This is a genomic window from Fictibacillus sp. NRS-1165, assembly GCF_050468105.1.
GTDB classification, from domain to species: Bacteria; Bacillota; Bacilli; order Bacillales; family Fictibacillaceae; genus Fictibacillus_C; species Fictibacillus_C terrinigri.
Window position 1 is genome coordinate 1 of sequence record NZ_JBDPNU010000017.1, and the last position, 53875, is coordinate 53875.

57 protein-coding genes and 2 tRNA genes are annotated in these 53875 nt (G+C 45.1%); 1 reads left to right on the forward strand and 58 read right to left on the reverse strand.

The features are described from left to right. Positions 1–285: 285 nt before the first annotated feature. The 48 genes from lysS to metG all read right to left on the reverse strand — a co-directional run bounded on the left by lysS (position 286) and on the right by metG (position 45417). Positions 286–1779, reverse strand: coding sequence for a lysine--tRNA ligase (gene lysS / locus ABHN01_RS06475; protein WP_429874871.1), 1494 nt, complete (start codon positions 1777–1779; stop codon positions 286–288). 10 nt (positions 1780–1789) lie between these two features. Continuing rightward, entirely contained in the window at positions 1790–2212 is a 423-nt protein-coding gene (locus tag ABHN01_RS06480; protein WP_429874872.1) for a GreA/GreB family elongation factor, read from the reverse strand. Between the two features lie 136 nt (positions 2213–2348). Further along, entirely contained in the window at positions 2349–3344 is a 996-nt protein-coding gene (dusB, locus tag ABHN01_RS06485) for a tRNA dihydrouridine synthase DusB (RefSeq protein WP_429874873.1), read from the reverse strand. 6 nt (positions 3345–3350) lie between these two features. After that, positions 3351–3575: a helix-turn-helix domain-containing protein gene (locus ABHN01_RS06490; RefSeq protein ID WP_290402354.1), complete on the reverse strand. Its 225-nt coding sequence runs from the start codon at positions 3573–3575 to the stop codon at positions 3351–3353. Next, positions 3527–4054, reverse strand: a complete 528-nt coding sequence (folK, locus tag ABHN01_RS06495) for a 2-amino-4-hydroxy-6-hydroxymethyldihydropteridine diphosphokinase (protein ID WP_429874902.1) — start codon at positions 4052–4054, stop codon at positions 3527–3529. Before folK ends, ABHN01_RS06490 begins: the two co-directional genes overlap by 49 nt. Then, entirely contained in the window at positions 4051–4413 is a 363-nt protein-coding gene (folB, locus tag ABHN01_RS06500; protein ID WP_429874874.1) for a dihydroneopterin aldolase, read from the reverse strand. The genes folK and folB overlap by 4 nt, the downstream gene beginning before the upstream one ends. A 6-nt stretch (positions 4414–4419) precedes the next feature. Then, positions 4420–5265, reverse strand: coding sequence for a dihydropteroate synthase (gene folP / locus ABHN01_RS06505; protein WP_429874875.1), 846 nt, complete (start codon positions 5263–5265; stop codon positions 4420–4422). Positions 5266–5279: 14 nt separating this feature from the next. After that, positions 5280–6140, reverse strand: coding sequence for an aminodeoxychorismate lyase (pabC, locus tag ABHN01_RS06510; protein WP_429874876.1), 861 nt, complete (start codon positions 6138–6140; stop codon positions 5280–5282). Beyond that, the gene (pabA, locus tag ABHN01_RS06515; RefSeq protein ID WP_290402350.1) at positions 6125–6724 is read right to left on the reverse strand and encodes an aminodeoxychorismate/anthranilate synthase component II; all 600 of its coding nucleotides are present in this window, start codon (positions 6722–6724) and stop codon (positions 6125–6127) included. Before pabA ends, pabC begins: the two co-directional genes overlap by 16 nt. 25 nt (positions 6725–6749) lie before the next feature. Beyond that, entirely contained in the window at positions 6750–8153 is a 1404-nt protein-coding gene (gene pabB, locus ABHN01_RS06520; protein WP_429874877.1) for an aminodeoxychorismate synthase, component I, read from the reverse strand. Between the two features lie 183 nt (positions 8154–8336). Next, positions 8337–9269, reverse strand: coding sequence for a cysteine synthase A (gene cysK, locus ABHN01_RS06525; RefSeq protein WP_429874878.1), 933 nt, complete (start codon positions 9267–9269; stop codon positions 8337–8339). A 123-nt stretch (positions 9270–9392) separates the two neighbouring features. Beyond that, positions 9393–10274, reverse strand: a complete 882-nt coding sequence (hslO, locus tag ABHN01_RS06530) for an Hsp33 family molecular chaperone HslO (RefSeq protein ID WP_429874879.1) — start codon at positions 10272–10274, stop codon at positions 9393–9395. A gap of 43 nt (positions 10275–10317) precedes the next feature. After that, on the reverse strand, positions 10318–11088 hold the full coding sequence (locus ABHN01_RS06535; RefSeq protein WP_429874880.1) for a type III pantothenate kinase: 771 nt from the start codon (positions 11086–11088) through the stop codon (positions 10318–10320). A gap of 111 nt (positions 11089–11199) precedes the next feature. After that, positions 11200–13107, reverse strand: a complete 1908-nt coding sequence (ftsH, locus tag ABHN01_RS06540) for an ATP-dependent zinc metalloprotease FtsH (protein WP_290402345.1) — start codon at positions 13105–13107, stop codon at positions 11200–11202. A 69-nt stretch (positions 13108–13176) separates the two neighbouring features. After that, complete coding sequence (gene hpt, locus ABHN01_RS06545) at positions 13177–13716, reverse strand: hypoxanthine phosphoribosyltransferase (protein WP_290402344.1); 540 nt, start codon at positions 13714–13716, stop codon at positions 13177–13179. A 14-nt stretch (positions 13717–13730) separates the two neighbouring features. Then, the gene (gene tilS, locus ABHN01_RS06550; RefSeq protein WP_429874881.1) at positions 13731–15131 is read right to left on the reverse strand and encodes a tRNA lysidine(34) synthetase TilS; all 1401 of its coding nucleotides are present in this window, start codon (positions 15129–15131) and stop codon (positions 13731–13733) included. A 123-nt stretch (positions 15132–15254) separates the two neighbouring features. After that, positions 15255–16232 (reverse strand): serine/threonine protein kinase, encoded by a 978-nt coding sequence (locus ABHN01_RS06555; RefSeq protein WP_429874903.1) that lies wholly within the window; start codon positions 16230–16232, stop codon positions 15255–15257. After that, a complete protein-coding gene (locus tag ABHN01_RS06560) occupies positions 16198–16944 on the reverse strand; it encodes a VWA domain-containing protein (RefSeq protein WP_429874904.1) in 747 nt (248 codons plus the stop codon). The genes ABHN01_RS06555 and ABHN01_RS06560 overlap by 35 nt, the downstream gene beginning before the upstream one ends. Before the next feature lie 94 nt (positions 16945–17038). Beyond that, a complete protein-coding gene (gene spoIIE, locus ABHN01_RS06565; protein WP_429874882.1) occupies positions 17039–19534 on the reverse strand; it encodes a stage II sporulation protein E in 2496 nt (831 codons plus the stop codon). A 190-nt stretch (positions 19535–19724) separates the two neighbouring features. Beyond that, positions 19725–19799: transfer RNA gene (locus ABHN01_RS06570), tRNA-Glu, on the reverse strand. A 24-nt stretch (positions 19800–19823) separates the two neighbouring features. After that, positions 19824–19900: transfer RNA gene (locus ABHN01_RS06575), tRNA-Met, on the reverse strand. A 339-nt stretch (positions 19901–20239) separates the two neighbouring features. Beyond that, positions 20240–20731, reverse strand: a complete 492-nt coding sequence (locus tag ABHN01_RS06580) for a S1 domain-containing RNA-binding protein (RefSeq protein WP_290402341.1) — start codon at positions 20729–20731, stop codon at positions 20240–20242. Positions 20732–20797: 66 nt separating this feature from the next. After that, on the reverse strand, positions 20798–21178 hold the full coding sequence (locus ABHN01_RS06585; RefSeq protein ID WP_429874883.1) for an FtsB family cell division protein: 381 nt from the start codon (positions 21176–21178) through the stop codon (positions 20798–20800). A gap of 10 nt (positions 21179–21188) precedes the next feature. Beyond that, on the reverse strand, positions 21189–21791 hold the full coding sequence (yabQ, locus tag ABHN01_RS06590; RefSeq protein WP_429874884.1) for a spore cortex biosynthesis protein YabQ: 603 nt from the start codon (positions 21789–21791) through the stop codon (positions 21189–21191). Continuing rightward, the gene (yabP, locus tag ABHN01_RS06595) at positions 21788–22096 is read right to left on the reverse strand and encodes a sporulation protein YabP (RefSeq protein ID WP_290402338.1); all 309 of its coding nucleotides are present in this window, start codon (positions 22094–22096) and stop codon (positions 21788–21790) included. The genes yabQ and yabP overlap by 4 nt, the downstream gene beginning before the upstream one ends. A gap of 129 nt (positions 22097–22225) precedes the next feature. Next, a complete protein-coding gene (locus ABHN01_RS06600; protein ID WP_290402337.1) occupies positions 22226–22507 on the reverse strand; it encodes an RNA-binding S4 domain-containing protein in 282 nt (93 codons plus the stop codon). Continuing rightward, complete coding sequence (locus ABHN01_RS06605) at positions 22508–22780, reverse strand: HU family DNA-binding protein (RefSeq protein WP_429874885.1); 273 nt, start codon at positions 22778–22780, stop codon at positions 22508–22510. It abuts the gene before it with no gap. A gap of 117 nt (positions 22781–22897) precedes the next feature. Continuing rightward, positions 22898–24349, reverse strand: a complete 1452-nt coding sequence (gene mazG / locus ABHN01_RS06610; RefSeq protein WP_429874886.1) for a nucleoside triphosphate pyrophosphohydrolase — start codon at positions 24347–24349, stop codon at positions 22898–22900. Position 24350: 1 nt separating this feature from the next. Beyond that, positions 24351–25946 (reverse strand): putative polysaccharide biosynthesis protein, encoded by a 1596-nt coding sequence (locus ABHN01_RS06615; RefSeq protein ID WP_429874887.1) that lies wholly within the window; start codon positions 25944–25946, stop codon positions 24351–24353. A gap of 199 nt (positions 25947–26145) precedes the next feature. Further along, positions 26146–26682 carry a stage V sporulation protein T gene (spoVT, locus tag ABHN01_RS06620; protein ID WP_290402333.1) on the reverse strand — a complete coding sequence of 179 codons (537 nt, stop codon included), beginning with the start codon at positions 26680–26682 and terminating at the stop codon, positions 26146–26148. A gap of 158 nt (positions 26683–26840) precedes the next feature. Beyond that, the gene (mfd, locus tag ABHN01_RS06625; RefSeq protein WP_429874888.1) at positions 26841–30374 is read right to left on the reverse strand and encodes a transcription-repair coupling factor; all 3534 of its coding nucleotides are present in this window, start codon (positions 30372–30374) and stop codon (positions 26841–26843) included. A gap of 178 nt (positions 30375–30552) precedes the next feature. After that, positions 30553–30783 (reverse strand): anti-sigma-F factor Fin family protein, encoded by a 231-nt coding sequence (locus tag ABHN01_RS06630; RefSeq protein ID WP_290402331.1) that lies wholly within the window; start codon positions 30781–30783, stop codon positions 30553–30555. A gap of 71 nt (positions 30784–30854) precedes the next feature. Next, on the reverse strand, positions 30855–31415 hold the full coding sequence (gene pth, locus ABHN01_RS06635) for an aminoacyl-tRNA hydrolase (RefSeq protein ID WP_429874889.1): 561 nt from the start codon (positions 31413–31415) through the stop codon (positions 30855–30857). A 210-nt stretch (positions 31416–31625) separates the two neighbouring features. Further along, the gene (locus ABHN01_RS06640) at positions 31626–32294 is read right to left on the reverse strand and encodes a 50S ribosomal protein L25/general stress protein Ctc (RefSeq protein WP_429874890.1); all 669 of its coding nucleotides are present in this window, start codon (positions 32292–32294) and stop codon (positions 31626–31628) included. 100 nt (positions 32295–32394) lie between these two features. Next, complete coding sequence (locus tag ABHN01_RS06645) at positions 32395–33348, reverse strand: ribose-phosphate diphosphokinase (RefSeq protein ID WP_290402328.1); 954 nt, start codon at positions 33346–33348, stop codon at positions 32395–32397. A gap of 49 nt (positions 33349–33397) precedes the next feature. After that, on the reverse strand, positions 33398–34771 hold the full coding sequence (gene glmU, locus ABHN01_RS06650) for a bifunctional UDP-N-acetylglucosamine diphosphorylase/glucosamine-1-phosphate N-acetyltransferase GlmU (RefSeq protein WP_429874891.1): 1374 nt from the start codon (positions 34769–34771) through the stop codon (positions 33398–33400). 233 nt (positions 34772–35004) lie between these two features. After that, entirely contained in the window at positions 35005–35295 is a 291-nt protein-coding gene (gene spoVG / locus ABHN01_RS06655) for a septation regulator SpoVG (protein WP_053356264.1), read from the reverse strand. 162 nt (positions 35296–35457) lie between these two features. Beyond that, complete coding sequence (locus ABHN01_RS06660) at positions 35458–35835, reverse strand: RidA family protein (protein ID WP_290402326.1); 378 nt, start codon at positions 35833–35835, stop codon at positions 35458–35460. Next, positions 35836–36666, reverse strand: coding sequence for a pur operon repressor (gene purR, locus ABHN01_RS06665; protein WP_290402325.1), 831 nt, complete (start codon positions 36664–36666; stop codon positions 35836–35838). 89 nt (positions 36667–36755) lie between these two features. Beyond that, positions 36756–37640: a 4-(cytidine 5'-diphospho)-2-C-methyl-D-erythritol kinase gene (gene ispE, locus ABHN01_RS06670; protein WP_290402324.1), complete on the reverse strand. Its 885-nt coding sequence runs from the start codon at positions 37638–37640 to the stop codon at positions 36756–36758. Between the two features lie 137 nt (positions 37641–37777). After that, positions 37778–37954, reverse strand: a complete 177-nt coding sequence (locus tag ABHN01_RS06675; protein ID WP_290402323.1) for a small, acid-soluble spore protein, alpha/beta type — start codon at positions 37952–37954, stop codon at positions 37778–37780. Between the two features lie 130 nt (positions 37955–38084). Further along, positions 38085–38345: a biofilm formation stimulator Veg gene (veg, locus tag ABHN01_RS06680; RefSeq protein WP_290402322.1), complete on the reverse strand. Its 261-nt coding sequence runs from the start codon at positions 38343–38345 to the stop codon at positions 38085–38087. A 213-nt stretch (positions 38346–38558) separates the two neighbouring features. Beyond that, positions 38559–39434 carry a sporulation peptidase YabG gene (gene yabG / locus ABHN01_RS06685; RefSeq protein WP_429874892.1) on the reverse strand — a complete coding sequence of 292 codons (876 nt, stop codon included), beginning with the start codon at positions 39432–39434 and terminating at the stop codon, positions 38559–38561. Positions 39435–39520: 86 nt separating this feature from the next. Next, positions 39521–40396, reverse strand: a complete 876-nt coding sequence (gene rsmA / locus ABHN01_RS06690) for a 16S rRNA (adenine(1518)-N(6)/adenine(1519)-N(6))-dimethyltransferase RsmA (RefSeq protein ID WP_290402320.1) — start codon at positions 40394–40396, stop codon at positions 39521–39523. Beyond that, a complete protein-coding gene (rnmV, locus tag ABHN01_RS06695; RefSeq protein WP_290402319.1) occupies positions 40393–40950 on the reverse strand; it encodes a ribonuclease M5 in 558 nt (185 codons plus the stop codon). Before rnmV ends, rsmA begins: the two co-directional genes overlap by 4 nt. A 147-nt stretch (positions 40951–41097) precedes the next feature. Beyond that, a complete protein-coding gene (locus ABHN01_RS06700; protein ID WP_429874893.1) occupies positions 41098–42294 on the reverse strand; it encodes a ubiquitin-like domain-containing protein in 1197 nt (398 codons plus the stop codon). A gap of 218 nt (positions 42295–42512) precedes the next feature. Next, positions 42513–43280: a TatD family hydrolase gene (locus ABHN01_RS06705; protein ID WP_429874894.1), complete on the reverse strand. Its 768-nt coding sequence runs from the start codon at positions 43278–43280 to the stop codon at positions 42513–42515. A gap of 175 nt (positions 43281–43455) precedes the next feature. Beyond that, a complete protein-coding gene (metG, locus tag ABHN01_RS06710) occupies positions 43456–45417 on the reverse strand; it encodes a methionine--tRNA ligase (RefSeq protein WP_429874895.1) in 1962 nt (653 codons plus the stop codon). Positions 45418–46009: 592 nt separating this feature from the next. On the opposite strand from metG, the gene ABHN01_RS06715 reads away from it, so the two are divergent. After that, positions 46010–46294 carry an AbrB/MazE/SpoVT family DNA-binding domain-containing protein gene (locus ABHN01_RS06715; RefSeq protein WP_290402315.1) on the forward strand — a complete coding sequence of 95 codons (285 nt, stop codon included), beginning with the start codon at positions 46010–46012 and terminating at the stop codon, positions 46292–46294. A gap of 52 nt (positions 46295–46346) precedes the next feature. Here the strand turns inward: ABHN01_RS06715 and rsmI are convergent, their stop codons facing one another. The 10 genes from rsmI to ABHN01_RS06765 all read right to left on the reverse strand — a co-directional run bounded on the left by rsmI (position 46347) and on the right by ABHN01_RS06765 (position 53485). Continuing rightward, positions 46347–47231 carry a 16S rRNA (cytidine(1402)-2'-O)-methyltransferase gene (gene rsmI, locus ABHN01_RS06720; RefSeq protein WP_429874905.1) on the reverse strand — a complete coding sequence of 295 codons (885 nt, stop codon included), beginning with the start codon at positions 47229–47231 and terminating at the stop codon, positions 46347–46349. 29 nt (positions 47232–47260) lie between these two features. Then, positions 47261–48004 (reverse strand): tRNA1(Val) (adenine(37)-N6)-methyltransferase, encoded by a 744-nt coding sequence (locus ABHN01_RS06725; RefSeq protein ID WP_429874896.1) that lies wholly within the window; start codon positions 48002–48004, stop codon positions 47261–47263. A gap of 72 nt (positions 48005–48076) precedes the next feature. Beyond that, positions 48077–48430 (reverse strand): DNA replication initiation control protein YabA, encoded by a 354-nt coding sequence (gene yabA / locus ABHN01_RS06730; protein WP_248251024.1) that lies wholly within the window; start codon positions 48428–48430, stop codon positions 48077–48079. 15 nt (positions 48431–48445) lie between these two features. After that, a complete protein-coding gene (locus ABHN01_RS06735) occupies positions 48446–49273 on the reverse strand; it encodes a PSP1 domain-containing protein (RefSeq protein ID WP_429874897.1) in 828 nt (275 codons plus the stop codon). A 6-nt stretch (positions 49274–49279) separates the two neighbouring features. Continuing rightward, a complete protein-coding gene (gene holB, locus ABHN01_RS06740) occupies positions 49280–50266 on the reverse strand; it encodes a DNA polymerase III subunit delta' (RefSeq protein WP_429874898.1) in 987 nt (328 codons plus the stop codon). 9 nt (positions 50267–50275) lie between these two features. Then, entirely contained in the window at positions 50276–50716 is a 441-nt protein-coding gene (locus ABHN01_RS06745; protein WP_429874899.1) for a YaaR family protein, read from the reverse strand. 18 nt (positions 50717–50734) lie between these two features. After that, positions 50735–51064: a cyclic-di-AMP receptor gene (locus ABHN01_RS06750; protein ID WP_290402310.1), complete on the reverse strand. Its 330-nt coding sequence runs from the start codon at positions 51062–51064 to the stop codon at positions 50735–50737. A 22-nt stretch (positions 51065–51086) separates the two neighbouring features. After that, the gene (tmk, locus tag ABHN01_RS06755) at positions 51087–51728 is read right to left on the reverse strand and encodes a dTMP kinase (RefSeq protein WP_429874900.1); all 642 of its coding nucleotides are present in this window, start codon (positions 51726–51728) and stop codon (positions 51087–51089) included. A 2-nt stretch (positions 51729–51730) separates the two neighbouring features. After that, complete coding sequence (locus tag ABHN01_RS06760) at positions 51731–53170, reverse strand: aminotransferase class I/II-fold pyridoxal phosphate-dependent enzyme (RefSeq protein ID WP_429874906.1); 1440 nt, start codon at positions 53168–53170, stop codon at positions 51731–51733. A 111-nt stretch (positions 53171–53281) separates the two neighbouring features. Beyond that, positions 53282–53485, reverse strand: a complete 204-nt coding sequence (locus ABHN01_RS06765) for a sigma factor G inhibitor Gin (RefSeq protein ID WP_429874901.1) — start codon at positions 53483–53485, stop codon at positions 53282–53284. Positions 53486–53875: the final 390 nt, after the last annotated feature.

Here is a 53875-nt window from a genome sequence, read left to right on the forward strand (position 1 = left end):
GTTTTCAAAGAACATTTTGTGTCAAACTTCAGCGTTTGTGCTGTCGTTTGCCGTCGCTTATTGGCGACTTTATTATCTTACCACGCTGCCTTTAACCTGTCAACATTCTTTTTTAAAAAATTTTTATAAAGTTTGTTGAGCAGATATGCTTTGCAGCGACAGGTAATAATATATCACCTTTTCGAATGTCTTGCAACCCTATTTAAGAAAAAAGTTGAGATTTCTTTTGAAAGCATAAAAAAACCGTCTGCAAACGTTGTGCAGACGGTCTGAACCTGAGCGCCATTACTTATCGCTATGGCGCATTTGAGGGAATAACAGTACATCCCGGATAGAAGGAGAGTCGGTCAGAAGCATGATGAGGCGATCGATTCCGATCCCTAGTCCGCCAGTAGGAGGCATACCGTACTCCAGTGCTTCGACAAAGTCCTCATCCATCATATGGGCCTCGTCGTTCCCCTGGTCACGCTCTTTGAGTTGGGCTTCGAAACGCTCTCTTTGATCGATTGGATCATTAAGCTCAGAGAATGCGTTCGCGTGCTCACGGCCGACGATAAACAATTCAAATCGGTCAGTGAACCTTTCATCTTCAGGATTTTTCTTGGCAAGCGGAGAAATCTCAACTGGGTGGCCGTATACAAAGGTAGGCTGGATGAGTGTCTCTTCCACGAATTGTTCAAAGAACTCGTTCACGATATGTCCGTAAGACATATTGTCTTTTACAGGAACATTATGTTCTTTAGCCAGTGTCACAGCTTCCTCACGGCTCATTTGCGGCCAGAAGTCTACACCTGTTGCTTCTTTTACTGCATCAACCATGTGAACTCGTTTCCAGCGGGGCTCGAGATTTACTTCATAATCGCCGTATTTTACGGTCGTGCTGCCGTGTACCTCTTTCGCAACATGAGCAATAAGGTTTTCGGTAAGTTCCATGATGTCGTGATAGTCCGCATAAGCTTCATATAGTTCGATCATCGTAAATTCAGGATTATGGCGGGTAGAAACACCTTCGTTCCTGAATACGCGGCCGATCTCATACACCTTTTCCAAACCGCCGACAATGAGGCGTTTCAGATGAAGCTCAATAGCGATTCGCATGTAAAGCTCCATATCTAGGGCGTTATGGTGCGTAATGAACGGCCGCGCAGATGCCCCTCCAGGAATGGAATGCATGGTTGGAGTTTCAACTTCCAAATATCCGTGATCGTCCAGGTAGCGTCTCATGGAGCGGATGATCTTACTGCGGGCGATAAAGGTATCTTTTACTTCAGGGTTCATGATCAGATCGACATACCGCTGACGGTAGCGCTGTTCTACGTCTTTAAGCCCGTGGAATTTATCAGGCAGCGGACGGAGTGATTTCGTCAGCAGCTGAAAATCTTTTGCTTTTACGGAAAGTTCCCCTACTTTTGTTTTGAATACAGTGCCTGTGATTCCGACGATGTCACCGATATCAATCGTGTTGAACAGATCATACTGCTCCTCGCCTACTGCATCTGTTCTCACGTAGATCTGAATTTGTCCTGTAAGGTCCTGAACGTGGGCAAACCCGGCTTTTCCTTTTCCGCGCTTGGTCATGATGCGTCCTGCAATCGTCACTTCAATTGCTTGCTCTTCCAGTTCTTCTTTGGATACATCTTGATATTGGGCTGTTATGTCAGCAGCGGTATGTGTGCGGACGTATTTCGTGCCGAACGGATCTTTTCCGCTTTCACGGATGCTGTTCATTTTTTCTCTGCGGACCCGCAGCAAGTCATTTAATTCTAAGTCCTGGCTCATGAAAACTCTCCTACCTTTTGCAATTTTGTATGTTAATGATTTTATAAGAAATATGGCCCCCTGGAAGGGAGATATGAATCTTGGCATTCAGTGGCTTGCCGATAACCGCTTGAGCCACCGGGGAATCCGCCGCGATTTTAAACTCTCTCGGGTCGGCTTCATAGGGATGGACGATCGTATAGGTCATCTCATCCTGAAATTCAAGTTCGAGAAGTGTAATGGTCGATCCTACTTCCGCAGTTTGCCCCGGCTCCTTTTCGCTGGAGAGAAGCTGGGCATGGATCAGCACCTGTTCAAGCTGTTTGATCCTCTTGTCCAGAAAAAGGCCTTCTTCCTCAGCGGTGCATTGTTCTTTTTCCGCGATTAAGCTTTTAAGCTCATGCTTAAGCCTCCTGGTGCCTTCGTTCGTAAGCAAAACCGTTTCATGGTCCATTTGCTTTACCCCCATATCATTATTAAAAATAATACTTTTTGAACACACCAGGAAGCGTCATTATGAAGAAAACATAAGTGCAACAAAAGCCAGAAATAGGTTCTGGCTGTCGGTTAAAATCAATAGGGTCATTGGCTTAGCTCACTTTTTCTTGTTGTATGGCTTCTACTTCTTCAATATACCCGTAGAGGAGCTTGCTCATTTCATCCCTTGTTGTTTTTGTATTTACTTCGTTTCGGACCGAACCTGTTTTTGGAAGGCCTTTTAAATACCATGCAGCGTGCTTGCGCATCTCACGAACGGCCACCACTTCCCCTTTAAGGTCAATGAGACGGTCCATATGAAGCATACAGATATCGATCTTTTCTCTTGGTGTCGGTTCCGCAGGGATTTCTCCCGTTTCAAGGAACTGAACGGTACGGTAGAGCATCCAAGGGTTCCCAAGCGCCGCGCGGCCGATCATAACGCCATCCACACCGTAAGTCTCAAGCGCATGCTTGGCATCGTGAGGAGTAGAGATATCTCCGTTTCCAATCACCGGAATGGAAACATTCTCTTTTACTTGCTTGATGATATCCCAGTTCGCTTTCCCTTCATACATTTGCACACGCGTCCGGCCGTGGACAGCTACTGCAGCCCCGCCGGCCCGTTCTACTGCTTGTGCGTTTTGTACAGCGAAGATATGGTCTTCATCCCAGCCGACACGCATTTTGACCGTCACAGGCTTTTGAACAGTATCTACTGTAGCAGCAATCATCTCGTAAATTTTATTTGGGTCCAGAAGCCATCTCGCTCCTGCGTCACATTTTGTGATCTTCGGCACCGGACAACCCATGTTGATATCTATAATATCGGCATTTGTATGCTTATCTACATACTTAGCTGCCGCAACGAGAGATTCGCGTTCCCCTCCAAAGATCTGCAGGCTAAGCGGTTTTTCTCTCTCATCTACGTAGAGCATTCTTAAAGATTTTTCATTTTCGTAAAGAATCCCTTTATCGCTTACCATTTCGGCACAAACAAGCCCCGCTCCGAAATCCTTGGCGATCAGGCGGAATGCCGGGTTGCAGACACCAGCCATAGGTGCGAGGACTACAGGATTCTTCATCGTAATACCACCGATTTTCAACATTCTTTTTCACCTCGCTTTATTTTTGACATGGTCTTGCGTTAATTCATCTATAGAAACCTGAAAGATCGTTGCAATCTTAATCATGAGTTCGTCCTTCGGTTTGCGGTTGCCGCGTTCTACTTCTCCAAGTATAGAAACAGAGATCCCCAAGTCCTTCGCAAGGCCTTCTTGTGTATAGCCCTTCAGCTTTCGAAAGGCCCGTATTCTCCTGCCCCACTTTTCCTCTTCCATATGTGCACACCTTCTTTATTCTGCAGCTGTCTGAAGACGTCATTCAATGATACGCCTGCATCTGGGAATGTAAGATCTGGAGCAATCTCAAGCAACGGAATCATCACAAAAGCACGTTCCAGCATGCGCGGATGCGGAATGTGCAGCCGTTCTGACTGTATACGTTCATTATTATACAACAAAATGTCAAGGTCGATTGTCCTTGGGCCCCATCTGATTTTCCGTATTCTTTCCAGCTGATTCTCAATTTCCTGGGTTATGCTCAGCAAAGCTTCTGCAGACAGGCTTGTCTGCACCTTTACCGCCAAATTCAGAAAAGGGGGCTGATCAGTAAAACCGACCGGTTCTGTTTCATACAGCGAAGATATCCTTTCGACTTCAATGGCGGGATGATCACTTAATGCCTCGATGGCCTTCCTTATATATTCTTCCCGGTTCCCCAGGTTGGAACCGAGTGAAAGGTAAACACTATTCATCAGGCTCGGCTCCGGTTCATCTCTATGGCAACAGAGTCGTAATGCCCGGGAATCGGCGGGTCGGGCTTGATGACTTTAACCGTGCATTTCTGAATAAGCGGGTAACTGGAAAGAAGAGACGAGGCGATGCTTTCCGTTACCGTTTCGACCAATTTTTTCGGCTCACCTTCAACGATCTCTTTTACGGTGGCATAGATGTCACCGTAGTTTGCTGTTTTTTCAAGATCATCCGTTGTACCCGCGGGCTGAAGATCCATTTCAAGGATTAGATCAACAAAAAACCGCTGGCCGAGTTTATTCTCTTCAGGGAAAACACCATGATAACCATAAAAGGAAAGGCCGTTCATATATATTTTATCCATGCGTTTTCATCCTTTTCCGAGCATGGCATCCATCATTCTTGCCATGCGGCCCATTTCTTTAACATCATGCACGCGAACAATTGTACAACCCCGCTCAATGCCGAGGCAAACGGTGGCGCCCGTACCCTCCATTCGTTCATTCACAGGAAGATCGAGGGCATGCCCAATCATGGATTTTCTGGAAGTTCCCAAGAGTACGGGATATCCCATCGCCACAATCTGGTCCAGGTTTCTCATCGTTTCGAGATTCTGCTCTTGGGTTTTGGCAAACCCGATTCCGGGATCTAATATGATGTTTTCGGGTCTCACGCCTTCTTTCGATACAATGGCGATGCTCCTGTTTAAATCCGCAATGATATCAGGCATCAATTCCGCATAATTACGATCCGTCCGGTTATGCATGAGAATGATCGGCACGTTGAGCTTTGCCGCTGTGGAGGCCATCCGTTCATCCGCCTTTGCTCCCCAAACATCATTAATGATATGCGCTCCGGCTAGAATGGCTTTTTCAGCGACTTCTGATTTGTACGTATCGATGGAGATCGGAACATTCACTTCGCGGGAGACGGCCTCGATGACCGGGATCACACGCCTTAATTCTTCCTCTGCCCCTACCTTTTCGCCGCCCGGACGGGTCGACTCTCCTCCGATATCAATAATATCGGCACCGTCTTCCACCATTTGCTTCGCATGTTCAACTGCGCGCTGGATCGTGTTGTACCTGCCTCCATCAGAAAAGGAATCCGGAGTGGCATTCAATATTCCCATAACATACGTTTTCTTCGATAAATCCAGCGTGTATGGGCCACAGGTTATGAAATTAAGATTCTTGGCTGTTGCTGTCTGTCCCATCAGAGGTTCTCCCTTCAAACAAGTTCATCAATGTTCCATAAACTTTTGCTGCATGAATGATATAGAAATAATAGCGAATGAGCAGTGTTCCCGCCGGCACCCGGGAAGTCCTTTCCATGAAAGCTGCGTACGGGGACGATTTCCTGAATCGAATTCGTTAAAAAGATCTCGTCCGCATTCTCCAGATCACGAGTGGTGTATAAACCCTCCTCGGTATACATTCCCATCTTGGCCGCACAGGCGATCACGAACTGTCTTGTGATTCCGTTTAAGATGCCTGTTGCTATGGAAGGTGTACAGAGGACACTGTCCTTCACCCAGAACACATTTGAAACGGTTCCTTCACTGATAAAGCCATCTTCTGTCAAAAACAGGCCCTCCTGCTCATGAGGCCTGTTCAGCTCCCTTTTTCCAAGGATACTGTTTAAATAATGATGGGACTTTAAGCGAATTCTTCCTTCAGGGGTATTCCGCTTGGTTTGGAGCACAACAAGCTCCTTTTCGTTATATGGTCCGTACTCGGGCAACGGTTTGCCGTAAATGATGACCGTCGGGTTCAAGTATGGATCTGTCTGCAGGCCGACTTCTCCGGTTCCTGCTGATATGTTGAATCGGATATATGCGTTTTTCCATTTGTTTCGCCGCATTAAACGCCTTGTATCAATCCATGCGGCTGCACTGTCCAGTTCATGCTTAATATTCAGCTCAACGAGAGCTTCTTTTAGACGCTTCATATGTTCTTCCCATAAAAACGGATGGCCGTCATAGACCCTGATCGTTTCAAAAGCACCGAGGCCATACATAAATCCGTGGTCAAACGGGGAAATCGAAGCTTCATTTTTACTTACAAGTTTTCCATCTATAGAGAGGTACATACCATGTTCCCTTTATTTTTGTATTGATCGATAAAATTGCGCAGCAATTGCTTGCCGGATGATGTCATGATCGACTCCGGGTGAAACTGCACCCCTTCTACAGGGAGTGTCTTATGGCGAATGGCCATGATTTCTCCTTCCGGGGTCCAAGCCGATACGGTAAAACACTCTGGCAGCGTTTCTTTTTTTACAATAAGAGAGTGGTATCTCGTCGCCTTAAATTCTTTTTCAAGGCCGCTGAATATGGTCTTGCCATCATGGGAGATCGCTGACGTCTTTCCGTGCATCAAGCGTTCGGAGCGGATCACGTCCCCGCCAAATACTTGAGCGATCGACTGATGGCCGAGACACACCCCGAAGATCGGAACCTCTCCTGCAAAACGCTTGATAGCTTCCATACTGATTCCTGCTTCATTCGGCGAACACGGGCCTGGTGAGATCATAAGAAAATCGGGCTGAAGCGCTTCAATCTCTTCAATCGTTATTTCATCATTTCTTTTAACAATGAGTTCTTCTCCCAGCTCTCCTAAGTATTGCACAAGGTTGTACGTAAATGAATCGTAATTGTCAATCATTAAAATCATTCTCATCTTCCTCCTCTAAGCTCAGCTAAACTAATTCGTACTTGCTTTCTTCACTTAATTCTTTTGCCCGCCATAGGGCTGCGGCCTTTTTCAGCGACTCTTTGTACTCCGCTTTAGGATCTGAGTCGATCACAATGCCGGCACCAGCCTGTACGTGGGCTATTCCGTCCTTGCAGACCATCGTCCGGATCGCGATGTTCAATTCCATGTCGCCGTCGTAGCCAATCCACCCGATAGAGCCAGTATATACTCCTCTGCGTACAGGCTCAAGTTCTTCAATAATTTCCATCGTCCGTATTTTCGGTGCACCTGTAATCGTCCCCCCTGGGAACGTCGCAGAGATCAAGTCAAAGGCGTCACAGTCTTCACGAAGTATTCCCCTCACATTCGAAACGATGTGCATGACGTGTGAGTATTTTTCGATCGTCATAAACTCATCTACTTCCACGCTGCCGTACTTGCTTACCTTACCCAGGTCGTTTCTTTCCAAATCAACCAGCATGACATGTTCCGCGCGTTCTTTTTCGTTTTCGATCAGCGTTAATGCAAGCCTTCTGTCTTCCTCTTCCGTCTTTCCCCTCGAGCGTGTCCCTGCGATAGGGCGTGTACTGATTTGGTCTTTCTTTTTTTTCACCAATAATTCAGGGGAACCGCTGACGAGCTGAACTTCAGGCGAATGATAATAAGCCATATACGGCGATGGGTTGAACCGGCGGAGTTCATCATAAATTTCGTGTGGCATGGACATGAGCGGTTTTGACTGCCTTACAGAAAGATTGACCTGAAACACATCCCCTGCAGCAATATATTCTTTCACTTGTTTGACAGCCTGCACGAAATCTTCTTCTGCCATGGATACCGTTTCCTGGAGAAAAGAAAAAGGAGGCTTCTCGCTTTTTGCCGGCATGCCGCTTTGGATATCAGCGGTCCATTCTGATTTATAACGTGCGAGTTTGCTCTCAGCCTTTTGTTGATCCTGCTTTTCGTAATGAAGAATGAGCCAAAGCACTTCTTGCTCATGATCGTAGACGAACACATCATCAAATACCATAAGAGAGACATCCGGAAGCTGTAGATCATCCTCTGCCTTGTCGGGAAGCTTTTCAATCTCCCGTGCCACATCATAGCTGAAGTACCCGATGGCCCCTCCATTAAAATCAGGAAGCCCCGCTGGAACATTACACGAAAACACGCTCAGCCAGTTCTTGATGATTGGAAGGAGTTTGCCTCTCTTCGTCGTAATATGGTCCTTATATCGAATGGATGCTTTATCGTTTTTGCCAGTAATAAAAGCAACAGGGGTGAGTCCCATGATGCTGTATTTTCCGCTCCGCCCGCTTTCAAGCAAGACATGGTTTTCTTCATTGGCCGACAGCATTCTGTAACGGCGAAACCATTCGTTTTTGGATAAGAAAATTTTATCAAACATAATCTTTCGCTCTTCACACTTTGGATAAGGCACACTCGTCACGCTCCTGATCGTTCTTATGGATACTATTGTAACTGAAGCAGTGATTAAATTGGGGATAAAAAAGTGATTTCTATTCTAAGTTTTTTATCCATTAAAAACCTTCATAAAAAAAGCTGACAAATTGTCAGCTTCATCCATTGATTATTCTGTTTCATCAAATTGATACAGCGGCGTGCTTAAATACCGTTCACCGTTACTCGGAATGATGGCAAGTACTTTTTTCCCTTTGCCCAGCTTCTCTGCCACTTTTAGAGCAGCAGCAATGGCTGCCCCTGAGGAGATTCCGCCGAGGATTCCTTCTTCTTTTGCCACACGGCGTGCAAATTCAAAGGCTTCGTCATTTGTGATCTGTACAACTTCATCATATACCTTCGTATTTAAGACCGACGGTACAAATCCAGCACCGATTCCCTGTATTTTATGCGGGCCTGGTTTCCCTCCTGAGAGTACAGGTGAATCAGCAGGCTCAACGGCGTACAACCGGATATCAGGATAGGCTTCCTTCAGTACTTCCCCCGCACCGGTGATTGTGCCGCCTGTTCCGATTCCTGAAATAAATCCGTCCAGTCCATCCGGAAATTGCTCTAGAATTTCTTTTCCGGTCGTTTGACGATGGATTTCTGGGTTCGCCTCATTACTGAACTGCTGGGCCAAGAAGTAGCCATGTTCTTTAGATAAAGCTTCCGCCTTGCGGATCGCCCCGCCCATTCCTTCAGCACCAGGGGTCAGGACAAGTTCAGCGCCATATGCGCGCAGCAGGTTTCTTCGCTCTAAGCTCATCGTGTCCGGCATGACAAGAATGGCCTTATAGCCTTTGGCCGCAGCCACCATTGCAAGACCAATTCCGGTATTTCCGCTTGTCGGTTCAATGAGGGTGTCGCCCGCCTTCAGTTTGCCTTCCTCTTCAGCTTTTTCAATCATTGATAAAGCAATACGGTCTTTAACGCTGCTTCCTGGATTCATGAATTCCAGTTTCAAGTATACGTCTGCATGTGAATCATTTGTAATGCGGTTAAGTTTAACAACAGGTGTTCGTCCAATAAGCTCTGTAATTGAATTCGCAATTCTCGCCACTCTTACCACTCTCCCAATTCCGAGTAAATACATTGGTTTAAGTTTAAAACAGTACGAATCGTCTGTCAATTCTTATGCACTGCTTTATACCTATAGACCGAATACGGCTTGGATTCTTTGAACTTATCGGCTCTCGTTGTATAGGTCTTCCAATTCAGCCTCTGAAAATAAATAAGTTTCATTGCAGAAGTGGCAATGGGCTTCAGCCTGTCCTTCCTCTTCAATGATCGAACGGATTTCCTCTCTGCCCAATGATACGAGAGCATTGGCGATGCGGTCTCTTGAACAGGTACACTGAAAGGAAACCGGCATCTTCTCGAGTATTTTAACGTTTTCTTTTCCAAGCAACTCAAAAAGGATCTCTTCAGGTGTAAGCCCTTTTTCCACTAATTTAGAGATCGGAGGAATAGAAGAGATTCGCTCCTCCAAAAGATCAATAATGGTGTCTGATGCATTCGGCAGCACCTGAATCACAAATCCTCCTGCAGCCAGAATGCTGTTATCCGGATTAACGAGTACACCAACCCCAACAGAAGAAGGCACTTGCTCCGACGACGCGAAGTAGTACGTAAAATCATCACCGATCTCCCCGGATACAAGCGGGACTTGGCCGGTGAAATTGTCACGCAGACCGAGGTCCTTTACTACTGACAAAAATCCATCTTTCCCGACCGCACGTGCAACATCAAGCTTGCCCTGCGGGTTTAGATCAAAGTGAACCTGCGGGTTTGTGACATAACCTCTTGTATGTCCATTGGGTGCAGCATCTACCAGAATCGCACCGATCGGCCCACCGCCCTCAATCTTAACAGTTATCTTATGTTTATCACTTTTCAGCATGGAGGCCATCATGGTGCTCGCCATCATCGTACGCCCTAGAGCGGCTGATGCCGTCGGCCACGTTTGATGTCTGCGCTGAGCCTCTCCCACCATTTCACTGCCGCTCATGGCGTAAGCACGAATCTGCCCGTCAAAAGCCAGAGCTTTTATTAAATAATCCGACATATATTATCACCTATCCTCAAGTAATAGCTCAGGAGCACGCTGTTTATTTTCGGGTGTTTTTTAAATAGATCAATTGCAGGCCATTTAACGTTAGGTAAGGATCGACAACGTCGATCAGCTCACATTCCTCTGCAATCAAGCCCGCCATTCCACCAGTAGCCACTACCTTTGGATTTGTTTTCTCCTGAGCTTTTATCCTTTTAACAATACCCTCAACTTGTCCAACATATCCAAACAAAAGTCCTGATTGCATGGCACTAACTGTATTTTTACCTATTATATTCTCCGGTTTGGCAAACTCAATCCTCGGAAGCTTCGCTGCATTTTTATAAAGTCCTTCTGTTGCCACGTTAATTCCCGGAGCGATCGCACCACCCATATAATGTCCGGCCTCGTTGATGTAGCAGTACGTTGTGGCCGTTCCAAAATCAACGATAATCAGCGGATTTCCGTATTTGTGTATGGCGGCAACCGCGTTTACAATTCGGTCAGCTCCTACCTCTCTTGGATTTTCATATTTGATATTAAGGCCTGTTTTAATGCCAGGCCCGATTACAAGAGGTTTTCTATGGAAAAATTTAATGCACATCCGTTCCAACGTCGCCATGATATGAGGCACGACGGATGAGATGATAATTCCTTCCACTTCTTCCTTTCCGATTGCTGCATGATCAAACAGGCTGAGGAGGAGCATTCCGTATTCATCTTCTGTTTTTTCTCTGGAAGTACTGATCCTCCAATGATGTTTCAGTTCATCTCCGTCATACATCCCCAATACGATATTCGTATTTCCTACGTCAAAAACAAAGATCATGGCAATGCCTCACTAACGTTTGGATTTTAAGAATTATGGCCCGCTTTAGATCGATACAAACTTCGATGCCTTTTAAAAAGGATGCCCCTATTGTTAGAGGCATCCTTCGTATTAATCTTCCTTGCGATCTTCTTCGTCCTTTTTATGAATTGTAACCTTTACATCATTATCTGGAGAAGAAATGACTTTTCGCTCAGGCAGCTGTCCTGTTTTTACAAGCTCCTTAATTTGCTCTTCATCCAATGTTTCCACATTGAGGAGAGTTTGAGCGATAATTTCAAGCTTATCATTATGCTCAGTAAGGATTTGTTTACAACGTTGGTAAGATGTTTTAATGATATCTTGGATTTCCATATCGATTTCATGGGCAATGGCATCACTGTAGTTCTGCTCATTGTTGAAATCGCGTCCAAGGAATACCTGTCCGCCTGAGCTTGAACCAAACTGCATCGGACCAAGCCTGTCGCTCATTCCGAACTCCGTCACCATGCGGCGGGCAATGCCTGTCGCACGCTGGAAGTCGTTGTGCGCACCTGTGCTGACTTCATTAAACGTGATCTCTTCCGCCACACGGCCGCCAAGGAGACCAACAATTTTATCGAGCAGCTCTGGTTTTGTCATGAAGTAGCGGTCTTCCTTAGGAAGCATAACCGTGTATCCGCCAGCCTGGCCGCGGGGAACGACGGTCACTTTATGAACCGTATCTGCCCCTTCAAGCACTAGGCCGATGACGGTATGACCAGCTTCATGGTAAGCGACAATATTCTTTTCTTTTTCCGAGATAACCCGGCTTTTCTTAGCAGGACCTGCGATTACCCGGTCAATGGCCTCATCGACATCGTCCATGTTAATTTTCTTCTTGTTTTGCCGCGCTGCCACGAGTGCTGCTTCATTAAGCAAGTTCTCGAGATCGGCTCCGGAGAATCCAGGAGTCCGCATGGCAATGGTTTTCAAGTTTACTTCTTCGCTTAACGGCTTATTGCGTGCGTGGACGCCGAGTACTTCTTCTCTTCCTTTTACGTCTGGGCGGTTAACCGTAATCTGACGGTCAAAACGTCCAGGACGAAGAAGAGCAGGGTCAAGAATATCCGGACGGTTGGTCGCAGCAATGATAATAATTCCTTCATTGGCTCCGAATCCATCCATTTCAACGAGCAATTGGTTAAGCGTCTGTTCACGCTCATCGTGTCCGCCGCCAAGACCGGCGCCGCGCTGGCGGCCAACTGCATCAATTTCATCAATAAAGATGATACATGGTGCATTCTTTTTAGCGTTTTCGAACAGGTCACGCACACGTGATGCACCGACCCCGACAAACATCTCTACAAAATCAGAACCCGAAATTGAGAAGAAAGGAACTCCCGCTTCCCCGGCAACTGCTCGGGCAAGCAACGTTTTACCAGTACCCGGAGGCCCCACTAAAAGAACCCCTTTTGGAATACGGGCACCTAAAGCAGCAAATTTACGCGGGTCTTTTAAGAACTCGACCACTTCAACAAGCTCCTGCTTTTCTTCGTCCGCCCCGGCAACGTCTTTGAACGTTACTTTTTTCTTTTCTTCGTTATACAGCTTCGCTTTGCTCTTGCCAAAGTTCATGACTCGGCTTCCGCCGCCCTGAGCCTGGTTGAGCAAGAAGAAGAACAGGATGAAAATGATGACAAACGGGATGATGGATGTGAAGAATGTTACCCAGCCGCTCGTCTGCTCTTCTGGCTTAATGTCAACATCTGATGTTTGGGCAAGCCTGTTAAGCGTTTTGATGGATTCTTCAGAGTCCGGTGTGTACGTTTCAAACACTTCGCCCTGCTTCGCATTCTCCAGCTTGCCTCTAACTACATAAACGCCGCCTTCAGGCTGGTACTCAATGCTTTTTACGCGCCCTTCCTGAATGTAATTCGTTAGTTGGTCATAACGAATTTTCTTCACTTCATTGTTGGTTCCGTTAAAAAAGCTGACGACACCAACTACAACTAAAAAGATTAACAAGTAAAATATGGTGTTCCGGAAGATCCGATTCATTCCTTACCTCCTCAACGACAATGAGACGATGAAATACATTTATTATTGCATGTTAACAAATAAACAGGATTACTTTTCGTATACTTCAGGCTTCAGAACCCCGATGTAAGGAAGGTTGCGGTACCGCTCGATATAGTCAAGCCCATAACCGACAACAAACGCATCCGGTACGATAAAACCAGTAAGATCCGGTTTGATATCGACTTTTCTGCCAGTCGGTTTATCCAGCAGTGTAACAATTTTAACCGAATTGGCATTACGGTGCTTGAAGAGCTGAACAAGATAACTTAACGTCAGACCGCTGTCTATAATATCTTCGACAATGATGACATCTCGTCCTTCAAGAGATGTATCGAGGTCCTTAATTATTTTAACTTCCCCTGAAGAAACAGTGGACGCCCCATAGCTTGAAACGGCCATCAGGTCTATTTCAAGGTGGATATCCATCCGTTTGATAAGATCAGCCATAAAAGGAAGGGCTCCTTTTAAAACTCCGACAACAAGCGGAAATCGATCTTGATAATCCTCTGATAATTGCTTTCCGAGATCCTTGATCTTTTCCTGGAGAACTTCCTCGGAAATTAATACTTCTTTAATTTCATCATGCATGCTGCTTTGGCCTCCTAGACGTCCTGGCAGAAATTTTGAAACTGTAAGACTAACCATTGCTTAGGTTCGCTTGAACGGGGGACGGCTGCATGCTTTATGCCCGGGATCCAGATAATGTTTCCCTTCCCGTCTTCCAGCACGGGCCATATCTCACGTTTATCCCTCTCAAGCTTCTGGTCGATAAATATATCTTTCACCTTCCGGGTTCCTTTTACCCCTTGGATGGCCATACGGTCACCAGGTTTACGAGTCCTCGCAATGATTGGCAAACTTACACTTTTAACATCACATACAAAAACATCTTTTCCCTTTTTTTCATCCGGATACTCTTCTTTATACTCAGCGGTGATCACTCCTGCAGGAAGATTGAGCGTTCCCGGGATTTTCAGCTCGATTTGATAGCCGCCTATCGCTTCAGCAGTCCCGAACGTCAGCCTGCACCGGTCATAGGAGCGGATCACCTGCAAACCGCGGGGAAAATCCAGCCTTCCAGACGGATGTTCACTTCCGAGTAAAGTTAAAAAGCTTTCCTTATGTAATGAGGAAAGAGATGAAGGTGTTTGCTTATATAGATAGTTTAATATTAGTGTAATCGCCCTTTTTTGTAAAGGAATAGGCATGCTGAGAAATTTAGCAGCCGAAACTTCAACCAACGATGCTTTTTTCACTGTTACAACAGTTTCCAGGCTTCTTTTTGCCTGTTCCATTAGATACGTTTCATCCTCATAAAAAGTTTCACTTATTTGCTGAAAACGAAGATGAACATTCGGATTCTCTTTTTTTAGAAAAGGGAGCACATGATGCCTGAACCGGTTTCTGACGTAGTCATCGCCTTCGTTGCTTGGATCCCTTCTCGGTAAAATCGTATGTACTTTACAATAATGCTCTATTTCGTCCTTCGTTATTCCTAAAAAAGGACGAATAATACACCGGCCTTCAAAAGAGCGTTTCGCCTGCATTCCGCCCAGCGCGGTTCCAGAGCCCCCCCTTGTCATCCGCATCAGTATGGTTTCCGTCTGATCATCCCCATGGTGAGCCAGGGCGAGTGAATCGGCCTTATGTTTTGCCATGACTTCGGCGTAAAAGGCATACCTGCACTCTCTTGCAGCCGATTGTGTGCTCGTCAATCGGTTCTCTTTTTTATAGGCGGCCACATCCAAACGTTTGCCCTCAAACTGAATATCATTCTCCCGGCAGTAGGACTGCACATACAAGAGGTCCTCAGCAGACTCGCTGCCTCGCAGCATATGGTCAACATGGGCCGCAATGATGTTAAGCTCATCGCCCTTTCTGCGGTTCCAAAGATAATGAAGAAGCGCCATAGAATCAGGGCCGCCGGATACACCAACAACAATGGTCTGTCCCGATTGGATCAGATGGTGCCTTTTAATGAATTGTTCAACTTCCTGCAGCATTCCCTTCTCTCCTCATCTTAAACGGATCAGCCTTGCTTGCCTTCGTCTAGTTAATTTTCATGAATACAGCCTCTCGGGTAGTATACCAAAAAAGGAGAACCCTGTAAGAAGTTGAAACTGCCGCTACATGGACTGGCTGACCAGATAAAACAGATAGACAATAAACAAAAATGAACCTAGCAGAACCGTTTCAAACATGACCGCTCTTTTCTTTTTTTTCTTTTTAACCCTCTGCCCGGATCGGCTGGCCGTCCGCTGTCCTTTTGCAGGAGGTGCCGACATTCTGCTTGTTCCCTTATTATTCAGGACGGAAACCATATCATTGCGCATCTCTTCGGCACTCCTGTATTTTCCGTACAAGCCTTTAAGGAGCACCGATTGAAATGGAGAAAGCATAGCACTGTTTTTAACCGCCTCTTTCAGCTGCCCCCCTCCATCCTTCCTGTTCTCAAACCGCTGGGGATAAGCCAGATTGATCATAATCATGCTTGCTGCGAACAGATCATAGGATGGTTCCGCTTTTCGAGTACCAAGGCCCCAATAGCCCCGGTCAAAAAACTCCGTATATTCCTTGATCGAACGCCCGACTTGGGTGGTCCCTCCTACATCAATCCATCGGACGCGGTGCGGCGGCCCAACGACAAGCAGGTTGTCGGGCTTTAAATCACCAAAGACCCATCCAGCCTGATGAAGCATCTGAAGATCGGTCAGAAGCTGGACGAGCAAAATTCCCGCCCATTCAGGCTTATGGTCTTTCATGAACTGAAACAGCGTCTCGCCTTTTAAGAACTCCATCACATAAAAAGGGATCTGCTGCTGGCCGTGAACGAAATCATCCACATCGATCAAAGAAGGCCCAAGGATTTTTCCTTGGACCCTTGAAAAGTGCTTGAGCACATTGACTTCGGAAATAATCGCCATGCTGTCATGACCAGTTTTTACAGCGACCTGGCCATTTCTTCCGGAGGCAAGATAAACGGTGCCAGTTGCGCCCGAGCCCAGTTCTCTAATGATGGAATACTCGTTTCGGTGCCATTTGCCTGTAATCCGTTCACCGGCTCTGAGTTTAAAAACCTGACCCTTCGATGTATTCTTCTTCATCACCGGTGATCAATCTCCTTTTTGAACGCCTGTTCGTGAATTCATTGATCGCGGCTTTTATGGCCGGACCGGTCGGGGTAATTCCCCCCGATGATAACTTGCTGAACGCACTGGTAATTGAATTTAGCTGAGGAGTCCAATCAATCAGCTTTTCGGTATCGTCCTTTTTGCCAGGGAACGAAAACAGAGCGAATTGATTGTAGCCCATTCTGGAATTCAGAGAGATGGAGAGGTCAATGAGCGATTCCTGTACGGTAGCCAGCTTTTTCTCCATGCTGCCGGACGCATCTACAAGGATGATCAGCTCCAGATCCATCGTTTCCCCGAGATCGTCAACCACCTCCATGACTTCCCCTCGTTTTTCAGGCGGAAGGTCCTCAATAGTCGAATCTTTTCCTAGAATCTGCTGAAGCTCGCTGTTGATGACGCCATGAATCGTCTGCGTCATCCCTTTTCTGGTAACCATCTGAACGGTCTGGGAGAGCTGTGCCGTGTTCACGATCTGGCTGACACCGCCTCCTGACAAAGATATGTCCTCCACTTCTTTTAAGCCTTTATGAAGGTATTCAGGACTGTTTTCTTCCATTATGCCGATGACATTTACCGTGATGCCGTGTTCACGGGCAAGCGCTGCCATCGCAACCGGATCCTCACCCTGATTGGAGCAGCCATCCGTGATTAAAAGCACCTGGCGCAGTGTACCTTTCTTCAAATCCATATTTAAACGTCTCCTCTCATCATGTTTTTGCTGTTATCATCCTTGTCATCGATGAGAGGATTTATACTTTTATTCTTCTTTATCTTTCTTATTGAGCCTTCGGGCGTTTAATATTGATCTTCGGGAAATGTGGAATGGAAGCCCACTTCGGAATATTGCGGTTGATTTTAGCGACGACCACCGTCATATCATCTTCTATTGAATTGGATCCTGTACGAATGACTTCCTCCATCAGCAAGTCGGCGACTGCTTGGGGATCATCTGTCCCCATCTCTTTGATTTTCCGTTTCATCCATGCATTAATGTTCTCAACATGCTTAGGCCCTTCATAGATTCCGTCGCTCATCATGATGAGCAGATCCCCTGCCTTAAGCTGCTCACTGACCACATCCACTTCAAACTCTTCTATAATGCCGATCGGGAGGTTGCTCGCCTCAATGATCCTTACTTGGTCACCGCGCTTCACAAAGCTTGGCGAAGAGCCGATTTTCAAAAATTTCAGCGATGCGTCCTGAAGATCGATCATCGCCAGATCAAGGGTAGAAAAAATTTCGTCGGTTGTGCGAAGAGAAAGTACAGAATTGACCGACTTGATCGCTACTTCCTCATCAATTCCTGATTTTAAAATCTTTTGAAGCAGCTCCAATGTTTCATTGCTCTCCTTGAAGGCCCGCTCCCCGTTTCCCATACCGTCTGATATCGCGATCGCATATTTTCCGCCGCCGAGTTCGATGGTGGAATGGCAGTCTCCGGAAAGCCAAGCCCCGCCCTTCGCCGCAGAAGCGATGCCTGTCTCAATCACAAACTCGCGGGCGGATCCGAACGACACGTGACAGTAGCCGTTCTGGTAATAACCGCACTCCTCTTTTTTTACGACAATCGTCTCCTGAAGGATATCCGATAAAAGCGGGGCGATGATCTTTTCGCACTCCCCGCTGCCCTGGCAATACGGCAGGCTTAGTTCAATATCAACATTGGACGCCTCAAGGCTGTACACATCAATATGCCCCAGTTCAATGCCCGCATGAAGGATCGCCTCTTTAATCTGCTCCTCCTGTACCTGGTGATTGGCATGTTCCCGCTGGATTTCCTTCGCAAAGTCCCCCATGACCTGCGAAACGCCGAGCAGTTGATTGGCAACGAGCTTCCGGCTTTCCTGCACCTGCTGCTTTAGCTTCTGGCTCGCTCGATACTGAGAAAGCTCTTTCGCGATGGCTTCTGTGATCTTTTGCGGCTTTACACAATGTTTTTCCCATTCCAGTTTGAGGCGCCGGTCCCTTATTTCTTGATAATGTTCCTGCTCGGTCATAATTTGGGACATCATCTCATACGTTTTAGTAAAATTAACCGCCCAGCACTGTTCCTTCTTAAAACAAGTCTGGCACGTTTTCTCTGTGATATTGCTTAAGAACAAATCAACTTCACGGTCGCTGCTCTCTTCATATTCATCTTCTCCATAAGATGAGAAGGAATGAGAGAGCGCCTGAAACATGGAAGAGAACTGTTCCACACGGTTCGCTGTCACATCTCTGATTTTCTTTACATATTGCTGCTGTTCGTTCGAATGCTCCCGGGATCCGGGCACATAGCGCGCAATGCCTGAGATTGCAGCATTAGGAGTAAGCAAAAACAACGCGATCGCGATCGCGGACTCTATCATGGTTTGAACAATGGCCACATTACCTTCCCCATACAGTCCAATCAGCAGAGTACCTATCAGAAGGCCGACTCCGACACCCAGCCGCTTTCCTTCCTTCAGCAGCCCGCCAAGCAGTCCGGCAAAAGCAAGCAGGCTCATCTGATAGAGGCTTCCTACATTCGCCAGGCTTAAGATTAACCCTGTGACGACGCCGACCGTTGAGCCGATCGCCGCTCCGCCGACAAACGCGAACATCAGAACTAAATATCTCGATACGATATGTTCAACCGAATAATGGTGTATTTCCCATCCGATGGTCCCGGTCATGACAGAAGCCAGCAGTATCATAAAACAAATAATTTCTTCATTCTTTAACGATTGAGGAATACGCTTGAAGTTTAAGAGAGGAATGCTTTGCAAAAAGATTAAGGTCAGTACCATGCCAAGTGCGGCTTCAACCGTCCCCATCATGTACTCATTGATCTGCGGAACTCCAGAAGTAAAGAAAATCGTCAACAGCCTGGCGGTTAAGCTTGTCATGAACACGACAGCCGGTACCCATCTCGCCCGGTTCTTTGTCAGCAGGTCAGCGGCTTTCTGATAGACCGCATAGATAATGACGCCTGTTATTATGTACAATGCATTGATGGGCATATGGGAAAGCGCACCGGCCACCAATGATAAAATGGCCATGCCTGTCCGTTCCTTCCGCAAGATGAACACTGACGCGATCAGCGGCAGCGCAAAAGGTGTTATTTCTGATAGAATCATAGCCCGTCCAAGTAAAAATCCAACCGCGAACAACAACAGTCTCCAGTTCAAGAGCACACTTTCCAGTCTGTGCATGAAGCGTTTACTCATACCGATTGAAAGATTCTGCGTTTTCTCAAACCAAACCATCGCCCGAAGAGGTTCCATTACATTTCTGTCCGCCTTTTGATACATCCTCCACACCACCCCGTTTAGTTTTTGTGTCTATCATTATAACCACAGCCGATTCACATTTTTTGTCAAATCATTAGAGCATGTTCAAAAAACTTCTCGACGAACAAATACAAAAAACCCTGTATTTAGGAAAAATGCTTTTTTCATCGCATTTGTCCCCAAAAATACAGGGTGAATAATTATAAGTAAATGGTGACCCGTACGGGATTCGAACCCGTGTTACCGCCGTGAAAGGGCGGTGTCTTAACCGCTTGACCAACGGGCCCTCTTCATTTTTTGCAGAAAAACATGGTAGCGGCGGAGGGAGTCGAACCCACGACCTCACGGGTATGAACCGTACGCTCTAGCCAGCTGAGCTACACCGCCATGTTAAAGACACAAATAGTATATTACAAGAATCCTAGTAACCTGTCAACGTTTTTTCATAAAAAGATAAAAAGAAAAGGTGAAGTGACCGGCTAGACCCGACAAGCGCTGGAGTTCTAGAGCATAAAACGGATTTTTTGTTTTCTGCTCAAGAGCGGAGCGACCCCGAGGGTCTGGTCACTGGAGCTGGACAAAACAAGAAAAGATGAAACTGGATCAAATGAACAGATGAGAAGCCGATTGTCCTGAATTTCCTCAAAAAGAAAAGACATCCCGTTGTGAGATGTCTGTATATTTATATAAGGTTGTGAAGCTTGAGCATTCGGAATCAGCAGCCTATTAGCCTCGGCGAGCTCCGCGTCCGCCGCGTTTTGACTCAGTTTGGCGTTTCAATGTTGCCAGACGGTCTTCACTGTCTTTTAAGAATTTACTCATTTTATCTTCAAATGTTACAGCCGTGTTAAAACCACCATTGCCGCGAGGGGAACCTTTGCGCTGTTTGTTGAATCCGCCTTTAGATGGGCCGAATCCGCCGCTTTTCGGTGCACCAAAGTTTCCTTTGTTTGCTCCGTAGCTGTTTCTCATCGGCGCAGGGTTATCCTTTGCTTTTTTAATGGACAAGCCGATTTTGCCGTCTTTTTCAATATTCATGACTTTAACTTCGACTTCATCCCCGACTTTTAAGTGGTCGTTGATGTCCTTAACATAGTTGTCTGCAACTTCACTAATGTGCACAAGTCCGGTTGTTCCTCCTGGCAGCTCGACAAACGCTCCAAAATGAGTAATTCCTGTAACCTTACCTTGCAACTTGCTGCCTACTTCAATTGACATGAAGAAAATGCTCCTCCTTAGGTATTCATAAGTTTACTTTATTATACATGTGAAAAATTCATGATGTCAATCCGACGAAGACCCAGGTACTTTAAATACGGTCTCACCCTTCTTTGACATAAAATAATCACGTCTTGCAATCTCGCCGATATAATCAACGTCTTTTAGTTTATGCACTTCATCTTTTAATTGTGACTTCTTATCCTTTGTCTCCACTAATTTGGCCTTCAGGTATTTCTCCTGCTTTCCTTTTTCCTCAATAGTGGCCATCTGGGAAGTGATGGTTGAGATCAGCATAAAGGCAAAGAAGGAAAAAACCACCATAAAAACCGCCAGGCGCCGATACAATCCACGTTTTTTCTTCGCGTCGATCTTTTGCTGGAGATGATGTTCTTTAACGTAGCCCGTATTTAATTCAGTGATCTTCTCTTTATTAAACTGGACCATGTCCACCCTCCTATTTCTCCTGTTTGCGGAACCAATTTTGGACTGTATTCTTCAGAGAAATAAGAATCCCTGCTTTTTTTAGCCATTTACCTTTTAAATTATACCATGTTTGCATGGGAATGAAACGTGAAATCAGTCTAAATAACCATTTTATTGGAGAGAAAATAATCTTCAGCAGGGTGAAAACAATGGCCCATACCCATCTTGACGCCAATAGGCCTATGGCAAAAATGATAGAAATTGCCCATTTTATAGGTTTTATGATAAGTCCATAGAAAAGCTGTATGAAAAAGCGGAACAATTTTGTGACGATGCGGATCAGCAATTCCAGCAAACGTTTATAGCCAGTTTGAAGCAAGGCCTTATAAAAACTGAAGCCGCACAATAGAGCCGCAAAAATATACAAACGGAGATTGGCATGGTTCACATGAAGCAGAACATAAAAGACAATCAAGGCCTGCAGAAGCCAGAAAATCACATCATTGATAAAGTGCAGCCAGTACCATTTTCGGCGTTCATGGACGAAACGGCCATACGTGTCAATGGCCATCCCGATCCATATCCCCATGGCTGCCATGGACAGCATCGTTTGGAATTGAACAGATAAGGTCATTTGAAAAGCTTGCCGAAAAATCCTTTAGTTTTTTCCCCGCTCTGCTGGTCAAGATAAACAAGGTCGAATACTTTCCCTTCTATGGACACCATGCCGGATTCCACATCCAGATTTTTCATCTTCAGGTTGGTTCCACGGATCGCCAAAAAGCCCATTGTCGTTTCCAGGAGAAACTCTTCGTTGTCAAAACTTTCCACCTGCTTGACACCGGTGATCTCGAGTTTTTTCCGGCCGACCATCTTCACATCGTGATCCGGAAGATTCGTATTGCTAGTCAAGGAGCCATAGTTATGATATTGGTCCATTCTAATCCCCCTCTTTCGCTTTATGTTTATGAAAAGAGGGACAACTTTAGAACAGCGATGAAAACAAGAAATTTGTTTTCGGCCTTCCTCTGTAAATTGAAATCATTTATAGAACAAAAAAAGAAGAACCTAAAACTTAGGTTCTTCTTCCGTTGATTGAAGTGATTCCTCATTGATGATGGTATACATTTGGTCAGCGTCCTCTTTTTTCGTGTGTTCCTTCAGCTCGTCTACACGGACGGTGACAAGCTTTTGCCCGAAACGGATCGAGAGCTCGTCACCCGCTTTTAAAACCGAAGAGGATTTCGCCTGTTTGCCGTTGATGGCGATGCGGCCTTGATCGGAAATTTCTTTTGCTACCGTCCTTCTTTTAATCAGACGGGAGACTTTAAGAAATTTATCAAGACGCATTTACTTTACAGCTTCCTTTAGCTTGTTGCCAGGACGGAAAGCCGGAACTGTAGAAGCAAGAATATTAATTTCTTCTCCAGTTTGGGGATTGCGCCCCGTACGGCTTGAACGCTCTCTTGTTTCAAACGTTCCGAATCCGACAAATTGTACTTTGTCTCCGCTTTTCAACGCATTTGTAATCTCATCAACAAGACCGCTTACTACCACTTCAACGTCTTTCTTTGTTAAACCTGATTTCTCAGCAATATTTGTGACTAATTCATTTCTGTTCATTTTAAAAAAACCTCCTTCGTCATTCTTTCAAAAGATTCGGGGAAAGTCCAGAAAACTTAAGGGTTCTGCTGGCTCTCGAACAATATTCTCTAAGAAAAAACAGATTCCTTCCGGGTTTTACAAATTTTCTTTTGCCTGATTCCAGAGCTTGTCCATCTTTTCAAGAGAAGCATCCCCAGGAGCTAACCCTTCTTTGTTTAATTCGTTTTCAATATAGCGAAAACGGGTGTAGAACTTTTGATTCGTCAAAGCCAGGGCCTCTTCCGGATGAATGCCGTAGAAACGCCCAAGGTTTACCAAGGTGAACAGGATGTCACCGAATTCCTTTTTGCGTTCATCGTCCGATTCCGCGGCCTTCCATTCATCGAACTCTTCCCTGAGTTTATCTAATATAGGCGTGACTTCATCCCAGTCAAAGCCGGCCTTCGCCGCTTTTTTCTGATAATCATAAGCTTTATGTAGAGCAGGAAGCCCTTTAGCGACCCCATCCAGCAGTGAGCGGCGGTGCTCATTGCCTTTCTCAGCGGACTTGATCTTATCCCAATTTTGAAGCACTTCATCCGCTGTGTCGGCCTCCACGTCACCGAACACATGCGGGTGGCGCCTGATCATCTTTTCCGCGAGGACAGAGATTACTTCGTCCATTGAAAAATATCCTTCATCTTCACCGATCTGGGCATGCAGCAGGACTTGGAGAAGAACATCACCCAATTCCTCTGCCAGATGGTCATCATCTTCTTCATCGATTGCTTCCAGTACTTCATAGGATTCCTCGATCAAATACTTTTTCAGTGACTGGTGTGTCTGCTTTTTATCCCAAGGACAGCCGTTTGGCCCGCGTAACTCTTTAATAATCCCGCGGAGATGCTCAAAATCCCGATACAGCATCTCCTCATGATCTACCGGAGGAACATAGACGGCAGTCAGGTTGTTGAGCGTTACCGAACGGTCAAGCTCATAAAGCGGAACCCATTGAATGGATTCCCCGGCACTTCCTGCAGCCGTAACAACAGCCACCTTAAAGTCATCAGGATACTTTTCCATTAACGTCAGTTTCACTTCAGAAGCAATGAAATCGTCGTAAACTTGAACGATAATGACGTGGTTTCGAATCTGAATCTGTTCCTTTTTCAAGCTGGTTCCATCCAAAATCTGGCACCCTTCGATCGGGTCAATTTTTAGAGCTGTATACATCTCATCCAGGAAGCTTTTTCCCCCTGCCACTTTCACTTCAATACCGCGGCTGTTCGCTTCGTTCAACAGCAGCTGTACCGTTTGCTCTGCAACCAGTGGATGGCCGGGCACTGCATAGGTTATATGGCCGGAAGATGCTTTTTCAAATAACACCGAGGTGATCTCACGATAAACTTCTTCAAAAGCATCATGTTTTTCATAAATATCATCAAAGAAAGTCATGCTGACGCCTTCCCGCTCCAGCTCAGAAACAGCCGGATGGTCTTTTGTACGGACGTAGACATGCTGTGACTGAAGCAGCGTTCGGTATACACCGACCGTAAGCTGGTCTATATCCCCTGCTCCCAGTCCAAGTATTGTAATAGAGTAAGGCATATTAACTCCTTCTTTCTGTCCATCGTTTCAGCACATGCTGTAATTTTTGCAGTCTAAGGATGCTTACCAGTTCTTCTGCCTCAATTACCTTCGCTGTGGTGAGTGCCGCCAGAAGAGCGATCCCCCCCCCTGCACTGGCAGCGATCGAAATGACAGCATCAGAAATCCTGGATTCCGCCAGCACCTGATCCAGGCCTGACTTAATGAGCCATGCAGCCAATGACATTACAGCCGCGGCCCCGCCGATGCGTATCCCATGAAATTTTCCTGCAGCAGCAAATGCCGTTTTTCTTTCCAAAATAACAAGGTTTATTGCTGCGGCGGCTACGGATGCAAGTACAGTGGCAAAGCTTGCACCCAAAGAACCCCATAATGGCATGAGGACAAAGTTCCCTGTGATTTTTGCGATAAAAGAAGCGGATACGCTCATCACTGGAACCGTACTGCATCCTAACCCCTGCAAAAGGCCGGTGGATACAAGGAAAAGTGAAACGGTCAAGATCGAGATTCCAAGGACTGCAATCTCAAGAGACCCCTCAGTACTTTCAAAAAGCATTCGGTTTACAGGTTCGATGATCACGGCTAGTCCTGCCGCTGCTGCCAGACCGATAATAAAAACAGCCTTGATGGAAATCCCGCATGTCTTTTGAATTCGTCCATAGTCCATGTGCATTTTTGCAGCGGCAACGGCTGGAACAGCTGCAAGTGAAACAGAAGTAGCTATGACGGTACCCAGCTGAAGAAGCGGCTGAGCTCTGTCAAAGATCCCTTTTAGGCTCCTCGCTTCCGCTGGGTCCATGCCATTTTGCCGCAATAGATTAACGAACGTAAACGCATCCGCCAGCTGAAACAAAAGCAGGATCATGGAGCTGATTGATAGAAGAATACCCGCTGAGAGCAGCTGAAAGCCAGTCTGTATGGAAGGCTTTAACCCTATGGTCCATCCTTTTTTCCGATTTTCAGACCTGTAGAAATAGATAGCCAAAACGAGCAGCCCTGCTAGAGAACCGGCTACAGAACCTATCGAAGCCCCTGCACCCGCCATATATACATTGTAGCCATGTGATATAAAATAATATGAAAATCCAATGATACAAGCCACCCGGACCGACTGTTCCGTTACCTGGGAAACAGCGGTCTGTTTCATTTGTTCACACCCTTGAAAGATTCCCCTGAACACCGCCACAATGGGTACGGTCAAGTAAATAAATGAGGTTGCCTGTATCGGAACTTGAAGCCCGGGGTCCCCCATCCAGAAAGCGATCTTAGCTGACCCCAAAAACAAAACAAGAAACAAGAGCAGCCCCGCTGCAAAAAATGCGGTAAACCCACTCTGAATAATGGTTCCCCGCTCTGTATCTCCAAGGTTATCCGACCTTTCAGAGAGCACTCGGGAAAGAGCAACAGGAAACCCTGCAAGTGCAAACGTTGATGCGATGCCGTAGAACGGATACACCTGCTGAAACACATAAAATCCAGTATCCCCTGTTATATTTTGATAAGGAATGCGGTAAACCACACTTAAAATTTTTACGATGAACATAGCGATGGTCAATAAAAGCGCTCCATGCCATATCCGTTTTGAATGTTCGTCCATACCTGCTCCTAACCATGGTTCTAACGACATATTATAACATAGATAGAAAAGCTGAAGCGCCTGGTTAGAGACGAAAAGCGGTGGAGCTCCCACACAGCAAGTGTGAGAGCGAAGTGCCCGAGTCTCTGGGCGGTGAAGCTGGATCAGGCAACGGCGCGATCGTTAACGCAAAAAAAGAAGGAGCCTCGGCATCCTTCTTTTAGTGTTCCATTTGTCTGGCTAGAAACCCTGCTGCAGTTTCTGCAAGCTTTTGCTCGAGTTCTGTGATTTTCTTTCCTTCTTTCGACAGTAAAGCAACGGCTCCAATTGGATCCCCGCTCGCTACGATCGGTGCGATAACGTAAGATGATGATTCTCTCGTTCCATCTACAATCTCTACTTCACTGCCATTGGAATCGAGCAACGATTTTCTGTCGTTCATTGAGGATTCAATCACTTTCCCGATCGCTTTGTTCAGATAGTCCTTCTTTGATCCCCCTGCTACTGCAATAAAGGAATCACGGTCAGCAATAAGAACGGAATGCCCTGAACTTTCAGCCAAGGATTCTGCGTATTCTTTTGCAAAATCACCGAGCTCATTGATCGGCGAATATTTCTTTAAGATGACTTCACCATCTCTATCTACAAAGATTTCTAGAGGATCTCCCTCTCTGATGCGGAGCGTGCGGCGAATCTCTTTCGGTATAACAACCCGGCCAAGGTCATCGATACGGCGTACAATGCCTGTTGCTTTCATGGAATAATGCCCTCGCTTTCAAATGATGTAATCACTGGATGTATATAATTAATGAAACCTTCTTTTGAAGATTGTTCCATTCCCTGCTAGTATTATTTGTTACATTAACAGTTCTATTCATCAAAAGCGTGTTGTTTTTGACCGGGCATTATTTCCCACTACGATCTTGTCTTCGCTTTGTCCTTTTTGACACTTTTCAGTTTCTTCAGCACCTGCTCCATCGCCTGGAGGAGTTCTTTATCAGAGATGCGTTTTTTGTTGAATACGATTTTGAGTCTTTCTTTTTCTACACCAAGATTAATAAATCTGCCGAGCTTGTTCACAATATCAAACAGCTTCGCACCGTCAATTTTCTCTGTTGCTTCCTTCGACAGCATGATGTTGACGACATCACCTTTTTGTTCGATACTGTCCACGCTTTCCTGTTTGGCGAGCTCCTTGATCCGGGCGATAAACAGCAAGCACTCGACTTCAACCGGATAGTCTCCGAAACGGTCGATCAGGCTGTCATGCAGTTCATCCACATCCTTCAGTGAGTTTACTGCCTTAAATTGCTTATACATGTCAATTTTTTGTTTGCTGTCTTCTATATAGGTTGAAGGAATATAGGCGTCCACTTCAATATTAATGTCGATCACCGGCGTCGTTTTCTTCGGTTTATCCCCTTTTCTTTCTTCAATGGCCTCCTGCAGCATCTGAGAATAGAGGTCGAAACCTACCGAGTCGATGAAGCCGTGCTGCTGAGCTCCCAGCAGGTTTCCTGCTCCCCTGATCGACAGGTCACGCATGGCAATTTTAAAGCCTGAACCAAGCTCTGTGAATTCCTTGATCGCCTGAAGTCTTTTTTCAGCTACTTCCGTAAGCACTTTATCCCGCTGATACGTAAAATACGCATAGGCCACCCGGTTGGAACGTCCAACCCGCCCCCTTAATTGATAGAGCTGGGATAGGCCCATTTTGTCAGCATCATATACGATCAATGTATTTACGTTCGGGATGTCAACACCCGTTTCGATAATGGTCGTAGAGACAAGAACATCGGTGTTGCCCTCAAGAAAGTCCAGCATGACCGATTCCAGTTCGTTCTCTGACATCTGTCCATGGGCTGCAGCTACACGGACATCAGGAATCAAAGCAGATATCTGTTCTGCCATCCTGTCGATCGTTTCTACACGGTTATACAAGAAGTAAACCTGGCCTCCGCGCCCCAGTTCCCGTTCGATGGCTTCTCTCACAAGGGAGGCGTTATATTCCACCACATACGTCTGGACAGGGAAACGGTTTTCAGGCGGTGTTTCAATGACCGATAAATCCCGTACCCCGAGCATCGACATATGAAGTGTCCTCGGTATTGGTGTCGCAGTTAAAGTCAGTACATCGACATTGGATTTCAGCCGTTTGATCTTCTCTTTATGAGTAACACCAAACCGCTGTTCCTCATCAATAATAAGCAGCCCAAGGTCATGATACTGAACATCCTTGGATAGTAAGCGGTGGGTACCGATCACGATATCAACGGTTCCGTTCTTCAGCCCTTTTGTCACTTCCGACTGTTCCTTTTTGGAACGAAATCGGCTCAATGATCCAATGGTAATCGGAAACTCTGCAAAACGTTCACGGAAGGTTTCATAGTGCTGCTGAGCCAAAATCGTAGTTGGGACAAGAAATGCCACCTGCTTGCCGTCCATGACCGCTTTAAAAGCTGCCCGGATCGCCACTTCGGTTTTTCCGTAGCCGACATCACCGCAAAGAAGGCGGTCCATCGGGCGTGTTCGTTCCATATCCGTTTTGATCTCGTTGATCGCCCTAAGCTGATCGTCCGTTTCCTGATAAGGAAAAGAAGACTCAAATTCCTGCTGCTCCGCTCCGTCTTTTCCGAACGCATAGCCGACACTGGCTTCTCGCTCAGCATAAAGCTTGATCAAGTCATCCGCAATATCCTGTACAGAAGATTTAACTTTGCTTTTGACTTTCTTCCAGTCATTGCCGCCCAAAGCATAGATTTTCGGTTCCTTCGCTTCTGAACCGACAAACTTCTGCACCTGGTCGATCTGCTCGACCGGCACATAGAGCTTGTCATTTCCGGCGTAGCGAATATGAAGATAATCTTTATGGACCCCCTTGATTTCAAGAGTTTCAATTCCCAAGTACTTCCCGATCCCGTGATTGACGTGTACGACGTAGTCGCCGACTTTAAGCTCTGAGTAGCTTTTGATCCGCTCTGCATTGGACATTTTTTGAGAGCGAACGGGACGCCTTGCTTTCTTTGTAAAGACCTCTTCCTCTGTGATGACGGCGAGCTTCTGTTTTGGAGATTCAAACCCGCTCGACAAGTCACCGATCAAAATTTGATTCACTCTAGGCTTCAGTGCTGTATCACCGGAGATCAGGCTCGCTTCCATCTCGTAATCAGCCAATACACGTTCCAGACGCTTGGCGCGTTCCTCGTTCGCCGCCAGGAAGACAACCGTGTATCCTGTCTTCTTCCACCGATCCAATTCACCTTTCAGCACATGAAGCTGGCCATGAAAATTCTGCATTCCTTTGCTTTCGACATTTAAAATATTCTGCGGATTCGTATGCGGTACATGGCGAAGGAAAAGCGAAAGATAGATTTTGTGGAAGTTCGCCTTCTGCAGGATATCACCCTCCTGTGATAAACGGATATCTGTCAAGATCTCTCCCTGCATTAGCATCGAAGTATGCCATTCTGCCTCTTCTTTTTCAAGCTGATTCGACATCTCCTGAACACGGCTCACTTCATCCATTACGATAATACTGTTATTCGGCACGTAATCCAGCAGACTGGAAGGCTCATCATAAAATAAAGAAATATATTTATACATCCCCTGGAAGCGCTGCTTTTCTTTAAATTGGCCAATTTCATAGGCTGTATGTTCAACTAGCGTTTCTTTGACCTGCTTGTCTTTCACCTTTTTAAGAGTAGCGGCCACTCCCGCTTCCATCTTTTCAACGGCATTTTCAAATTGTTCATTGTACAGCAGAATCTCCTGTGCAGGCCCAATCGATATTTTATCGGCCTTTTTGTCAGAACGCTGCGTATCCGCTTCAAAAAAGCGGATTGAATCGATTTCCGTATCAAACAGCTCGATTCGGACTGGCATTCTTTCGGTTAGCGGATAGATATCCAGAATTCCTCCGCGCATGCTGAACTCGCCTGGTGCCGACACCATGCTTACCCTTTCGTACCCTATGGCCACGAGAGTGTTTAATACGTGCTCAACATCAATGTCCATTCCCGTTTCAAAATCAATCTGGCTTTGTTTCCATACATTTCTCGGCGGCAGAAATCTTCTGACACCTGCAATCGGAGCTATAATAACGCCTTTATCCTTGTGAGACAAAAAGTTCAGTACCTCTAACCGCTGAGCTTTTAACTCCGGACTGGCAATTGCGATTTCTGAAGAGATCAAATCATTGACCGGATAGAGAAAAATCTCATCTTCCGGCAGCAGGCTGCATAGGTCTTCATAAAGCTTTTGAGCCTGATAGAGATTATGAGTGATAACAAACTGTGTTTGTCCGGTCTGCTCATATAATGAGGCAATCAGCAGCGTTCTGGCGGATCCTGATAATCCTGCAACAAGCTGCTCCTTCAGGTTTTCCTTTAAACCAGTCAGTACAGCCTGAAAATCATCGCTCTTGCTGTAGAGCTGTTTAAGTCCTAACATGTAAACCTCCCCCCTGATGAAATACAAACCCGCGTATTCCTCAGTACTATGTTGTATATGCTTACTGTTCGTGTTTCTTGCTCTTTTCCCGTCTATGATGGAAATATTCTATGCTTCCACACAACAGAATCTGTTCAAAAACAGAAAAAGGCCTTGGCCAGCTGCCAAAGCGACTTTCTTATTGAATAAAAGAATCGAGCGCATAGTAATCCGGGTTTCGTTCAAGCGCTTCATGACAATCCTCGCAAATGGTTTTGACTTGTACATGCCCTTGCTTGTCATAATTGATCATCGCTTGCCTTTCTTCAGATGTAAGCTCATGAAAACCAAGCTGTTCTGAAGTCAGTTCCTTCTGATCCAGACTCCCCACGTGCTTTCCACAATGGCGGCAATGATAATGAATAGCCAATACTCTAGCCCCCTATCCGGTTCACATTATGTTATGTTACAACCATTATGAACGGAACAGGGGATTTCTATTCAGCCGTTGTACTTATTCATAACGCGTGAAAAAGGCATGGAAAGGAAAGCTTCGCACGCGTCCGCTGACCGTTTTAAAGCTGACTCTATAAGAGGGGCATCCTCTTTAGAGAACGGACTGAGAACAAAATCCGGTACTGGCTGAGCATTGGCCGGCCGTCCAATGCCAAAGCGGACCCTGTTATACTCCTGAGTGCCAATATGGGCAATAATAGACTTCATTCCATTATGTCCGCCGGCACTTCCTTTTTCCCTCAGCCTCAGTTTTCCTGCTGGCGTATCCAGGTCATCATAGATCACGACCATATCCTCCACAGAAAGTTTGAAGTAATCCTTAAATGGGCGGACACTTTCTCCTGATAAATTCATATACGTTAACGGCTTTAACAGATATACCTTTTCTCCATTGATCACACCACTTCCAAAGATTCCTTTAAATTTCGACTGATTCAATGGAATATCAAGACGTTTCGATAATTCATCGATTACCCAAAAGCCCACGTTGTGGCGTGTATTTTCATATTCTCTGCCCGGATTTCCGAGACCTACAAACCATTTCACATGAAATCCTCACTTTCTAAATAAAAAAAGGCATTGTCCAGCAGCTTATGATAATGCTAACCCTTATTATACACTAAACGGTGCTGCTCATTAATTAAGAATGCCTGCACAGAAAGCTCAATGGTCCTTTTTACGCGGCCTGAGCCAGACAATGATCAAAACAAACGGCGCAGCCTGCTAGCTGCGCCGTTCTTTATCGGTATCTTTTGCTTATTTATCCTGGCCGGTACCCTTGTCCTCTTCATCCACAGCTTTTCCTTCTGCATCTCCGCCTGGATCGGCTTCTGCCTCTTCTCGATCTTCATCATCTTCGACTTCCGTATCAGCAACAGTCGGAGGTGTAACGGTTAGAACAACTTCCTCCTGATCATCTACAATTTCATAAGAAGAAGAGGTTTGAAGATCTTTTACAAGGATGGAATCCCCGATATTCAGATTTTCGGCATTCACTTCTATGTGATCCGGAAAATCATTCGGTTTAGCTTTTACTGTCACCGTATGAAGAATCCGTTGAAGAACTCCGCCTTCTTTAACTCCAGAAGATTCGCCTGTAACCGTAAGAGGTACATCGGCTTCCATGGCTTTTTGAAGGTCAACCACGATGAAATCAATATGTCTGACCTCATTTTTCAAGTGGTCTCTTTGTATTTCCTGAACCATCACCGACAATTTTTGCTTATCATCAGTAACAAGGGAAATAACTCCGTTCATTCCATGATCTTTAATAACTTTTATAAACTCTGTTTCGGTAACAGCTACAGACTGGGGTTCTGTGCCGCTGCCGTATACTACTGCGGGCACGTCGCCTTTTTGTCTAAGTTGAGTGATATAAGAACGCTTTGTGGTATTTCGTTTATTGGCTTTGAGTTCTGTTGCCATATTATTTCACCCTTCCTAAATATGAGTCCCTATAAGAATTACCCTATTTTACGAAGTTTAAAACTAAGCAAGCAAAAAGCATGCCTCCAAAAGCTGTCTTTTAATCAAATAGTTTCGAAACAGAGAGCTGTTCGTGAACGCGAATAATCGCTTCTCCAAGCAATGGAGCCACAGATAGCTGAGTAACTTTGTCCGTGCGTTTTTCGTTTGGAAGAACAATCGTGTTTGTTACGACAAGCTCTTTAATCCTGGAATTCTGGATGCGCTCCATTGCAGGACCTGATAATACAGGGTGTGTACAGCAAGCATAGACTTCCTTCGCTCCGTTTTCAACAAGGGCGTTTGCCGCAAGTGTAATGGTACCTGCAGTATCGATGATATCATCAATCAGAATCGCTGTCTTGCCTTCAATGTTACCGACAATATTCATCACTTCGACAACATTCGGCCGCGGGCGTCGTTTGTCAATAATCGCGATTGGAGCTTTCAGGCGGTCCGCCATTTTTCTGGCACGCGTTACTCCGCCGTGATCAGGTGATACCACAACAATATCATCGAGTTTTTTATCTTCAAAGTAATTGGCAAGAATAGGAACACCAAGAAGCTGATCCACTGGAATATCAAAGAATCCCTGAATTTGGGTGGCGTGAAGGTCTATGGTGATAACCCTTGTCGCCCCTGCAGTTTCTAAAAGGTTTGCTACTAGTTTTGCTGTAATCGGTTCACGTGCACGCGCTTTTCGGTCCTGGCGGGCATATCCGTAATAAGGAATAACCACATTGATCGTTTTGGCTGAAGCACGTTTAAGCGCATCAATCATAATAAGCAGTTCCATTAAGTGCTGATTAACTGGGTCGCTTGTAGACTGAATAATATAAACTTCGCTTCCGCGTATGCTTTCTTCGATGTTGATTTGAATTTCACCATCACTGAAGCGGGTAACAGAGCTCTTTCCAAGATCAATTCCGATATGCTTCGCAATTTCCTGTGCGAGTTCAATATTTGAATTTAACGTAAAAACCTTTAACGTAGAATCAACATAACTAGTAGCCATTAACACCTATTCCTTCCGTTTTATAAACTTCATGCCATTTTCACAGCTTTTATAACTTATTCTTTAATTTTGAAACGTAATCTTCTTTCGTCGTCTGTCTGCTTCTAGCGATGGAAAAGGCTTCACCAGGAACATCATCTGTAATGGTTGATCCTGCAGCCACATAAGCATTTTGACCAACTGTAACCGGCGCGATCAAATTAGAGTTGCAGCCGATAAAGGCGCCATCTTCCACTTTCGTTAGATACTTGTTCTTTCCATCATAATTCACGGTGATCGATCCGCAGCCGAGGTTCACTTCTCTGCCAATCTCTGCATCACCGATATAACTAAGATGAGACGCTTTGCTTCCTTGCGCCATCACAGACTTTTTCACTTCAACAAAGTTGCCAATCTTTACTTGGTCTTCAATAGAAGAAGCTGGGCGGATATGGGCGAATGGCCCGATGTTTGCTTCATTCCCGATCTCGCTGTCATGAACCACGGACTGTTTGATCGTATTTCCATTTCCGATCTTGCTGTCTTTAATTTCGCTGTTCGGACCAATGATATTGTTTTCTCCAATGACAGATGATCCACTAATCATTGTCCCAGGATAAAGGATGGTGTCTCTTCCGATGACTGCATCAGACGAGATGTACGTTTGTTCAGGGTCAACGATGGTTACACCGTTTCTCATGTGCCCTTCATTGATTCGTTTTTTCATCGTTTTCTCTGCTTGAGAGAGAGCTACGCGGTCGTTGACACCAAGCGTTTCATCAAAAGATGGAGTCTGATAAGCCGCTACGACCTCACCTTTTTTCTTTACGATCTCAACCACGTCCGGTAAGTAGTATTCTCCCTGAGAGTTATCATTATTGACAGAAGAAAGAGCCTCAAATAAAGACTGGTTATCGAAGCAATAGGTTCCTGTATTAATTTCCTGTACTTTCTTTTCTTCGTCACTTGCATCTTTGTGCTCAACAATTCTTTCAACTGTGCCGTTTTCATTGCGAAGTACACGTCCATATCCTGCAGGGTCTTCTGCCTTTGCGGTGAGGATGGTAACTTTCGCATTCGTAGCTTGATGCTCATCGATCAGCTTCTGCATCGTTTCTGCAGTAATCAGAGGAGTGTCGCCGCATACGACAAGCGTAATGCCTTCTTCCTTTGACAAGGCGTCATCTGCCTGCATGACTGCATGAGCTGTACCTAGTTGTTCTTCTTGAAGTACATATCCTGAACGGTCTCCGAGCTGGTCCTTTACCTTTTCGGCTCCATGACCCACTACCGTTACAATCTTTTGCATGTCCAATTGAGAGATCTGATCGACCACGTGTTGTACCATCGGTTTGCCGCAGACAGGATGCAATACTTTATATAGACCGGATTTCATTCTCGTTCCTTGACCTGCAGCTAACACTACTGCGAAGCGTTTACTCATAAATGACCTCCACTATTATTTTATTCTTACATTGCTGATATTCCCTTACGAATATATCCTATAATCACAGTCATTTCAAGGAGTGTGAAGGATTTGTCAATCTATTGTTAAAAAGCTCCAATCCTATGGCAGAGACCGGACCGCGCGCGTCCGTTAGATTAAAACAGTTACAGGCAGAAAACGCCACAAAAAAAGAACTCCTCTTAGATGAAGGAGTTCTTTTGTTCACGTTATTAGGATGCCCCTGCTTCTTCAAAAGCAGATTCCATCTCACCCATTCTGTGATACTCCGTCAACACCGCGTTTTGAATCTTTTCGCGTGTGCTGGACGTAATTGGGTGAGCGATATCTCTGAATTCACCATCCGGCGTTCTTTTGCTAGGCATAGCAACGAACATTCCGTTATTCCCATCGATTACTCGAATGTCATGGATTACAAACTCATGATCAATCGTAATCGAAGCAATCGCTTTCATACGTCCTTCCGTATTCACCCTTCTAAGTCTTACATCAGTCACTTCCATTCCAAACACCACCTTTTTCCATAAATAAGAACGTATAACAACATTTCTTCATTCTCTTTTAAAATCCTTCTATATAAAATAAAAATTTTTAAAAAATTGCGTAAAATAAAAAATAGCCCCTTTAAAATTAAAAAGGGGCTATTTCCCTATATTTCTTATCTTTTATGGCCTGACTAAAGCAATGACTTCAATTTCAATTTGCGCATCTTTCGGCAGACGGGCAACCTCCACACAAGAACGGGCAGGTTTGTGTTCTGAGAAATATTCGCCGTATACTTCATTAATGGTTCCGAAATCATTCATATCCTTGATAAAAACGGTTGTTTTCACCACTTGTTCGAGTGAAGAGTTTGCTTCTTTCAATACAGCCTGAAGGTTTTTAAAGACCTGATGGGTTTGTGCGGCGATATCGCCTTCCACCATCGTTCCTTCTGCGGTCAATGGAATCTGGCCGGAACTGTAAAAAAGATTATTCACAACCATACCCTGTACGTATGGTCCGATTGCTGCAGGTGCTTTTGCCGTCTGTACCTTGTTCATTTATCTCTTCTCCTTTTGAATGAAGTAGTTTCCTTCCTCAACCTCTATCTTCTGTTCCTTTTCGTTCACACTGGCAAGCCGGGTTAATGACACATAATCATCAACGAGCCTCTCTGCTCCATCCTGTGCTTCTACGAGCACACCGATCCCTGCCACTTCCGCCTGGAATTCCTTGATCAGGCTGATCATTCCGCGGATCGTGCCGCCGGCCTTCATGAAGTCATCAATAATGAGCACGTTGGCACCCTTCTGGATGCTTCTTCTCGCCAGCGCCATCGTTTGAATGCGTTTTGTCGAACCGGATACATAGTTGATGCTGACAGTGGACCCCTCCGTCACTCTGCTGTTGCTGCGTACGATTACGACAGGAACATTCAGCTGCGAGGCCACTGCATATGCCAAAGGAATACCTTTTGTTGCAACCGTCATTACCGCATCTATCTTTTGATGTGAAAACACAGAGGAGAATAGCCGTCCGACCTGATTGACAAGATTAGGATTGCCGATAATGTCCGTTAAGTAAAGATACCCGCCGGGAAGAAGCCGTTCTGGATCTTCCAGCATCCCGGTCAGTTCCTCTATGATCTCTTTTGCCTCACCTTCAGAAACAGATGGGATAAACTTTACGCCGCCCGCTGCACCGGCCACCGTATGGATAGAACCAATTCCCTGATACTCAAAATTTTCTTTAATGATGGCCAAGTCTTCGCTGATGGATGATTTGGCAGACTGGTACCGCTCTACAAAGTATGATAATGGAATCAACTGATGGGGATGCTGCAGCAAGTACGTTGTTAAGTCAACCATTCTTCCGCTTCGTTTTAACTTCATCCTGATCCTCCAAAAACCGAATATTTGAAGTTAATATACCATTTTCATACGTTTTTTATCAACAACAAATGAAATTTCCCGTAAGAACATTAACCTTTAAAGTCTTCTTGGCCTTCGCCAAGCAAACGTACAGCGTAAACTTCATGGCAAAACCCTCTTAGCCCATTGTACACACGATTAACGCGTGACTCGTGCTGGAATAAGCCAAAAACCGTGGGGCCGCTGCCACTCATGAGCACCCCGTCTGCGCCGAGTCGATGCATTTGATCCTTGATCTGTTTAACTTCCGGATGAAGTGGAAGAGTCACCGTTTCAAGGACATTGCCCAGCTCTCCGCAGACTCCTTCATAATCGTTTGATTCGATCGCACGAATCATGGCCTCAATGTCCGGATGATCAATGGAATCAGTATCGAGCCTGCGATACACTTCAGCGGTCGATACACCGATCGGCGGCTTGGCAAGGAGAACCCAGCATGGCGGAGGAGCCTTAATATGCTGAATATGTTCCCCTCTTCCTGAAGCGACGGCCGTACCGCCATACACACAAAATGACACGTCAGAACCAATCTTCGCCCCTAGGACAGCGAGTTCATCCAAGGAAAGCCCTAACTCCCAGAGCTCATTCAGCCCTTTTAACGCAGCGGCCGCATCACTGCTTCCCCCTGCGAGGCCAGCGGCAACTGGAATATGCTTTGAAATGTGGATCCCTACGCCTTTTTTGACCCCAAATGTCTTTTTGAGCAGCAGGGCCGCTTGAAAAGCCAGGTTCCGCTGATCGAGTGGTACGAATCCTCCAGTCGACTCAATCGTGATCCGATCTTCCTCAAGCAGTGTCAGTTCCACTCGGTCGGAGAGGTCTACCGTCGTCATGATCATTTTTACTTCATGGTACCCATCCTCCCGTTTACCGAGAACATCCAATGACAAATTAATTTTTGCCGGAGCCTTGATGGATATCTTATTATCATTCATAAAGATTCCCCTATATTATTAAGATAACTTGATACTATCATAAAACGGAAGGAGCCACTATATTGAATAGCGCGATCTGCTGAAACCGTGTATTCCATACTAAAAAACCGGAGCATGGCTCCGGCGTCTCGCATATTTTATTGCTGTCGGGACAGGTTCTGCTGCGCGATTTCAATGGCGCGCTTTACCATATTGCCTGCATCCTTTGACCTGATTCCGCCCCAGCCTTCCTGTTGGACAGTATCATAAAATCCAAGGTCCTTTGCAAGCTCCATCTTGAATTGTTCAGACATCATTCCACGTCTTCTGCTCATGATGCAATACCCCTCTCAAAAATAAGCGATAAGGGTAGTATTTTACTATGTTTCAATAGTTATGTATCAGTGATTGGCTATCCGTGCCTTCCTTTATGGAAAACAGACAAAAAAAAAGCAGTAAGGTTTCTTACTGCCCGCTAACCACCTGGGATTCTTCTAAGAAAGTTAGTTCAACGGTTTCTGTTAATACGTCAGCGTAGCTGTAAGAAACACGTTCAAAAGCGTTGGTGTCCTGATCCAGTTTAATAATAAATACGGCAGGGTATGTTTCTTCTAAAGTGCCAAGTCGTTCGATCGTTTTGCGACGACCTCCGTTGGCTCTTAGAGAAAGTCTCTTACCCACGTTAGACTCTAAAATTCGTCTAATGTCCACAATTGTTTTACTCATATCGGCTCCACCTCACTTAGACAAATTGTAACACAAATCGCTACTTTTTGTCAAATTAAAACTAAAATTATAGCAATTATGAAGTTCTAATGTCAATGAAAAATTATCCTTTTTTCACTTTTATTATGTTGCAAATTGTAAAAAGTATGTATAGCTGCCAAGAATCTTTTTTTCGGAAGCAAAAAACCTCCAGCAAAATACGCTGGAGATCCCTTATTGAATATAGGTTTGTGATTTAATCGGCATGCCAGTCCGCAAGAATCCTTTTGATTCGACCCCGCCAAGCCCATCCCGTCCTGTAAGGGTATTCCTCAGCACATCCATGACGTTTACGTGCTCCATAAAGGAGGTGAGACTGATTTTGGAAACAATATAGACAGGATCCAGGGCATGGATATTAATTCTTGCCGGCGAACTCGCAAAATTGCTGCCCGCTTTTATTAATGATTCAAAATGGGATTGGCAGGCTCCCGCAAAAATCATTAAATGATCCAGCTGAGGGTATTTTCTCCGTATTTCTCTAACCGTTCTTACAAAAAATTTAGTATGCCGGTACGCCTGCATATCATCTATCGATCCTTTGCTCTTCATGTATGCATCGTGACCGGTGATAACCAGAATATCGGGACGAACCTCATCGACGAGTGCTGGCACTTTATCCGGCATCTCTGTTTCCTTCAGATGGATGCCGTATACAGGAACACCTAGCCGTTTGTAGAGCTCCAGGCATTTGCTCAGATATAGGGGATCGCCATCTACATGAAGAACCCGGCCCGGCAGCTCAAAATAAGATTGATCATACTCATAGCCGTTTGTTGACAGGTATTCCCTCTTTTGCCTGAGCAGGTAGTAATCCTGTCTGAACAATTTATAAGAGGACTCTTCTTTTTCCTGCCCGGCCTGCCGTCTCTCATGCTGCTGCTGCGGCGACATGGCTACAAGATCAGCGACTGGGGCATCAGCAATCAGCCTCATCTCTTCTCCTGCGAGATCAGCCACTGTTTTATCTTCATTAAACCCTACGATACGAAACAATAGGTCACATTGATATGACATTCTGCCAACCACTGATCCGATTTCAAGTTTCATCGAACTCCCCCTGTTTGGAGAAAAGTACAAATCCCAGTTACATCATCCTTTTTAAAGATATGATACCGGGACTTGAAACATGAGTCTCATTTTAGGATGGGCGCTAAAGCATCCGCCAGTTTTGCGAATTCTTCAATGGTCAGTGTCTCGCCTCTGCGTTTTGGATCAATCTGTATCTTCTCAAATACCTTTTCAAGCGGCTCTCGCTTCTCCTTTAATGGAAGGTTGTTCAGCAGGTTGTTCCAAAGTGTTTTTCTCCTTTGGGCAAATGACGACCGAATCACTTCAAAGAAAAAGTCTTCATCCTTTACCTGAACAGGGGGCTCTTTTCTAAGCGTCAGCCTGATCACAGCGGAATCCACGTTTGGTGCCGGAACAAACACCGTTTTAGGCACTTTAAGAACCGTCTCTGCTTTCGCGTAGTATTGAACGGCGATCGAGAGGGAGTTATAATCCTTTGTTCCCGGTTTAGCTGCAAGCCTGTCCGCTACTTCTTTCTGAATCATACAAACGATTCCGCGAATCGGAAGTTTCTCTGTTAAAAGCTTCATGATGATCGGTGTGGTTACATAGTAAGGAAGGTTTGCCACTACCATAATATCTTCGATCCCCTGAAACTCTTGCGCGATCACTTGAGAAACGTCGGCTTCAAGAATATCAGAATGAATGACTTTTACGTGTGGATAGGGCCCCAGTGTTTCGCTTAAGATGGGGAGCAGACGCTGATCGATCTCGAAAGCAACGACCTTTTTTGCCTGGCGTGCGATATGCTCTGTTAATGCACCGATTCCCGGTCCGATTTCAATGGCGCCAGACTCCTCTGTTAAATCAGCTTGAGCTACGATATTATTCAATATATTACGGTCAATCAAAAAATTTTGACCGAGGCTTTTCTTAAATGTAAAGCCATGTTTTTTTAATATGGCTTTTGTACTTTGCGGATTTGAGATATCCTTCATCATTCCCGCTCCTCCTGTAAAATTTCCTTCATGGCGTCAGCAAATTGCTGTTCAGTGATCTGAAACATCATTAATCGCTTATGCAGCTGCTTTCCGTTCATATAGCCGATCTTCAAGCTTTTTCCAAGCTTTTCTCTTCGAGCCTTTGCCTTGTCCCCACCAACGAGGCCGGCAGATACGAGATCGTTCCATGAAATTTTTTCTGTTTCTTCTATATATTCTTCTTTCACATGACGCAGTGCTTCTCTTATCGATTCCTTGGAGGCATGTTCCACTCCAACTCCTCGTTTATTTCTTGCGATCGCTTCCTTTTTGGGAAGGAACGCATGCTTGCAGCCGGGTATCCGGTTTGAAATGATCTTCCTGATCCGCTCCCCCGGATAATCGGGGTCCGTAAACACGATAACTCCCCTTTTTTCCTGAGCAAGCCTGATTCGTTCTATCGTCTCCTCACTGATCTCTGAACCGTTTGTTTCAATGGTGTCCGCATTGACCGCATTCTGGATCACGATGGTATCACTTTTTCCTTCTACCACGATTACTTCTTTAATTTTCATGATTTCCTCCCAGGTCATGCAAAAACTACTTCCTAGTATACCCTTACTTTTCTGTAAGGAAAATAAAAAGCAGAGGATAGGCATCCGTACCCGCTTCTGCGGGCATGATGCAGTTCCCCTGCTTCTCTACAATACCTGGAGTATAGCTTATTTAATAATTTTAATTCTTACCGTTTTTCTTCCCCATTTGGTAGCCTGAGATTGAGAGGAGAAGAAAACATCGATCCGGTTTCCATTGATGGCGCCACCTGTATCAGAAGCGATCGCATAGCCATATCCTTCGACATACACTTTGCTTCCAAGCGGAATGACGCTTGGGTCAACGGCAATGACTTTTGCGTTAGGATTAGCATGAAGGTTCAAGCCTGTCCTGGTCTTGCCTGAACATCCGGCGCAGTTCGCTGTATAAGCGGTACTTGTAACATAAAGTTCCTTGCCTCCCGAAGGAGCACTCTTGCTGCGTGAAACCGTAACAGGTTTCGGCTTTGTGCCGACAGCAATTACTTTATCTGAGCTTTCTTCCAATGTTTTTTCGCTCTTCAGCTTTCGGGAAACCTCTTTCCCATTTTCAAGTACGACCTCATACTTTTTCGATACCCGGCCTTTAGAGCCCGGTTCTACCACTTTTTCTTTTCCTTTTGCCAGTTTTCCGTCTTTGCGGGTGACGGTAGCAAATGGCGTATCTTCTTCCACTACATCGGTGACCTTTTCTACTCTGATGACATTAACCTTCATGTTGTCTTTGATGTCCGTCTCTTCAGCGGGCTCTACCCGATCAAGATCTCCTAGTTTCACTTGGTTTTGCTTTAAAAGGTCAGCGACCGTAGTCGAAGTGGTCCAAACTTGCTTTTCTTTTTTTCCATCCACAAGCTTCACCGGAACAGCTTGCTGAAGGTTGATATGCTGCTGAGTTTTGAGCGGCGTATCTAAACCAGGCTTAATTTTATCATGCTGGTTGACGCTTATATTTCGTTCGCCTAAAAATTCTTTAACTGTGCTGGCTGTTGACCAAACCGATTGTTTTTCTCCATCCTGCGTGAAATTGATCTTATGTGCAGATGTATATTCAATCTTCATGCCGTTTTTGAGCGGCTCGTTTAGTCCTGGTTCCACCTCATCATGGCGGTTAACCGATATTCCGAAATCAGAAAGTGCATCCCTAACATTTTCTGCATGTGAACTAAACGATTTCTCTTTCCCATCAACCATGATCATAACATCGGTTTTCGAAGTTTCATAGCTAACGAAACCTGTTGTTACAGCCAGAACGATGATTGCCGCAGCAGTCAATACGAGCTTTTTCGTAATGAAATCGTAAAAAAGCTTATTCTTGCTCCTGTTCATGTCATCCATTCCCCCTTTACAAGGATTGAAGTATAATCGTTGAATAATTTGTTGTCAAATCCCCCCTCTTATGCAAAATAATTACACAAGCCCAATTATGTAAGGGAAAAGGGTAAAAATGGAAGAAAAAACGTTCGACAGTTTCCTCTTCCCTATTGTAGATTTTGCTGGATTTACAATGTTTTTTGCTTGTTTTTCTCTCTTTTCGACATTATCGGTCAGCGATTGATGCCGAATAACTGTCTAGCATTGTCGGACGTTTTTTTAACTAAATTTTCCAAAGGCATCTCTCTTAATTCAGCGATAGCCTCTGCCACGTATTTTACATACGATGGTTCATTTCGCTTGCCCCTCAGCGGATGGGGGCTTAAGTAAGGACAATCCGTTTCAATGAGAAGCCGGTCCAGTGGGATCTCCCTCGCCACTTCTTTTGGTTTCTTGGCATTCTTGAATGTAACAGGTCCTCCAAAAGAAATGTAAAAGTTCATTTCCATACACTGTTTCGCAACCTCCAGGCTGCCGCTGTAACAGTGCATGATTCCGCCGACTTCCTCGGCTCCTTCACTTTTCAGGATATCAACGACATCCTGTGTGGCATCGCGATTATGAATAATAATCGGGAGCTTCACTTTCTTAGCCAGTTGAATCTGCTGGCAAAAGACCTTTTTCTGAACATCCTTCGGTGATTTATCCCAATGGTAATCCAGGCCCATCTCGCCTAAAGCCACCACTTTAGGGTGAGATGCGAGTTCCTCAATCCATTGTAAATCCTCCGGTGTCATGTCCACCGCATCTACCGGGTGCCATCCTACAGCTGCATAGATAAAATCATATGTATCAGCCAACTTTATAGCGCCTTTAATTGTCGGCCGGTCAAACCCAACAACAACAATATGTGAAATTCCTTCATCCAAAGCTCTTTGTATTACTTCTTCCAGATCCTCTTCAAACTGAATTGCATTTAAATGTGCGTGTGTATCAAACATGAAGAAAGCCCTCCTATTAACACTTTCACAGTTTATCATACCTTTGTCCTATAACACCAAGTCGTCTGGATAACAATTGCATTACAGTTTTATTACATACTGGAAATTACACACCTCTTTTTACACCGATAAATGAAAAAAGGAAGCCCTATTAGGCTCCCCTTACATGCTTGCTTTATTTGACTTTTGCACCGTTTGGCAAACTTTGATCCACGGTTGCCAAAGTCAGCTGATCTCCGGCAGAGCCAGCTAATATCATGCCTTCTGATAGTTCACCCCGGAGCTTTACCGGTTTAAGGTTGGTCACACAAATCACTTTTTGCCCCACCAGGTCTTCCGGTCGGTAATACTTTGCAATACCTGAAACCACCTGTCGTTTTTCAAACCCAAGATCCAGCTGCAGTTTCAATAGCTTGTCTGCCTTTTTCACCGGTTCTGCCTCAACCACTTGAGCCACCCGAAGATCCACTTTCATAAAATCATCGATGGAGATCTCATCTGTTTCTTCCTTTTCCACGATGACTTCTGGTGTCTTCTCTTCTTGCGCTGCCGCGGGTGCACCGCCCATTGACTGCTGAATATAGCTCACTTCCTCCTCTGTTTCCAGACGAGGGAAGATAGGATTCCCTTTTTGTACCTTCGTTCCCGCAGGCAGTTTACCAAATTCATAGACGGTATTCCAATCTGTAAGCTCTCCTTGTTGAATCCCGAGCTGTTCCCATATTTTCGCAGGCGCATTAGTCAGGAATGGCTGTATCAATACAGAAACAATACGGATCGACTCCGCCAAATGGTACATTACTGCGCCCAAGGCGTTTTTTTCTTCTTCATTTTTCGCCATGATCCATGGCTGTGTTTCATCGATATATTTATTCGTGCGGCTGATCAATTGCCAGATGCTGCTTAAGGCTACAGAAAATTCCATGTTCTCTAGGGAATCCTCCGCTTTTTTAACAGTGGTCTGAACAAAATCAACAAGGGATTGATCAAAGTCTGTTACGTTCCCTTCATAGGCAGGAATGGCTCCGTCAAAGTACTTATTGATCATCGCCACTGTTCGGTTCACAAGGTTGCCGAGGTCATTGGCAAGGTCATGGTTCACACGGTCTACAAAGCTTTCAGGCGTAAAGACACCGTCAGAACCAAAAGGAACTTCACGGAGAAGATAATAGCGCAGCGCATCCAGACCGTAACGGTCAATCAAAGTCACCGGATCGACTACGTTTCCTTTGGATTTAGACATTTTTCCGTCCTTCATGAGCAGCCAGCCGTGGGCAAAGACCTTTTTAGGAAGCGGCAGATCCAGTGCCATCAGCATGATTGGCCAGTAAATCGTATGGAACCTGACGATTTCTTTCCCTACAAGGTGAACATTTGCCGGCCAGAATTTTTTATACTTTTCATCGTTTCCAGATCCATAACCGAGCGCTGTAATGTAGTTGGAGAGAGCGTCAATCCAAACATAGATCACATGCTTCGGATTGCCCGGCACTTTCACACCCCAGTCGAAAGATGTACGCGAAACCGCTAGATCTTCTAATCCTGGCTTGATAAAGTTGTTGATCATTTCATTTTTGCGGGATTCAGGCTGAATGAACTCCGGATTCTCTTCATAGAACTGAAGGAGCCTGTCTGCATATTTGCTCATTTTAAAGAAGTAGCTCTCTTCTTTCACACGCTTTACTTCTCTTCCGCAGTCCGGGCATTTACCGTCGACGAGCTGAGTTTCAGTGAAGAAGGATTCACACGGCGTACAGTACCAGCCTTCATACTCTCCAAGATAAATATCCCCTTGATCCAAGAGCTGCTTAAAGATTTTTTCCACACTCTCTTTATGGCGGTCTTCCGTCGTACGGATGAAATCATCATAGGAAATATCGAGCTTTTGCCAAAGGTCCTTGATCCCTGTTACGATCTCATCTACATAATGCTGCGGTGTTACTCCGGTTTCCTCCGCTTTCTGCTGAATCTTTTGTCCATGCTCATCCGTTCCAGTCAGATACATCACTTCATAGCCTTTTAAGCGCTTATATCTTGCTAACGCATCGCCTGCTACCGTGGTGTAGGCATGGCCGATATGAAGTTTTCCGCTTGGATAATATATAGGTGTTGTTAGATAAAATGTTTTTTCTCCCATAATGGATTCCTCCGTTTAAAAATTTAATAAACTATGAAAAAAGCCCCTGCTGAAGGAGGGACATTTTATTTACAGGAAAAAGTGACCGAACATTGCGCCTATCAAATTTGTCAGTTCTATGAAAAGTGTAAAAAAATGTTTGTTCTGGGACATAAAATACAAAACAGGTGCGAAATCACTTTATGTAAATACTTTCATTATGCTCTTTTCTTCACTCAAAATATACCTAATCCCGTAAAGTCATGTCAAGGTAAACAGGATGTACGGTGAAGAATAGGCTAAGAGAGTATTTTTTAAAAGTCAGTTTTGTCGAATAATGACGAATTTATCAAGAATAATTCCCAGTAATTTTTTTGCAAAACAAGAATAAATTTCTAAACCTGATTTTACCTGTTTGTTAAGATAATATGAAATGATTGAACTTATAGTAAAACGGGTAAATAGATATAGAAATTTTTGTTTGCAAAATAGTTGACCCAATCTGGAAATATTGTTATGATGAATCCGTAAGATTTTGCCGATTTCTGACGATTATATATATAAATAATAGTTAGGCATTAAAATATCTACTATTCGGGAGGAGATTACTAAAATGAAATCTACAGGTATTGTTCGTAAAGTTGATGAACTAGGACGTGTGGTAATTCCAATCGAATTACGACGCACACTTGGAATTGCTGAAAAAGACGCACTTGAAATCTATGTTGACGATGACCGCATCATCCTAAAAAAATACAAGCCTAATATGACTTGTGCAGTAACTGGGGAAGTTTCTGATGACAACTATTCACTTGCTGGCGGAAAAATCATTCTTAGCCCAGAAGGTGCAAAAGAAATCATGAACGAACTTCAACGACAACTTCAAACAGCAAAATAAGGTTTGAACATAAAACGGCCTCCTGAACACAGGAGGCCCTTTTTTTGTGCATTTAGTTTTCATTTTCAATATGATAGGCTTGGTATACCTCACGCTTTGGCAGATTTCGGTCCGCCGCCGCTCTTTTTACTGCTTCTTTGCTCTTCAGTTCTTCTTCATCGATATAATGCTGTACATGCTCGGCAAGAGTCAGAGTATCCCACCACTGAGATTCGGCTGTTTCTTCCCTCTTCTCGGACGATCCTTCAACCACCAGACAAAACTCTCCTCTGATCTCCGTTTCCTTGGACCACTCCATCATTTTCCTTAACGGACCTCTGATGAACTCTTCATATTTCTTCGTCAGTTCTCTCGCCATCGAAACATTCCGGTCACCAAGGATCTCATGCATCAAGGATAAGGTCTCCTTTAAACGGTGAGGAGATTCATAAAAAATCATTGTAAATGAATAATATTTGAGCCGCTCAAGCTGTTCTTTCTTTTCTTTCTTGCCCCGAGGCAAGAATCCGTAAAAGTAAAAGTCCTTCGTATTAAGGCCTGAAGCAATCAGTGACGATAATGCCGCGTTCGCTCCCGGAAGCGGAACAACAGGAATCTTTTCCTGCAGTGCGCTTACCACCAGTTCATACCCTGGGTCCGAAATGGCCGGTGTCCCGGCATCCGATACGAGTGCCACTGTTTTGCCTTCTTTCAGCAGATCGATGAGTTTCATGCCGCTCACCTCTTTATTATGTTCGTGGTAGCTGAAAAGAGGAGTCTGAATCTCAAAGTAATTGCAAAGCTTTTTCGTCTGTCTCGTATCCTCTGCCCCAATATAGTCGGCTTCCTTTAAAATCCGTATCGCACGAAAAGTCATGTCCTCCAAGTTCCCGATCGGAGTCGGAACTAAGTAGAGTACACCTGTTTCGTGGCTCTGATAGCTATTCTGCTGCCACATCATATACAGCGCCTCCTTCCCTGATTTGATTATTTCCCATAGAAAACCTTCTTCAGTTCTTCTGTATATTTCCTATCTATGCCGTATACGGTCAGTGGAGGTAGAATATGAAGATCAGGCTTGCCATCCTTCATCCCCTCAACAAGTAGCATGTTTGCCTCTCCGCCTGGTTTTGGATAAACAAACTGCAGCCGTTTTGGCTCTAGCCTGTATTTTCTCATCAGGCTTAAAATGTCCATGAGCCGCTGGGGACGGTGAACAAAAGCTGCTTTGCCGCCCTGTTTGACCAGCCTGCTGCTCACAGAGATCACATCTTCAAGCGTACAATGAATCTCATGCCTGGCTACTGCCAGGTGCGGGTTCTCATTATAATCTTTTTCATTGACCGAGGAAAAATACGGCGGATTGCAAACGACCGTATCAAACGTACCTGTCCCAAGCTTTCCAGGAAGATTGATGATGTTGTCAGTCAATATGGAAACCTGGTCCTGCAAGCCGTTGATTTCCACGCTCCTGCCAGCCATATCACTGAGCCGTTCCTGAATTTCCACCCCAGTAATCGATGCCTTCGAACGCTGTGTCATCAGCAGTGCCACAGCACCGTTTCCTGTACACAGATCAATGATTTTTCCTTTTTGTATAGGTACATAGGCAAACCTGCTCAGCAGTACCGCATCAAGAGAAAATGAAAAGACGGACGGGCTCTGAATGATCTTTAACGATTCATCCACGAGATAATCCAGCCGCTCGTCTCCTTTTAACAGGTATTCCATTACATCACTCTTTCTCAATAGGTTGTTGAATCAGATGACATAGAAAAGAGTCTTCCCCTTTGGAAAGACTCTTTATTTTTTATTAAGAAATGACAGACAGAACAGGCAGTCGCCCTCTGTACGAACACTTCCATAATGAAGATTGCAAATATGAAATCCTTCTTGATACAGCCTCGCCAGGTTGTCATAGCCTTCCCCGATATCTGCCGATTCTTGTGACAGTGGCCGCTTTTTAACAGAGGATTTGGATCCTTTTTTTTCCTGTGGCTTCAGAGCACTTCGCAAATTATAATTTTCCATTTGCAGGTTGTGATTCTGTTCCAATAAGGCGACAAGGTCTGCTTTTAAGTCTCCAATTTGCTCCGTTAAAGCTGCCAATTGCTGCTCCATATGGGTCACCCGGGAAAAAATCTGATCTTTCTCCACGTGCTTTCCACCTCGTTATTCTGTAGCTTGCGTAAATAATTCCTTTTCTTTCATGAGCTCATCAATTGTATATTCCGTTACTTTCTCAAGTTCCGGCAGTTCGACCTGTACAAGTTTCTCGAGCATATTCAATCCAACAACGCGACCTCTTCCGTGTGGAGTGGCAATCTGTTCACCCACATCCGGAAGCTCTCTTTTGACTTCTTCATAATAATCATTTTCGTATTTTAAACAGCACATCAAACGGCCGCATAACCCAGAAATCTTTGCAGGGTTAAGTGAAAGGTTCTGGTCTTTAGCCATTTTAATGGATACGGGTTCAAAGTCACCAAGAAAAGTAGAACAGCACAGCATTCTTCCGCATGGTCCGATGCCGCCGAGCATTTTGGCCTCATCACGGACTCCGATTTGCCGCAGCTCGATCCGCGTCCGAAAAATGGAAGCAAGATCTTTAACCAGTTCCCGAAAATCGATGCGCCCATCTGCCGTGAAATAAAAAATGACTTTATTTCGGTCGAAGGTATATTCGACATCCACCAATTTCATGTCAAGCTTATGTTCAGTTATCTTTTCCGTGCACAGTTCAAAAGCATTTTGGGCAGCTTTTTTGTTTTCATCGACCGCGAGCATATCTTTCTCGTTTGCGGTCCTTACTACCTTTTTTAAAGGAAGTACAACATCATTCTCCCCAACTTGCTTCTTGTCTATGACGACTTTACCGTATTCAATTCCGCGCGCTGTTTCAACAATTACGAATGTATCCTTTATGATATCAAGGTCGCCAGGATCGAAATAGTATATTTTTCCCGCTTTTTTAAAACGGACTCCGACTACTTCATACACAGGCTTTTATCCCTCCCGTAATCGTAACACCAGCTGCTCCATTAGGAGCTGGGGGTTTACGTTTGCACCTAGGCGTTGCTTGGCTGTTAAGATAGCCAGCATTTTCTCACTGATTCTTTTCTGTGAGGTATGTAGAGCTTGCTGCTCTAACGTTTGCCGCTGATCGACAAATACCAGGTGCTCCGGCTCTGAAAGCTGTATAAATAAAAGATCTTTGTACCAGATCAATAAAAGGCTTAATGCATTGTCGAGCTGATCTTTTTCCTTAAAAAACGACAACCAGTTATCTTGTAATGAAACAAATACCTGGCTGGGACGAGTCCTCAACTCTTCAGTTAATTGTATCACTTTGTCTCGTGCTTGTGCAAACCACTCTTGCCTACAAATTTCGAGCGCTTCTGACTTATCGCTCGTTAATGCGGCAGCCATAGCTGCCATCGGCAAAGAGATCCCTTCTTCCTGCAAAGATTTAACCAGCTGTTCTGGGGGAAGAGGAGAAAAGGACAGAACCTGTGACCTGGACAGAATGGTGTCAAGCAGACGATGCACCTGTTCCGTTAATAAAAAGGCGATCGTGGAAGACGTCGGTTCTTCCAAAAATTTAAGCAGACTATTCGCCGCCTGTACCGTCATACGATCAGCATGTTCCACGATGTAGAGTTTCTTATCCGATTCCATTCCATGATAAGCAAATTCTTTTTGCAAACCACGAATCTGATCAATTTTGATGGATTGCCCTTCAGGCTGTACGATATGAACGTCCGGGTGGTTTCCTGACTCAATCCTCTTGCAATCCTTACATTCACCGCAAGGTTCAACACTCGTTGTTTCCCTGCACAAAAAAGTTTTTGCGAGCTGCAGGGCCATATCCATTTTTCCTGTTCCATGGCCCCCCTCAAACACATAAGCATGAGCGAGACGATCTTTCTTAACACTATTCGTTAACGTTTTTACCACCCTTGGCTGCCTTTCATTTAATTGTTCCCAGCTCATTTTTCCCACCTACGTATATAAATTAATCAAGAGCCCCTTCATTTCACCGATCTTATCAAGCAGGCCGATTGATTTTTCTTCCTTCTTTAACATCAGGTCAGCCATTTCCAGAAGCTTGGCATCCACTTCCTGAACGAGCCTTGTCGTCTGCTGCCTTCCCTGGCTGTTCCAGCCGCGGCTATGTTTTAGATTCATGCCAAAATCAACGACTTCTTTTACAAAACGCTGCACAAGCTGTTTATATTGGCTAAAATCTCTCATGGTCTGATACTGAGCAAGCCGCTGCCCCTGCTTCTCCACGTCCTTCAATAGGGTGCCGAGCTGATCGGATTGCAGCTTTTCCTGATGGCTCGCAACAGCTTTTCCAAACACATCTCCGCTTTTGCCGCTGAGCCTTTCTTCTTTTTGTTTCAGATCGATCATTGGGCGGGGATTCTGGCCAATTTTCATTTTTACTCCTCCGTCATATTAAAACTGCTGAAAGCTTTCCACAGGAAGAACAAATACAGTGGCTCCTCCAACTTCTACTTCCACAGGATAGGGAACGTATGCATCCGCATTGCCGCCCATCGGTGATACCGGGGCAACCAGTTGATTGCGGCTCTTGCAGTTCTCTTTGATAATTTCCAGGACACGGTCCACTTGCTGGTCTTCCACACCAATCATGAATGTCGTATTACCTGCTTTAAGGAATCCACCGGTCGTCGCCAGTTTGGTCGCACGGAACTCATGCTTAACAAGCGCATCCGCCAAACGGCTGCTGTCCTTATCCTGAACCACTGCTATGATCATTTTCATACGTTTTCCCTCCTGTGATTTATTAGTTATATCGGTTCGCTAGAAGAAGATGAATATCCTTTTTGATCACATCAAAAACTTGATCTATCGTTTGGTTTCCATCCACAAGAAGAAAACGCTCCTTGTTTTCTGAATAAATTTTCCTAAATCCTGTCCTTACTCTTTCGTGGTATTCCAGCTGTTTCTGCTCAATGCGGTCGAGACCTTCTCCACTATAGCGGCTGACCATGCGCTCCCTGCCAGCCTCAGGAGAAATATCAATCAGATAGCTTCGATCCGGTTGTAATCCTCCTGTAGCAAAGTGATTGATCGCCTTAACTTCCTCAACGGGGATGCCGAGGCCATAAGCTTGGTAAGCAATGGACGCATCGACAAAACGGTCACACAGGACAAGTTTGCCCTCCTGCAAAGCCGGAACGATTTTTTCTTTAACATGCTGAGCCCGGGAAGCAGCGTACAGCAGCACTTCCGTTTCATCCGTCATTTCGGGATGGGACGGATCAAGAATCAACGATCGGATCTTGTCACTGATCGCTGTTCCTCCCGGTTCGCGGGTTAATATATATGGAATATGGCTTTTTTCTAAATAACCTGCCAGTTTTTTTATCTGTGTTGATTTTCCTGAGCCATCAGGGCCCTCGATCGTAATAAATAGTCCGTTCACATCTACTCTTCCTTCTGTTCAGCATATACGATTATTTTTTTGCCTTGTCCACCCTGAAACCGGGTACCCTGCGCTAAAAGATATTGATATTCTTTCACCGTTTCCTCCGTAATCCGTTCTCCTCTGGCGATCAGCGGGATGCCGGGCGGATAGGGAACAATGGACTGAGCAGCTATAAGGCCTGAAGATTGGGAGATCCATACCTCTGAACTTTCCATCCTCAGCAGTTCTTTATAGCCAGCTGCAAGAGCACTGATGCCTGTCCCTGTACTCTGTAACGGAAGCCGGGAATGTTTCTTGTGAAACACGTCGTCTGACAAAGCGCCTCGAATAGTTTCAATCAATTCATCAAGACCCGGTATCCTGCCGAGAGGAAGCACAAACAGGACATTCAAAGGATCAGCGAGTTCCGTAAAAATCCCCTTATCCTCCAGCTTCTCCTGCAGCTCATAACCAGTAAGGCCTGTGGTGCTCTGTACAGTAACTTTCAAAGGATCCAGCCCATAGTCCCGGGGTGAATTCAATACCGTCAGCTGAGGAATACTGTTCAGAGCGTCCCTAAAGTGTTCCGCATCCTTTTTAATAGCCTTAAAATCCTCTGGAGTAAGACTGCCCACGTAGGCTCTTGCCAAGTCCAGCGAGGCCATAATCGGATACGATGGCGAACTCGATTGAAGGGCCTGTAAATAATGTTTTACCCTATTTTCATCCATGCGAAAACTGTTGCAATGCAAGTAAGCCCCCATCGTCATAGCAGGAAGTGTTTTATGGGCAGAGTGGACAACCATATCAGCCCCAGACTTGATTGCACTCTCAGGAAACCATTCGCTCCTGCCAAAATGGGCTCCATGAGCTTCATCAACGAGCACGATCAATCCGTGTTCATGCAAATAATGAATCATTTCCTTTAGATCTGCAGCCCATCCATAATAGTTTGGGTTCGTCAGCATGATTCCTTTGGCCTCAGGGTACTTCCTTACCGCTTCTTTCACCCTTTCAAGTGTAAGCCCAGTGGCAAACTGTCCGACCGGATCGACGCCGGGCGAAAGAAATACCGGCTCAAGCCCTGCCAGCTCCAGTCCGTTCAAAACTGACTTATGGCAGTTCCGCTGAACAAAAACAAGATCATTCTCTTGAAAAGCAGATAAAAGCATGACGAGATTTCCTGCTGTACTTCCTCCCACCAAAAAATAACTGGAGTGGGCACCATACAGAGATGCCGTCAATTCCTGCGCCTCTTTAATCGCTTCAGAGGGTTCATGGAGATCATCCAGTCCCGTCAGCTCCGTTACGTCCATAGGAAGAATGGAGGCAAATGCGTTGTTTTCGCTGTCTTTAAAGCCGATGGTTCCATTTTTGTGCCCTGGAACATGAAAGGACCATTTTGTTTTATGGCTATGCCGTATAAGGGCATCATATAAGGGAGTTCTTTGTTCTCTAATCATGTATAATCCTTTTTTCTTACATCAAGTACTGTTTATCCTTCTATTTTAGCATAACTCTATGCTGTCTGCTTTTCACTGTAAACAGAAAAACAGGCCCTGTCGGCCTGTTTATACGGAAGAATTCGCTAATTTTAATTTTCTTAATTGATTTAAATAGTGTTTGTAATATTCGTCATTCGTTTCAGCAGAAACTATTTTTTTCTCACAGTCCATACAGATGTATTGATGTAAAATGTGAATCCCGGTCTCCTTATACTCCTCGCATATTAAACACAATTCCCCTGTTGGTTGCATTGATGATTTCATTTTCATCCACCTCCATTACTCCATTCTTCCCAGAGTTCTCCCGCTCTATACTCTCGTACCTTAGTAATCTTCGTTTCTTGTTTAGGCTCTAGTTCAATGTATGTGCCCCTGAATTTGTTCGTGTCTGTCTTGAAAATTTAAAGCATTTCCCAGCCTAAACAAGGAAAGAAATGGTTCTAAGCACAGTGTACATGCGGCTAAAAATGACGGTTCGCGGCTGTGTCAGCGAAGTTATGAAGAAGTAGGCAAGAAGTGGAATGAGGGAGATTGTATTTGAAGATTTTTATGCGCCTTACCTTTGTCTTTTGGTGTTTACATGCGGGTTTGCTGCGTTTACGTGCGGGTTTCGCCCGTTTACATGCCACTTCGGTTTAGCCCCCGTATTTTTAGACACAA

Excerpts from the sequence above, each read along its gene's own strand:
- ABHN01_RS06645 (WP_290402328.1), bottom strand. The coding sequence starts at position 33,348 with ATGGCTACTAGTTATGTTGATTCTACGTTAAAGGTTTTTACGTTAAAT.
- mfd (WP_429874888.1), bottom strand. The coding sequence starts at position 30,374 with ATGTTAGGACTTAAACAGCTCTACAGCAAGAGCGATGATTTTCAGGCT.
- rsmI (WP_429874905.1), bottom strand. The coding sequence starts at position 47,231 with ATGTGGCAGCAGAATAGCTATCAGAGCCACGAAACAGGTGTACTCTAC.
- glmU (WP_429874891.1), bottom strand. The coding sequence starts at position 34,771 with ATGAGTAAACGCTTCGCAGTAGTGTTAGCTGCAGGTCAAGGAACGAGA.
- pabC (WP_429874876.1), bottom strand. The coding sequence starts at position 6,140 with ATGTACCTCTCTATAGATGGAAAACTTGTAAGTAAAAATGAAGCTTCG.
- ABHN01_RS06675 (WP_290402323.1), bottom strand. The coding sequence starts at position 37,954 with ATGAGCAGAAGACGTGGAATGATGTCTGAACAATTCAAGATGGAGCTT.
- tilS (WP_429874881.1), bottom strand. The coding sequence starts at position 15,131 with ATGCTGCAGGAAGTTGAACAATTCATTAAAAGGCACCATCTGATCCAA.
- ABHN01_RS06765 (WP_429874901.1), bottom strand. The coding sequence starts at position 53,485 with ATGAAAATGAAATCATCAATGCAACCAACAGGGGAATTGTGTTTAATA.
- yabQ (WP_429874884.1), bottom strand. The coding sequence starts at position 21,791 with ATGACCTTATCTGTTCAATTCCAAACGATGCTGTCCATGGCAGCCATG.
- ABHN01_RS06715 (WP_290402315.1), top strand. The coding sequence starts at position 46,010 with ATGAAATCTACAGGTATTGTTCGTAAAGTTGATGAACTAGGACGTGTG.
- ftsH (WP_290402345.1), bottom strand. The coding sequence starts at position 13,107 with ATGAATCGGATCTTCCGGAACACCATATTTTACTTGTTAATCTTTTTA.
- ABHN01_RS06585 (WP_429874883.1), bottom strand. The coding sequence starts at position 21,178 with ATGGTCCAGTTTAATAAAGAGAAGATCACTGAATTAAATACGGGCTAC.
- spoVT (WP_290402333.1), bottom strand. The coding sequence starts at position 26,682 with ATGAAAGCAACAGGCATTGTACGCCGTATCGATGACCTTGGCCGGGTT.
- ABHN01_RS06725 (WP_429874896.1), bottom strand. The coding sequence starts at position 48,004 with ATGGAATACCTGTTAAAAGGAGACGAGCGGCTGGATTATCTCGTGGAT.
- veg (WP_290402322.1), bottom strand. The coding sequence starts at position 38,345 with ATGAGTAAAACAATTGTGGACATTAGACGAATTTTAGAGTCTAACGTG.
- lysS (WP_429874871.1), bottom strand. The coding sequence starts at position 1,779 with ATGAGCCAGGACTTAGAATTAAATGACTTGCTGCGGGTCCGCAGAGAA.
- ABHN01_RS06745 (WP_429874899.1), bottom strand. The coding sequence starts at position 50,716 with ATGAAAATTGGCCAGAATCCCCGCCCAATGATCGATCTGAAACAAAAA.
- rsmA (WP_290402320.1), bottom strand. The coding sequence starts at position 40,396 with ATGATGAAGGATATCTCAAATCCGCAAAGTACAAAAGCCATATTAAAA.
- ABHN01_RS06660 (WP_290402326.1), bottom strand. The coding sequence starts at position 35,835 with ATGAACAAGGTACAGACGGCAAAAGCACCTGCAGCAATCGGACCATAC.
- metG (WP_429874895.1), bottom strand. The coding sequence starts at position 45,417 with ATGGGAGAAAAAACATTTTATCTAACAACACCTATATATTATCCAAGC.
- ABHN01_RS06555 (WP_429874903.1), bottom strand. The coding sequence starts at position 16,232 with ATGAAGAAGAATACATCGAAGGGTCAGGTTTTTAAACTCAGAGCCGGT.
- rnmV (WP_290402319.1), bottom strand. The coding sequence starts at position 40,950 with ATGAAAATTAAAGAAGTAATCGTGGTAGAAGGAAAAAGTGATACCATC.
- spoIIE (WP_429874882.1), bottom strand. The coding sequence starts at position 19,534 with ATGTATCAAAAGGCGGACAGAAATGTAATGGAACCTCTTCGGGCGATG.
- ABHN01_RS06705 (WP_429874894.1), bottom strand. The coding sequence starts at position 43,280 with ATGTTTGATACACACGCACATTTAAATGCAATTCAGTTTGAAGAGGAT.
- pabB (WP_429874877.1), bottom strand. The coding sequence starts at position 8,153 with ATGTTTGATAAAATTTTCTTATCCAAAAACGAATGGTTTCGCCGTTAC.
- ABHN01_RS06605 (WP_429874885.1), bottom strand. The coding sequence starts at position 22,780 with ATGAACAGAAATGAATTAGTCACAAATATTGCTGAGAAATCAGGTTTA.
- ABHN01_RS06700 (WP_429874893.1), bottom strand. The coding sequence starts at position 42,294 with ATGAACAGGAGCAAGAATAAGCTTTTTTACGATTTCATTACGAAAAAG.
- mazG (WP_429874886.1), bottom strand. The coding sequence starts at position 24,349 with ATGCCTTACTCTATTACAATACTTGGACTGGGAGCAGGGGATATAGAC.
- hslO (WP_429874879.1), bottom strand. The coding sequence starts at position 10,274 with ATGTCGGATTATTTAATAAAAGCTCTGGCTTTTGACGGGCAGATTCGT.
- spoVG (WP_053356264.1), bottom strand. The coding sequence starts at position 35,295 with ATGGAAGTGACTGATGTAAGACTTAGAAGGGTGAATACGGAAGGACGT.
- ispE (WP_290402324.1), bottom strand. The coding sequence starts at position 37,640 with ATGAATGATAATAAGATATCCATCAAGGCTCCGGCAAAAATTAATTTG.
- ABHN01_RS06640 (WP_429874890.1), bottom strand. The coding sequence starts at position 32,294 with ATGGCAACAGAACTCAAAGCCAATAAACGAAATACCACAAAGCGTTCT.
- yabG (WP_429874892.1), bottom strand. The coding sequence starts at position 39,434 with ATGAAACTTGAAATCGGATCAGTGGTTGGCAGAATGTCATATCAATGT.
- ABHN01_RS06580 (WP_290402341.1), bottom strand. The coding sequence starts at position 20,731 with ATGTCAATTGAAGTAGGCAGCAAGTTGCAAGGTAAGGTTACAGGAATT.
- folP (WP_429874875.1), bottom strand. The coding sequence starts at position 5,265 with ATGGGACAGACAGCAACAGCCAAGAATCTTAATTTCATAACCTGTGGC.
- ABHN01_RS06615 (WP_429874887.1), bottom strand. The coding sequence starts at position 25,946 with ATGGACGAACATTCAAAACGGATATGGCATGGAGCGCTTTTATTGACC.
- holB (WP_429874898.1), bottom strand. The coding sequence starts at position 50,266 with ATGAGCTGGGAACAATTAAATGAAAGGCAGCCAAGGGTGGTAAAAACG.
- folB (WP_429874874.1), bottom strand. The coding sequence starts at position 4,413 with ATGGATAAAATATATATGAACGGCCTTTCCTTTTATGGTTATCATGGT.
- hpt (WP_290402344.1), bottom strand. The coding sequence starts at position 13,716 with ATGCATGATGAAATTAAAGAAGTATTAATTTCCGAGGAAGTTCTCCAG.
- dusB (WP_429874873.1), bottom strand. The coding sequence starts at position 3,344 with ATGTTGAAAATCGGTGGTATTACGATGAAGAATCCTGTAGTCCTCGCA.
- ABHN01_RS06480 (WP_429874872.1), bottom strand. The coding sequence starts at position 2,212 with ATGGACCATGAAACGGTTTTGCTTACGAACGAAGGCACCAGGAGGCTT.
- yabP (WP_290402338.1), bottom strand. The coding sequence starts at position 22,096 with ATGGACCAATATCATAACTATGGCTCCTTGACTAGCAATACGAATCTT.
- ABHN01_RS06600 (WP_290402337.1), bottom strand. The coding sequence starts at position 22,507 with ATGCGTCTTGATAAATTTCTTAAAGTCTCCCGTCTGATTAAAAGAAGG.
- ABHN01_RS06750 (WP_290402310.1), bottom strand. The coding sequence starts at position 51,064 with ATGAAAATGATCATAGCAGTGGTTCAGGATAAGGACAGCAGCCGTTTG.
- ABHN01_RS06535 (WP_429874880.1), bottom strand. The coding sequence starts at position 11,088 with ATGATCTTTGTTTTTGACGTAGGAAATACGAATATCGTATTGGGGATG.
- ABHN01_RS06490 (WP_290402354.1), bottom strand. The coding sequence starts at position 3,575 with ATGGAAGAGGAAAAGTGGGGCAGGAGAATACGGGCCTTTCGAAAGCTG.
- pabA (WP_290402350.1), bottom strand. The coding sequence starts at position 6,724 with ATGATTTTAATGATTGACAATTACGATTCATTTACGTACAACCTTGTG.
- purR (WP_290402325.1), bottom strand. The coding sequence starts at position 36,666 with ATGAAGTTAAAACGAAGCGGAAGAATGGTTGACTTAACAACGTACTTG.